The organism is Caballeronia zhejiangensis, assembly GCF_000698575.1.
Taxonomy (GTDB): domain Bacteria; phylum Pseudomonadota; class Gammaproteobacteria; order Burkholderiales; family Burkholderiaceae; genus Caballeronia; species Caballeronia zhejiangensis.
On record NZ_JFHD01000017.1, the window covers coordinates 112,024 to 155,018 of the forward strand.

Genomic DNA, 42,995 nt, shown 5'->3' on the forward strand with positions numbered 1-42,995 from the left:
CGATCTCGCCCCGCTCGCCGGCGACGACTTCGAAGCCAAGACCGCCGCCATCGACAAGCTCATTGCCAATGCCGATGCGCCTTCCATCGCCGTGCTCGGCGCGCTGTCCGATGGCTCGCTCGTCGCGACCGATAACGGTCACGTCTACATTCAGACCGATGACGGCACGAAGGACGCGATCACCGGCAAGACCGCCGAAGCGCCTGATGCGCAACCGATCACGCTGAACAATCTGCTGCGCACGAAGGTCGCGGGCGCGTTGTCGGGGCTGCAGCTCGCATCGCCCGATACGGCCAAACGCCGCGACGCCATCGCTGCGTTGCTGAAGAACCCGGACGCATCGATGAAGCCGATGATCGACCGAGCCCGCGCAATCGAAAAGGATTCCGAACTAAAGAAGCGCCTCGACACGCTCTGGGCGATGACCGCGCTGCACGATCCCGACGTGAACAGGCGTCTCGAAGCCGCGCAACTCGTCGCGGCGCGCCATGACCTCGACATGTACGAACTGCTGCGCCCGATCGTCGCGAAGAAGGCCGACGGCACGTTCAACGAACCCGACGAACGCGTACGCAACGCGGCTCAGGAAGGCATCTACGCACTCGATTCGATTCAGCGCCGCAGCGAAATCTTCGGCACGATCTTCGCGGGCCTCTCGCTCGGCAGCGTGCTGCTGCTCGCGGCGCTCGGGCTTGCGATCACATATGGGCTGATCGGCGTCATCAACATGGCGCACGGCGAGTTCCTGATGATCGGCGCCTATGCGACCTATGTCGTGCAGAACCTCGTGCAGCATTACGCGCCCGCCGCGTTCAACTGGTATCCGCTCTTCGCGGTGCCTGCGTCGTTCATCGCCGCGGGGCTCGTCGGCATCGTGCTCGAAAGGCTCGTGCTGAAGCATCTCTACGGACGTCCGCTCGAAACGCTGCTGACGACCTTCGGCATCAGCCTGATCCTGATTCAGGCGACGCGCACGCTCTTCGGCGCGCAGAACGTGCAGGTGACGAATCCCTCGTGGATGAGCGGCGGCGTCACCGTGATGCAGAACCTCATCCTCCCGTACAACCGTCTGACGATCCTCGCGTTCTCGCTCGCCGTCGTCGCGATCGCGTGGGGCGTGCTCACGAAGACGCGCCTCGGCCTCTTCGTGCGCGCGGTGACGCAGAACCGCCGCATGGCCGCGTGCGTCGGCGTCAAGACAGCGCGTGTCGATTCGTACGCGTTCGCGTTCGGTGCGGGCATCGCGGGACTCGGCGGCTGCGCGCTCTCGCAGATCGGCAACGTCGGGCCCGATCTCGGCCAGAGCTACATCATCGATTCGTTCATGGCGGTGGTGCTCGGCGGCGTCGGCCAGCTCGCGGGCACGGTGATCGGCGGCTTCGGGCTCGGGCTCGTCAGCAAGGCGGTCGAGCCGTTCTGGGGCGCGGTGCTCGCGAAGATCGCGGTGCTCGTGCTCATCGTGTTGTTCATCCAGAAGCGTCCGCAGGGCATGTTCGCCCTCAAGGGCCGCAGCGCGGAGGCTTGAGACATGACCGCCTCGACCAATGTCGGCACGAACCTCGACGTCACGCCGCAACCCGATCCGGGCGCCGCGCGCGCGGGCTTCGCGCTCGGCCTGCCGCCGCGCGCCGCGCTCTTGCCGAAGAAAGGCTGGCTCGCGTTGATCGCGCTCATCATCGCGATGGTGATCTTCGTGCCCGTCAGCGCGCTCGTGCTGCCGGAAACGAGCACGTTCCATCTCTCGGCTTATGCGATGACGCTCGTCGGCAAGCTCATGTGCTACGCAATCGGCGCGCTCGCGCTCGACCTCGTATGGGGCTATTGCGGCATTCTGAGCTTGGGCCATGCGCTTTTCTTCGCGCTCGGCGGCTACGCGATGGGCATGTACCTGATGCGCTCGATCGGCCGCGAGGGGACGTATCAAAGCGATCTTCCCGACTTCATGGTGTTTCTCGACTGGCACAAGCTGCCGTGGTACTGGGAGGGCACGGAACATCTCTGGTATGCGCTGTTGCTCGTCGTCCTCGTGCCTGGCGTGCTTGCGTGGGTGTTCGGCTTCTTCACGTTCCGCTCGCGCGTGAAGGGCGTGTATCTGTCGATCATCACGCAGGCGATGACCTTCGCCGCGATGCTGCTTTTCTATCGCAACGAAACGGGCTTCGGCGGCAACAACGGCTTCACCGACTTCAAGCGCATCGCGGGCTTTCCAATCACGCATCCGGGCACGCGCACCGCCCTCTTTCTCATCACGTTCGCGGTGCTCGTGCTCGCGTTTCTCGCGGCGAGATGGATCGTCACGTCGAAGCTCGGGCGAGTGGTCACCGGCGTGCGCGACGGCGAAGCGCGCCTGATGTTCCTCGGCTATAGCCCGCTCGCGTACAAGCTCTTCATCTGGACGGTGTCGGCGGTGTTGTGCGGCATCGCGGGCGCGTTGTATGTGCCGCAGGTCGGCATCATCAATCCGAGCGAGATGTCGCCCGCGAACTCGATCGAAATGGCGATCTGGGTCGCGGTCGGCGGACGCGGCACGCTGATCGGACCGATCGTCGGCGCGTTCGCCGTCAACGGCGCGAAGAGCTTTTTCACCGCCTATTTCGCGGAGTATTGGCTGTTTTTCCTCGGCCTCATCTTCACGCTCGTGCCCTTGCTTCTGCCGAACGGCATCATGGGACTGATCGATCTCGCGCGCCGCAAGAAGGCGCATGGAGACGCTGCCGAATGACTGCACATAACGCATTGATCGTGGATTTGCCGCCGATTCCGGAGACGAGCCACAAGAACATCAACGTGTCGTCGGGCCTGGGGCATGTGCTCGCGCCCGGCGAGATCGATGTATCGCACGGCACGATCCTCTATCTCGAGGACGTCACCGTGAGCTTCGACGGCTTTCGCGCGCTGAACAAGCTGACGTTGTCGATCGATGTGGGCGAGTTGCGCTGCGTGATCGGTCCGAACGGCGCGGGCAAGACGACGATGATGGATGTCATCACCGGCAAGACACGTCCCGACGACGGCAAGGTTTTTCTCGGGCAGACGTTCGATCTGACGCGCATGTCGGAGCCGGTGATTGCGCGCACGGGCATCGGGCGCAAGTTTCAGAAGCCGACTGTGTTCGAGAATCATCCGGTGTGGGAGAACCTCGAACTCGCGATGAAGACGGACAAGCGCTGGTTCGCATCGTTGAGGGCGCGGCTGGATGGTGCCGCGCAGGCTCGCATCGAAGAGACGCTCGAGCTGATTCGCCTTCAGCATCAGGCGACGCGGCTTGCGGGCGAGTTGTCGCATGGGCAGAAGCAGCGGCTCGAAATCGGCATGTTGTTGATGCAGCAGCCTGCTCTCTTGCTGCTCGATGAGCCTGCGGCCGGCATGACCGATCATGAAACGATGGAACTCGCGGAGTTGCTCAACAAGCTGCGTGGGTCGTGTTCGATGATGGTCGTCGAGCATGATATGGAGTTTGTTGCTGCGCTTTCGGGGGATAGCGGGAAGGTTACTGTTATGGCTGAGGGGAGTGTTCTTGCCGAAGGCACGCTCGATGACGTCAAACGGGACGAGGCCGTTATTGAGTCTTATCTTGGGCGTTAGTGTTTTATGTCGGCGTGGGTCGTCGTGCAAGCCTGTTTTCTTAGTGGTCGATTAGCGTTGCCCCTGTGCGGGGCAGTGCTAATAGACCGACGCGATCACAGGACTCCACGCAAGCGTAAGCAAACAAGCGCAGACCAAGAGACAAAGCAAATGCTAGAAGTCGAAAACCTGAACCAATACTATGGCGGCAGCCACATCCTCCGCGATGTGAAACTCACCGTCCCCGATGGAAAACTCACCGTCCTGCTGGGCCGCAACGGCGTGGGCAAAACGACGCTCCTTCGCTGCCTGATGGGTGTCGTCCCGACAAAAAGCGGCACCATCGCCTGGCGCGGCAACAAGCTCTCCTCGATGCCCACCCACGCGCGCGTCGCAAACGGCCTCGCCTACGTGCCGCAAGGCCGCGACATCTTCGGCCGTCTCACCGTCGAAGAAAACCTGCTCGTCGGCGCAGCGAGCCGCAAAGCGCCATCGAAGATTCCCGATCACATCTACGCGCTGTTCCCCGTCCTCAAAGACATGAAGAACCGCCGAGGCGGCGATCTCTCCGGCGGTCAACAACAGCAACTCGCAATCGGCCGCGCGCTGATGAGCGAGCCGCAACTGCTCATCCTCGACGAGCCGACCGAAGGCATTCAGCCATCGATCATCCGCGATATCGGCCGAACGCTTCGGCAACTCGTCGACGAAATGGGCATGACGGTCCTGCTCGTCGAGCAGTATTACGACTTCGCGCGCGAACTCGCCGATCGATACTGGGTCATGAGCCGCGGCGAAATCGTCGCGGGCGGCGCGGGCTCGGAAATGGACGCGCATGGAGTGCGCGAGCTGATCGCCGTATGATCGAGGCTCCGCTCTAGAAAAACGCATCGCTCATGCACCACGAATCGCACGCAACACTCGCCGATCCGAACATCTGGCGCGGCTCGCTCGAACTCGGCTACGCGCGTCAGCACGGCCGCACCGTCTGCGTTCATCGCAAGCACGAAGGCCCATTGCGGCTGCAACGGCCGCTCTATCCCGAAGGCGATATCTGTCATTCGGTGATCGTGCACCCGCCCGGCGGCGTCGCGGGCGGCGATCGTCTTTCCATCGACGTTCGTCTGCACCAAGACACGCACGCCGTCATCACGACGCCCGGCGCGACCAAGTGGTACAAGGCCAACGGCAAGCTCGCGACGCAGCGCATCGATATCGATCTCGCCGCGCACGCCAGGCTCGACTGGCTTCCGCAAAACAACATCGTGTTCGAATCGTCGAACGTCGAACTCGAATTCAACCTGACACTCGATGAAGGCGCGAGCGCGATCGGCTGGGACGCAATGCTGCTCGGGCGCGCCGCCGCCGGCGAAAAGTGGACGCAAGGGCAAATCAAGGCGACATCGCGTATCGCGCATCGCAATGGTTCGACGCTCTGGTTCGAACGCACGCTGCTCGATGCGCGCGATCCGCTGCGCGACTCCGCTCAAGGTCTCGCGGGCTTCCCCGCTTACGGCACGCTCTGGGCGATCGGCCCCGCATGCGACGATGCCCTCGCCGAGACCCTCGCCGCACATCTTCCCTTCGACGATGAGCTCCGCGCGGGCGCATCGTGCGTCGCGCCGGGCGTGCTGATCGTGCGCGCGATCAGCCGCTCCATGGAACCGCTGCAAAACGCACTCACCGATTGCTGGTCGCGTCTTCGTCCGCTCGTGCATGGCGTCGATGCGCGACCTCTGCGTTTGTGGACTACCTAGTACGCACCAACGAAGCGCACGCGTCTGCACATCCGTTGTGCGCGGCGATATATGCGTAACCGGCAAACGCTGACAGCATAAGAAATAGGCATCGATGGCACGACTCTCGCTTTAAGCCTTCGCTCGAGAGCCGCGCATTCCAACGCGGCCGTTCAAGACCGAAGGATCATCGATGCTCACGACTTTTTCCCGCACGCGGCGCACCGCACTCGTCGCGCTGCTGCTTTCCCTCGCGCCTCTCGCCGCGCATGCCGACGCGCTCGACACCATCGCGAAGAACGGCACGCTGCGCGTCGCCGTGCCCGAAGACTATCCGCCCTTCGGCTCGGTCGGCGCCGACATGAAACCGCAAGGCTACGACGTCGACATGGCCGCGCTGCTCGCCAAGTCGATGAACGTGAAGCTCGAACTCGTGCCCGTCAACAGCGCGAACCGCATCCCGTATCTGACGACCAACAAGGTCGATCTCGTGATCTCGTCGCTCGGCAAGACGCCGGAACGCGAGAAGGTGCTCGACTTCTCGACGGCTTACGCGCCCTACTTCCAAGGCGTGTTCGGCCCCGCCGACATCAAGGTGACGAGCCCCGCCGATCTCACCGGCAAGACCGTCGGCGCCACGCGCGGCGCGCTCGAAGAGATCGCGCTCTCGCAGATGGCGCCCAACGCGACCATCAAGCGCTTCGAGGACAACAACGCGACCATCTCGGCCTTTCTCTCGGGACAGGTGCAACTGATCGCGGCGGGCAACATCGTCGCGGCGGCGATCCTGTCGAAGAATCCGCCGCGCCGGCCGGAAGCGAAGTTCATCATCAAGGATTCGCCGTGCTTCGTCGGCATGAACAAGAACGAGCCGCGCCTGATGTCGAAAGTGGACGACACCATCGCGCAGGCGAAGAAGGACGGCACGCTCAACACGATGTCGAAGAAGTGGTTCAACCAGCCGCTGCCCGCGACCCTTTGATCGGGAGCGCGGCATCGTATGGCCTATGAACTTCAATTCGCCGATCTCGCGCAGTACGCGGGCATGTTCGCGAGCGGCGCGGCGACCACGCTCGCGCTGACCGCCGTCTCGACGGCGCTCGGCGTGTCGGTCGGCGTGCTCGGCGCCGCCGCGCGCAACAGCCGGCATGCGTGGCTCGCGGCGATCGTCGGCGCCTATGTCGAAGCGGTCCGCAACACGCCGTTCATCGTGCAACTGTTCTTCGTATTCTTCGGCCTGCCCGCGCTCGGCATTCATCTCAGCGAATACGTCGCGGCCATTCTCGCGATGACGCTCAATCTCGGCGCGTACTCGATCGAGATCGTGCGCGCGGGCGTCGCCGCCGTGCCGAAGGGTCATCTCGAAGCGGCGGCATCGCTCGCGATGTCGCGTGGCGAGACGTTCCGTCATGTCGTGTTGCCGCAAGCGCTCGCCAAAGTGTTCCCCGCATTGACGAGCCAGATCGTCATCACGATGCTCGGCTCGGCGGTCGTCTCGCAGATATCGGTGCCCGATCTCACGTATGCCGCGAGCTATATCCAGTCGCGCAACTTCCGCGCGTTCGAGACGTGCTTCTTCATCACGGCCGCGTATCTCGTGATGGCGCTCGCTCTGCGCGCCGCATTGAACGCCATGGGCAAGCGCTTTCTGATGAATCACCGGAGCGCCGCGCGATGATCGAATTCACGCTCGCGCAGATCTTCGAGAACCTGCTGCTCGCGGCGCGCTGGACCGTCGTGCTGTCGATCGTGTCGTTCGTGCTGGGCGGCATCGTCGGCTTCGTGCTGCTCGTCATGCGCGTGTCGAAATCGCAAGTGCTGCGCATGCTCGTCAAAGGCTATATCCAGCTCTTTCAGGGCACGCCGCTTCTCATGCAGTTGTTCCTCGTGTTCTTCGGCCTGCCCTTGCTCGGCATCGACGTGTCGCCGTGGCTCGCGGCGAGCGTCGGTCTCACGCTCTTCACGAGCGCGTATCTCGCGGAGATCTGGCGCGGCGCGGTCGAAGCGGTGCCGAAGGGCCAGTGGGAAGCATCGTCGTCGCTCGCGATGAGTTACATGGAGCAGCTTCGTCACGTGATCCTGCCGCAAGCGACGCGCATCGCGGTCGGCCCGACGGTCGGCTTCGCGGTGCAGGCGGTGAAGGACACGGCGCTCGTATCGATCATCGGCTTCACGGAACTGACGAAGGCTGGCACGATGATTTCGAACGCAACTTTCCGGCCGTTTCTCGTGTATGGGCTCGTCGCCGTTATCTACTTCTTGCTTTGCTATCCGCTGACGCGCTATGCGCGCACGCTCGAAAGGAAATGGAATGCCGCTCGTTGAAACCCGCAATCTTCAGAAGCAGTTCGGCGCGAATCAGGTGCTGAAGGGCATCGACTTCGCCGTCGAGCGCGGACAAGTCGTGTCGATCATCGGGCGCAGCGGCTCGGGCAAGAGCACGTTGCTGCGCACGCTCAACGGTCTGGAGAGCATCGACGAAGGCTCGATCGAAATCGACGGCGAGCATATCGATGCGCGTCATGCCGACCTGCGCGCGCTGCGGCTGAAAGTCGGCATGGTGTTTCAGCAGTACAACCTCTTTCCGCATCTCACCGCGGGCGAAAACGTGATGCTCGCGCAGACCGTCGTCAGGAAGATCCACAGGGCGAAGGCGCGCGCGACGGCGCATACCGTGCTCGAACGCGTCGGTCTCGGCGACAAGTTCGATGCTTTTCCCGATCAGCTTTCGGGCGGTCAGCAGCAACGCGTCGCGATCGCGCGCGCACTTGCGATGAAGCCGACCGTGCTGCTCTGCGATGAGATCACATCGGCGCTCGATCCCGAACTCGTCGGCGAAGTGCTAGCGGTCGTCGAAGACCTCGCGCGCGACGGCATGACGCTCATCATGGTCACGCACGAAATGCGCTTCGCGCGCAAGGTGAGCGACAAGGTCGTGTTCATGCATCAGGGGCGCGTGTGGGAATCGGGCACGCCGGACGCCATCTTCGAGCGGCCGTCGACCGTGGAGTTGCAGCGCTTCATCCAGTAAGCCGAAAGCCTACCGAAAGCCCCTTAAAAGCGCATGAGACGCGGCATTCCGGTGCTAGCATTGCAAAGCCCGAAACACTTTTCTCCATAGAAGAAGCCCATGAAACTCACGCCCAGAGAAAAGGACAAGCTGCTGATCTTCACAGCGGCCCTGCTCGCCGAGCGTCGCCGCGCGCGCGGCCTCAAGCTCAATCATCCGGAAGCGGTCGCGTTCATATCGGCGGCATTGATGGAAGCGGCGCGCGACGGCAAGACCGTCGCCGAAGTCATGCACTACGGCACCACGCTGCTCACGCGCGACGACGTGATGGAAGGCGTGCCCGAGATGATTCCCGACATCCAGATCGAAGCGACCTTCCCCGACGGCACCAAGCTCGTCACCGTTCATCATCCGATTCCCTGACATCATGATCCCCGGCGAATATTTCATCGACGATGGCGAGCACGAGCTCAATGCGGGCCGCGAGACGGTTACGGTCGTCGTCGCGAATCATGGCGACCGGCCGGTGCAGGTCGGCTCGCACTTCCACTTCTACGAAGTCAACGCGGCGCTCAAATTCGAGCGCGAGAAGGCGCGCGGCTTCCGATTGAACATCGCGGCGGGCACGGCAGTCCGCTTCGAACCCGGTCAGGAACGCACCGTCGAACTCGTCGCGCTGGCCGGCGATCGCCATGTGTACGGCTTCAACGCGCTCGTCATGGGCCCGCTCTAAAAAAGGACAGATATGACGCTACGCATCGGCCGCCGCGCTTATGCGGAAATGTTCGGCCCGACCACCGGCGACCGCGTGCGCCTCGCCGACACCGATCTCATCATCGAAGTGGAACGCGACTTCACGACCTACGGCGAAGAAGTGAAGTTCGGCGGCGGCAAGGTGATTCGCGACGGCATGGGCCAGTCGCAGCGCCCCGCCGCCGACGTCGTCGATACCGTCGTGACCAATGCGCTGATCCTCGATCACTGGGGCATCGTGAAGGCCGATATCGGCATCAAGGGTGGACGCATCTTCGCCATCGGCAAGGCGGGCAATCCGGACATTCAGCCGAACGTGAACATCGCGATCGGCGCGGCGACGGAAGTGATCGCGGGCGAAGGCATGATCGTGACGGCGGGCGGCGTCGATACGCACATTCACTTCATCAGCCCGCAACAGATCGACGAAGCGCTCGCGAGCGGCGTCACGACGATGCTCGGCGGCGGCACCGGCCCCGCGACCGGCACCAACGCGACAACCTGCACGCCGGGCCCGTGGCACATGGAGCGCATGCTGCAGGCCGCCGACGGCTGGCCCGTCAATCTCGGCTTTCTCGGCAAGGGGAACGCGAGCCTGCCGGAGCCGCTGATCGAGCAGGTGAAAGCGGGCGCGATCGGCCTGAAGCTGCACGAGGATTGGGGCACGACGCCCGCCGCGATCGACAATTGCTTGAGCGTCGCCGACGACACCGACACGCAAGTCGCCATCCACACCGACACGCTGAACGAAGCGGGCTTCGTCGAAACGACCATCGCCGCGTTCAAGGGCCGCACGATCCACACGTATCACACAGAAGGCGCGGGCGGCGGCCATGCGCCGGACATCATCAAGGTCGCGGGCGAATCGAACGTGCTGCCCTCTTCCACGAATCCGACGCGCCCCTACACCGTCAACACGCTCGATGAGCATCTCGACATGCTGATGGTGTGCCATCACCTCGATCCGTCGATCGCGGAAGACATCGCGTTCGCGGAATCGCGGATTCGTCGCGAGACCATCGCGGCCGAAGACATCCTTCACGATCTCGGCGCGCTGTCGATGCTTTCTTCGGATTCCCAAGCAATGGGCCGCGTCGGTGAAGTCATCATTCGCACATGGCAGACCGCGCACAAGATGAAGGTGCAGCGCGGCGCGTTGCCCGAAGACAGCGCGCGTAATGATAATTTCCGCGCGAAGCGCTATGTCGCGAAGTACACGATCAATCCGGCAATCACGCACGGCATCGCGCATGAAGTCGGCTCGATCGAGCCGGGCAAGTGGGCCGATCTGGTGTTCTGGGAACCCGCGTTCTTCGGCGTGAAGCCCGCGATGATCGTCAAGGGCGGCATGATCGCGGTCGCGCAGATGGGCGACCCGAACGCGTCCATTCCGACGCCGCAGCCGGTGCATTATCGCGAGATGTTCGCGACGCGCGGCGGCGCGCTTGGCAAGACGTCGCTGACATTCGTATCGCAGATGGCGATGGAGGCGCGCATCGCGGATCGTTATGGCTTGCAAAAGCAGATCGTCGCGGTCAGGAACTGCCGCAATGTGACGAAGGCCGACATGATTCACAATGCATGGCAGCCGTCCATCAGCGTCGATCCGCAGACCTATCAGGTGATCGCCGACGGACAATTGCTCACATGCGATCCCGCCACCGTTCTGCCGATGGCGCAGCGTTACTTCTTGTTCTGATATGCGTACCATCGACAAACGTCTGACCGCGAAGCTTGCCGACGTCCTCAAAAAACGCGCGCCCACGCTGACTCTTCCCTTCGATGCGCGCTGCAAGAGCCGCCTCGCCGCCACGCTCGACAACGGCGAGGAAGTCGCCCTCGTCATGCCGCGCGGCACCGTGCTCGCGGATGGCGACATGCTCGTCGCCGACGACGGCGGCTTCGTGCGCGTCGTCGCGGCGGCGGAGGACGTGCTCATCGTGCGTGCGCCGAGCGTGCGTCTCTTGACGCGTGCGGCCTATCACCTCGGCAACCGGCATACGCCGGTCGAAGTCGGCGCGGAGTATCTGAAGCTCGAAGCCGATCCCGTGCTCGAAGACATGCTGAAGCGCTTAGGCGTGCTCGTCGCGCACGAATCGCAGCCGTTCCAGCCCGAAACGGGCGCGTACGGCGGCGGACACAAGCACGGCCACGACGAGACGTTCAGCGAGGACTACGCGCTCGCGCAGAAGGTATTCGACGAGCATCACGGGCACGATCACGATCATTCGTCGTGCGGCCACGATCATAGTCACGATCATAGTCACGATCACGGTCATCATCACCACGGCCATGCGCATCGCTGAGCTCACCGCGCTGTTGCATCTCGCGTCGCCGGCATTGCCGATCGGCGCGTTCAGCTATTCGCAAGGGCTCGAAGCGGCGATCGAGCACGGCCTGATCCACGACGGCGACAGCGCGCGCGACTGGATCGCGAGCGGCCTTTCCAGCGTGCTCGCGCGCGGCGAATTGCCGATGCTCGCGCATCAGATCGAACACTGGCGTTCGCACGACGAAGCCGCGCTGAGCGCCGCGAACGATGAATACATCGGGAGCCGCGAATCGGCGGAATTGAGACGCGAAACGGAGCAGATGGGCTGGTCGCTCGCGCAGTTGTGCGTGTCGCTCGAATGGGGCGACGAAGCACGCCGCGCGACGCTCGCCGCGATCAAGCCGATCGCGCAGCCGACCGCCTTCGCGTTCGCCGCGTTCGCGTACGATGCGGCACCCGACGCCGCGCTCGCGGCCTACGCATTCAGCTGGGTCGAGAATCAGGCGGCCGCCGCGCTCAAGGCCGTGCCGCTCGGCCAGCTCGCGGGACAGCGCATCATCGTCGCGTTGCGCGAGCCGATCGATGCCGCCGTGCGCCGCGCGCTCGATACAGCGCCTGAACAGATCAACACCTTCGCGCCGCAGCTCGGCGTTTTGTCCGCGCGGCACGAATCGCAATATTCGCGGCTTTTCCGCTCCTGAACCGACACTCCATGAACGCTCCCGCTTACTCTTCCGCCGCTCGCCGAACCAAGAAACTGCCGCCGTTGCGTGTCGGTGTCGGCGGGCCGGTCGGCTCCGGCAAGACCACGCTGCTCGAAATGCTCTGCAAGGCGATGCGCGAGAAATACGATCTCGTCGCCATCACCAACGATATCTACACGAAGGAAGATCAGCGCCTGCTGACCGTCGCGGGCGCGCTGCCGGCCGAGCGCATCATGGGCGTCGAGACGGGCGGCTGCCCGCATACGGCAATCCGCGAAGATGCGTCGATCAATCTCGAAGCCGTCGATCGCATGGTGTCGAAGTTTCCGGATGCGGATATCGTGTTCATCGAATCGGGCGGCGATAACCTCGCGGCGACTTTCAGCCCCGAACTCTCCGATCTGACTATCTACGTGATCGATGTCGCGGGCGGCGAGAAGATTCCGCGCAAAGGCGGGCCTGGCATCACGAAGTCGGATCTGCTCGTCATCAACAAGACCGATCTAGCGCCTCACGTCGGCGCGAATCTCGACATCATGGCGAGCGACGCGAAGAAGATGCGCGGCGAGCGGCCCTTCGTGATGTGCAATCTGAAGGCGCTCGATGGGCTCGACGAAGTCATCCGCTTCATCGAGAAGAAGGGTTTGCTGCTGGCTTGAGGCGGAAAATCGCGTGACGACAACGCGTTACGGCAGCGCGATCGAATTCGATATCGAGACCGCGTTCTCGCCGACCTGCACGAAGTCGCGCTTCATCGCGACTTGCCATTGCAGGAAGTTGCGGCTGTTCGATTCGCCGGGAAGCATCCAGTCGTGCAGCTCGATGATGATGACCGGAAACATGTTCAGCGCATCGCAATGGCGCGAGAACAGGTCGGCCTCCGCGCCTTCGATATCGATCTTCAGGATGAACGGCGTCGTGCCGGACGGCATCACGTCTTCGAGCGTGAGCGCATCGACGGCATAGCCTTTCTCGGTGGGCTGCTCCGCGGTGCGAAACGCCCACTCGCCGCCGCCCGGATCGTTCAGATAAAGCGTGCCGCGCTTGGCCGCGATCGCGGCGTTGAGCGGTTTGATCGACGGAAACGCCTGTGCATTCTTGTTGAGCAGCGCGAAATTCGATATATCCGGCTCGATGGCGACGATCTTCGCTTTCGGATAAGTGAGCGCGTGCCACACTGCGGCGGCGCCGATGTTGGCGCCCGCATCGACGATCAGCGGATTTTCGCAAGCCTCATAGAACGCGGCGATTTCCTTCGCGCGCATGAGATGATCCGTCGCGTATTCGCGAAGAAAGAAGATCTGCCGACAAACCGAGCGATCCGCCGGACAAGGCCGGTATTCGAAGCGCCGATTGCCGGGAAGAATCAGGCCATGCGCGCCGTAACGGACGGTGCCCCATGCATCGGTCGGTCCTGGGGATGGCCGCAGCAGGCGCAACAGTCTTGGCGGCAACATGTCCTTGACGACGGACTTGATGAGATCTTGCATGCGCGTCCTCGAAGAAAATTGGAAGCACGTTCGCAGGCACCCGGCCGCTTGTTATGCGTTCGAAAGGATCGGCTCGAGGAAGTTCATTATCCTCCGAACTTACTTCGCAAGATTCATCTGAGGAAAAGCGCAGTTGGCGGCAGGAAACAGCGAGATCGCGTCGGATCACTTCGCCGCTTCGCTGTCCTCTTCAAGCAGCGCGCTCAGCACGCTCACGGTACGCTCCGTCGCGCCGCGATGCCGCGCCGCGAACGCCGAAGCCGCCGCGCTCATCGCGAGACGCCGCGCCTTGTCGCCGAAGATCTCGCGCAGACCGCGCGCGAGTTCCTGCGGATCCTGCACGCGCAACGCCGCGCCCGCCGCGATCGCATCGTTCGTCGCCTGCGTGAAGTTGAACGTGTGCGGGCCGATCAGCACCGGCACACCTGCCGCGCATGCTTCGATCAGATTCTGCCCGCCGAGCGGCAACAGACTTCCGCCGATGAACGCCAGATCCGCGGCCGCATAATACGCGCCGAGCTCGCCCATCGAATCGCCGAGCAAGACCTGCACGCTCGCCGGCAACGGCTCGGGCACGTCCGCGCCCGAGCCCGCCGCGACGGGCTTCGGCGCCCACACCGACCGGCGCGCGCTCGTCAGCCCGAGACTCGCGATCAGCGCGGACACTTCGTCGAAACGCTGCGGATGACGCGGCACGAGAATCAGCAACGCATCGGGCACGTTGAGGGCCGAGAATGCGCGCAGCACGAGCGTTTCCTCGCCCTCGCGCGTGCTCGCCGCGACCCACACGGGCCGCTCGCCGATCGCCGCGCGCCACGCGTGACCGCGCGCGATCAGTTCGGGCGGCGCGGTCATGTCGAACTTCAGATTGCCGAGCACGGCGACATTGCGCGCGCCGAGCGCGGTGAGCCGCTCGGCATCGGACGGCGTCTGCGCGAGCACACGCGAAAAGCCGCCAAACACCTCGCGCACCGCGCGCCCGAACTTCGCCGCGCGCCGGTACGAACGTTCCGACATGCGCGCGTTCGTCAAGACGAGCGGCACGTCGGCGCGTTTGCATTCGTCGATGAGCGTCGGCCAGACTTCCGTTTCCATCACGATGCCGAGCGACGGCCGCCACGCGCGCAGAAAGCGCCGCACGAGAATGGGCAGATCGTAGGGAAGATAGCTGCGCAACACGCGGTCGCCGAAAAGCTCGACGCCGGTGGCGCGGCCGCTCGGCGTCATGTGCGTGAGCAGCACGCGCGCTTCGGGATGCGCTTTCATCAGCGCGTCGATGAGCGGCTGCGCCGCGCGCGTCTCGCCCACGGACACCGCGTGCACCCAGATGAGCGGCGCGAGATCGTCGGCGCGGCGCGGCGCGATGTGGCCGAAACGCTCGCCGATATGCTCGCGATAACCGCGCTCCTTTCGCGAACGGATGTAGAGCCGCAGCACCGCGAGCGGCGCGACGAGCCACCAGAGCGCGCGATAGACGAGCCGGAGCACGGAAGCCGATGCGCCCGGCGTAGCGGCGGACGAGGCGGCGCCGCTCAAACGAGCGCCCGGCCCTTCAGGCGTTCGAGAATGCCGAGCGGCGCGTGATCGGGGCGCGCCATCGCCTTGACGGGCAGGAAGAAGGTCTGCTCCATCATGAACTGGCCGGACATCACCGCATGCGAGGTGTGATCGGAGAAGCAGACCCACACCGAGCCGGGCGGAAACGGCATCGTCTCCTGCGGCGAATTTTTCTGATAGTCGAGATCGGCTTTCATCGCATCATGCAGATGCAGCATCAGATGGTCGTACTCGCTGCGCGGCGACTTCGTGATGTGCAGCAGATTCATCAGCCACGCCGAGCCGGGCGCCTGCGCCTTGATGCCGGGCAGGAAACGCTTCGCCATGTCCTCGAACGGCTCGCCGACGCGCCACACGCGCGGCGCGCCTTTCGGATTGATGTTCGTGAACACGCGCAAGATGCGCTCGCCGTGCGTTGGCCGCGACGGGAAGGCATCGACGTGAAGACGGGCATCGTCCTTTCGCCAGGATGTTTCGCGCGTCTCGACCTGACGCAGCCTGAGGCTCGTGGGCGCGACGCGCAGCTTTCCGTCGTATTCGAGAAAGAGCCCGTCGACGAGCGAACGCGCATGATCCTGATAGCGCTTGATGAGCGAGCGCACCGCCGACTGCATCACGCTGTCGCCGAGCACGCCGTTTAACGCGCCGCCGTTGGGCGCGAGGCTGATGTTCTTGCGCTTCGGATCCGCGATGCCCGGATCGAGCAGCGAAAGCTCGCCGCCTTCGATCGGAAAGCGCAGGTTGGGGAAATACAGCACTTTGCCGTTTTCGACGCCGGCGAGCAGCGTCTCGCGCGGCACGGACAGGTTCTTGCCTTGCCAATCGCCCGAGGCGACTTCGATGATTTGAGATTCCGTCATGTGTCTACGACCTTGAGTTGCCCGCACACAGCGCAGCGCGGTGAAAACTACAGCAGGCCGAAGCCCGCGAGCGCGGTCTTCACTTCGGAAAGCGTCGGATGCCGGCTCGCGTCGCCGAGATTGACGACGTTCGGCGACCAATAGCCGCCGGTGCGCCATGCGGTCGAGAAATTGTACAACTCGACGGTCGGGCGCTTCAGCGCCGCGGCAATATGCACCAAACCGGTATCGACGCCGACGGTCGCCGCGGCACCGTCGATCAGCCCGACGACCGCGGGCAGCGACATCTTCGGCGGCACGATCGCGGCCGCGCCGAATTCCTTCGCGAGCTTTTCGCTCGTTGCGCGTTCGGCCTCGCTGCCCCACGGCAGCACGATCGACGCACCGCGCGTCACGAGCGCTTGGCCCAGTTCGATCCACGCGGCTTCGGGCCATTGCTTGTCGGCGCGCGAGGTGGCGTGCACGAACACGACGTAAGGCACGGGAAGATTCAGCCCGAGCGCGGAGACGGCGAGCGTCGCGCGTCGCGTGTCGAGGCCGAAGTCGATGTCGTCGGTCGTTTGCGGCTTCGGCAGGTCGAGCGCCGCCGCCACGAGTTGCCGCGTGCGCTCGACGACGTGCGTGCGCGGTTCGATCGGCACGCGCCGGTCGTAGAAAAAGCGCACCGGCCATTCGTAGCCCGCGCCGTCGGTGCGATTGCCGAGGCCGACGAGCGGCCCGCGCGCCCAGCTCGCGACCCACGCGGTCTTGATGAGACCCTGGCAGTCGATGACGAGATCGTATTTTTCGGCGGCGAGTTCGCGCTTGAACTTGCCGATTTCGCGCCAGTTCGCCGGCGACGTGAACGCCTTGCGCCAGCGCCTGAGCGAAAACGGAATCGCGCGGCGCACGCCGTGTACGAGTTCGACGAGACTCGCGAAACTTTCCTCGACGAGCCAGTCGATTTGCGCATCGGGATAGCGGCGGCGGATGTCGGCGATGGCCGGCATGTTGTGGACGACGTCGCCAAGCGACGACACGCGGACGATCAGGATCTTTTGCACGCTGAGATGGAGAAGCGCGGACGGCGCGGCGCGGTGAGCAGGAAAACGGGGATTTTAGCGCGGCGCGTTCATCGGATAAGCAAAAAAAGCGGCGCAATCGATTCGATTGCGCCGCTTTTCACCGGGCATCGAGTGACGCCCGCAATACTTAAAACGGCAACTGCGCGTCCGGCTTCTCCGCCAGAATCACCCGACGAAAATCTTCCTGAATGCGCTTCAGCGCCGCGTCGTTGTCCGCTTCGAAACGCATCACGACGACCGGCGTCGTATTCGACGAACGCGCCAGCCCGAACCCATCCGGGTACTCGACACGCAGACCGTCGATCGTCAGCACGTCGTCCGCGCCAGTGAACTTCGCCGATTTCTGCAGACGCGCGATCAGCTCGAAATTCTCGCCCTCCTGCAACTTCAATTGCAGTTCAGGCGTGGAAAGCGAATTCGGCAGATCGTTGAGCAGCTTGCTCGGATCGGCCACGCGCGACAGGATTTCGAGCATACGCGCGCCGGTGTACAAACCGTCGTCGAAGCCGTACCAGCGATCCTTGAAGAACACGTGACCGCTCATTTCGCCCGCGAGCGGCGCGCCCGTTTCACGCAGCTTCGCCTTCACAAGCGAATGGCCGGTCTTCCACATGACCGGCTCGCCGCCCTGCTCGCGCACCCACTTCGCGAGATTGCGCGTGCACTTCACGTCGTAAATGATCTGGCCGCCCTTGTTGCGCGACAGCACTTCCTGCGCGAACAGCATCAACTGGCGATCCGGATAGATGACCTGCCCGTCCTTCGTGACGACGCCGAGACGGTCGCCATCGCCATCGAACGCAAAGCCGACTTCCGCGTCCGTTTCCTTGAGCGCCTTGATGACGTCCTGCAGATTCTCCGGATGCGCCGGATCCGGATGATGATTCGGGAAGTTGCCGTCGATCTCCGTGAAGAGTTCGACCAGCTCGCAGCCGAGCGCCTTGAAAAGACGCGGCGCGAGACCGCCCGCGACGCCGTTGCCCGTATCGACGACGATCTTCATCGCGCGCACCGGCTTCACGTCCGACACGATGCGGTCGAGATACATCTGCGACACGTCGAATTCGGTGTACGTGCCTTCGCCCGTCGTGAAGTCGTTATCGACGATGCGCTTGTACAAGCCTTGGATCTGATCGCCGTAGATGGCCGCGCCGCGCAGCACCATCTTGAAGCCGTTGTAGTCCGGCGGATTGTGGCTGCCCGTCACGACGATGCACGAATCGACGCGACGCTCGCCCGAAGGCAACGGCAGCGGCACGCTCGCCGCGAAGTAGCCGACCGGAGTCGGCACCATGCCGATATCGACGACATCGACGCCCGCCGCGCGCAGGCCATCCGAGAGTGCGCCGACGAGTTCGGGACCGGAGAGACGACCGTCGCGCGCGACCACGACCGAATCGCCGCCCTGCTTTTTGATCTCGCTGCCGAACGACTGGCCTATGCTCCTAGCGACGTCCTTGTCGACCGTCTTGCCGACGATCCCGCGAATGTCGTAGGCCTTGAAAATGGATTGGGAAACTTGGCTCATGAGATGGCTACCTCCTCTCTATTAATTGATGGTTTCTCGGCGATGCAGCCATGAGGGCATGCAGGTCGTGACGGTTGGCGCGCCGCTGCAATGCACAGCGCGCGCGAACGACTGCCAGATGACGTATCGAATTCTGCCTATGCGTCTGGTAAACCAATACGAAAGAAACAATTCGAAGCAAATGGATGCAAAACCGGCGCAGCGGGCGGCCCACGGATCGCACTTATAATCGCTGTCTTTCGGCGCTCTGGTGGTTGCGCTCGCTCTGACGAAGCCGGTTGGAGCGTGCGCGTTCATTCTAATCCAATGCTCAAACGCCCTTTCGCCTCGATGCCTTCGAATGAGGCGCGTCTGCGTGCAAACACACAAAACTTGACCGATCGCTCGTTTGCGCGAGGCGGTCAGGCTTGGGTAGCACGCGCCGTGCCCGATTACGCCGAGCGCTTCACCGCATGAAGGCGCTCACGCGCTCCGGCAATCCGGACGTCGCCCGCGCGCTCGCCAACATCGTCTGGCTCGGGCTGGAGCGGCTCACGCAGATCGCGGTCGCCATCGTCATCTCCGGTTTGCTCGCGCGCTACCTCGGCCCGGACGACTTCGGCAAATGGCAATACGCGAACACGCTGCTGCTCGTCATCGCGCCGATCACCTGGGTGTGCGGCGCGGAGATTCTCGTGCCGACGATCGTCAACCGCAAGCCCGCCGATACCGGCGCCGTACTCGGCAGCGCGTTCGTGCTGCGCATGGGCGTGTCGGTCGTCGCACTCTGCGTAACGTGGATCTGGATCGCCGCCGGCGGCACGGACCCGATGGTCGGGCTGATGCTCGCCGGACTCGCCGTCACGATGCTCTTTCGCGAGCCGTTCATCGGCGTCGTCAATTCGTGGCTGCAAAGCCTCACCTACAGCAAGCCGCAGCTCATCGCGAGCATGGCGGCGGCCATCGTCAAGGCGGCGCTCGTCTTCGCGCTCGTGCGCATCGCGGCCGCGCCGTCGAGCTTCGGCTGGCTCTGGGCGCTCGAAGCCGCGGCGATCAGCGCCGCGCTCGTCGCGTACTACGTGCGCCGTCACGGCGGCACGCTCGGCTGGCGTTTCGACCGCGCACTGTTCAGACATTTCGCGAGCGCGGGCACGGTGTTCTGGCTCGGGCTCATCTGCATGTATCTGTTCCTGAAGCTCGACCGGCTGATGCTCGCGCATCGCGTGTCGTTCGCGGAACTCGGGCTTTACTCCGCCGCGCAGCAGTTGAACGAGAACTGGATCGCGCTCGCGCTGATGCTCTCGCAGACCATCGCGCCGGCGTTCGTGTATCGCGTGCAGGAAACCGCGCGCCTGAAGCGCAATCTCGTGCGCCTCTTCGCGATGACCGCCGCGCTGATGATCGCAGGCGCGGCCGTCCTCGATGCGCTCGCGGGCTTCATCATCGCGCGCGTGTTCGGACCGAATTACGCGGGCGCGGCGGACATCTTCCGCTGGGCCGTGTGGCTTTCGGTGCCCGCGGGCATCGAAGCGATCGGCAATCTCGTCGTGCTGAAATATCAGGCGAAGTATGTGCTGCTGTCGAAATGGCTTTTCGCGCTCGCGGTCGCGTTCGCGGTGAACTGGTTCGCGATACCGCGCATGGAAGGCTACGGCGCGCTGATCGGACTCGCGGCGGGTTATGTCGCGGCGGCATCGGTGAATTTCTACTACATCCGTTTTCGGCTGCGCGCATGAACGAACTCCACGATGTCGCCGTGCTGATGCCCGCGTTCAACGGCCAGGCCGATGTCGAACGCACGCTCGCGTCGTTACGCGAAACGTCGATGGTGAACGTGCTCATCGTCGACGATGGCAGCACGCCGCCTATCGTCGCGCCCGTCATCGACGGCATGAACATCGACATTCTGCGCATGCCGAAAAACGGCGGCATCGAGCGCGCGCTCGAAGCGGGCATCGCGGCGCTGCACGCGCGAGGCGTCCGTTACGCGGCGCGCATCGACGCAGGCGATCTCGCGACGCCCGCTCGCCTCGCGAAGCAGCGCGCGTATATGGAGGCGCATCCGCGCGTCGCGGTGCTCGGCATGTGGACGCACGTCGTATCGACCGATGGCGCGCCGCTCTTCGATCTCACGCCGCCCGCCGATCCCGCCGCGATCCGCCGCATGATGCTCGCGCGCACATGCTTCACGCATCCGTCGCTGATGCTGCGCATCGACGCCGTGATCGAAGCGGGCAACTATCGCGCGCAGTATCGCGCCGCCGAGGATCTCGATCTGATCCTGCGTCTGCTACAACGGCACGACGGCGCGAATCTGCCGGAGTTCGGTCTCTTCTACGAACTGAACGAAAGCGGCATCAGCGCGACCAAACGGCGTGCGCAAATCATGTCGACGCTGCGTCTGCAACTGCGCCATTTGCGCGTGACCAATCCGCTCGACTGGGCGGGCGTCGCGAAGAGCATCGCGCATCTCGTTTTGCCGTATCGCGCGTTGCGTGGATTGAAGGCGCGCTTGCTGAAGCGCGCATCCGCCGCGTGAACCTATTCCTGACTTCCGGATGACGAAAGAAAAGTCGAAGCTTCGTATCGCCCTCGTGTGCAACACGGCGTGGGCGATCTATACCTACCGGCAAGGCGTGCTGCGCATGCTGACCGCGCGCGGCGCGCAAGTCACGATCATCGCGCCGCGCGACCGCACCTTCGAGCCGCTCACCGAAATGGGCTGCCGCTGCGTCGAGTTGCCGGTCGCATCGAAAAGCACCGATCCGCGCGATGACCTCAGGACGCTCGCCGCGCTCTTTCGCGAATATCGTGCGACGCGTCCGCATATCGTGTTTCACTATACGATCAAGCCGAACATCTACGGCTCGCTTGCCGCGATGCTCGCGCGCGTGCCGTCGATCGCGGTGACGACGGGTCTCGGCTACGTCTTCATCCAGAAGAGCCGCACGGCGCAGGTCGCGAAGCGGCTGTACCGTTTCGCGTTCCGCTTTCCGCGCGAAGTGTGGTTCCTCAATCGCGACGATCACGAAGCCTTCCTGCACGAGAATCTGCTCGCGCATCCGGATCGCGCGCGGCGTCTGCATGGCGAAGGCGTCGATCTCGACGAATTCGCGTTCGAGCCGCTGCCCGCGCGCGAGGATTTCGTGTTCATCCTGATCGGCCGTCTGTTGTGGGATAAAGGCGTGGCGGAATATGTCGAAGCCGCACGCAGGATTCGCGCGAAGTTTCCGCACGCGCGTTTTCAGTTGCTCGGGCCGGTCGGCGTCGACAATCCGAGCGCGATCAGCCGCACCGACGTAGAAAAGTGGGAAGCGGAGCATATCGTCGAATATCTCGGCGAAGCGAACGACGTGCGGCCGCTCGTCGCCGCGGCGGATTGCGTCGTGCTGCCTTCGTATCGCGAAGGCGTGCCGCGCACGCTGATGGAGGCATCGGCGATGGGCCGCCCGATCGTCGCCACCGACGTTCCCGGCTGCCGCGAAGTGGTCGAGGACGGCGTGAACGGCCTGCTCTGCGAGGTCAAAAGCGCCGACAGCCTGACCGAAGCGCTCGAGCGCATGCTGACGCTCTCCGCCGACGAGCGCGCCGCCATGGCGCGGCGCGGCCGCGAAAAGGTCGCGAGCGAATTCGACGAAAAAAATGTCGTCGAACGCTACAAGGGCACAATACATGCCATTACCGGCATTTCACTTTGATTTCATGCAATCGGGAGAGCACAAGATGAATGGCAATCAGCCGACGAAGGGCACGATTCTCGTCACCGGCGGCGCGGGCTTCATCGGTTCGCATACGTGCGTCGAACTACTCGACGCGGACTATGGCGTCGTGGTCATCGACAATCTCGTCAACAGTCGCGCGGAGTCGTTGAAGCGCGTCGAGCGCATCACGGGCAAGAGCGTCACGTTTTATGAAGCCGATGCCCGCGACGAAGCCGCGCTCAACCGCATCTTCGACGCGCACGCGATCACCGGCGCGATCCACTTCGCAGCGTTGAAGGCCGTGGGCGAATCGGTCGCGAAGCCCATCGAGTACTACGAGAACAACATCGGCAGCCTGCTCGCGGTGCTCAAGGTCATGAAAGCGCGCGGCGTGCGCAACTTCGTGTTCAGCTCGTCCGCGACGGTATATGGCGTGCCGAAGAGCGTGCCGATCGACGAATCGTTTCCGCTTTCCGCGACGAACCCCTACGGCCAGAGCAAGCTCATCGCCGAGCAGATCCTGCGCGATCTCGAAGTGTCCGATCCGTCGTGGCGCATCGCGACGCTGCGCTATTTCAATCCGGTCGGCGCGCACGAGAGCGGTTTGATCGGCGAAGATCCGGCGGGCATTCCGAACAACCTGATGCCGTATGTGGCGCAAGTGGCCGTCGGCAAGCTCGCGCAACTGCGCGTGTTCGGCAGCGATTACGATACGCACGACGGCACCGGCGTGCGCGATTACATCCACGTCGTGGATCTGGCGCGCGGGCATATCGCGGCCATCGATGCGCTCAAGAAGCTCGACCGCAGCTTCGTCGTGAATCTCGGCACCGGGCAAGGCTATAGCGTGCTCGATGTCGTGAAGGCGTTCGAGGCGGCGTCGGGCAAGCCGGTTCCGTATGAGCTCGTGCCGCGCCGTCCGGGCGATATCGCCGCCTGCTACGCCGATCCGGCCGCCGCGGCGGAACTGATCGGCTGGCGCGCGGAGCATGGCATCGAACGCATGTGCGCGGATCACTGGCGCTGGCAGTCGCAGAATCCGCAAGGGTTCGCTTAAAAGCGTCGAGGCGCTGCGCTTTGCGCGCGGCGCCGCTTTTTTCCATCGGTTCTATTTCATGCTCAGTTTCGCGCTTGCTTTTCTGGTCTCGCTCTTCGTGACCTTGTTGATCGTGCGCTTCGCACACCTGCAGGAAGGCGTGCTCGGCGACACCGATCTCGCCGGCGTGCAGAAGTTTCACGCGCGGCCCGTTCCGCGCATCGGCGGCGTGGGCATCATCTGCGGGCTCACGGCATCGGCCGTGCAGTTGCGATGGGGCTATCCGGCCGTATCGGGCGGCATTCTCGGCATCGTCGCGTGCGGCTTGCCGGCGTTTCTCTCCGGGCTGATCGAAGACCTGACCAAGCGCGTCTCGCCGCTCGCGCGCCTCGTCTGCACGATGGCCGCCGCGGGCCTCGCCTATGCGTTCCTGAACATCGCGGTCACGCGCATCAGCGTGCCGCCGCTCGATTTCCTGTTGTCCTACGCGGTCATTTCATGCGCGGTGACGGTGCTCGCCGTCGCGGCGCTCGCCAACGCGGTGAACATCATCGACGGCTTCAACGGCCTCGCATCGATGGTCAGCTTCATGATGTTCGCCTCGCTCGCCTATGTGGCGTTCCAGGTGCACGATCCGATCGTGCTTTCCGGTTCGCTCATCATGATGGGCGCGGTGATGGGCTTCTTCATCTGGAACTTCCCCGCCGGGCTGATCTTTCTCGGCGACGGCGGCGCGTACTTCGTCGGCTTCATGCTGGGCGAACTCTCGATCATGCTCGTGATGCGCAACCGCGATGTCTCCGCGTGGTATCCGGTGCTGCTCTTCATGTATCCGATCTTCGAGACGTGCTTCTCGATCTATCGCAAGAAGTTCATTCGCGGCATTTCGCCGGGCATTCCGGACGGCGTGCATCTGCATATGCTCGTCTACAAGCGTCTGATGCGCTGGGCCGTCGGCGTGAAGAACGCGCATGAGCTGACGCGGCGCAATTCGCTGACGTCGCCGTATCTGTGGCTGCTGTGTCTCGTCGCCGTGATTCCCGCGACGCTCTTCTGGCGGCATACGGTGCATCTGTTCTGCTTCGTCGTCGTGTTCGCGGCAACCTACGTGTGGCTCTACATGAGCATCGTGCGCTTCAAATCACCGCGCTGGCTCGTGTTTCGCCGGCCGCACACGGTGAAGAAATGAAGCGACGCCGCCTGAGTTCCAGGCGGCGTTTTTCATTCGAAGCCTTATTTCAGGTGCTTTGCGAAGAAATCCGCGGTGCGGCCGTTGGCGAGTTGCGCGGCCGCCGCGTCGTAATGCGCGCCCTGATTGCGCGCGAACGCGTGATGACAGCCGGGATACGTGTACACCTCGACATTCGGCTGCCCCTTCACCGCCGCCAGCACGCGGTTGCGCGCATCGGCGGGAATGAACTCGTCCTCTTCCGCGAGATGCAGCATGAGCGGCACCTTGATCTTCGGCAGTTCGGCGAGGTATTGATCCGTGCCGCCGCCGTAGTACGAAACCGATGCGTCGACATCCGTGCGCGCCGCCGTCAGGAACGAGAGCAAGCCGCCGAGACAAAAGCCGACCGAGCCGATCTTGCCCTGCACTTGTGAGAGTCCGCGCGCGAAACCGATCGTCGCCGCGATGTCCTCGACGCCCGTGTTCACGTCGAATGCGTTGTAGTACTTGAGCGCCTGCTGCCATTCGGCTTCGGTGCGATCGGTGAGCTCGACGTTCGGCTCCAGCCGCCAGAAGAGATCGGGGCATAGCGCGACGTATCCCTGGCGCGCGTATTCGTCACAGGTTTCGCGCATGTCGGCGTTGATGCCGAAAATTTCCTGAATCACGATCACGGCCGGCGCGGTCGTTTGCGCGGGATATGCGACGTAAGCGTCGAAATTGCCATCGGGGATGGAGATGCTGAGCGTCTCGGACATGGGAAGTCTCCTGGATGATGAAGCGAGCCCATCATATCCAAACTTTCCCGCGCCGCGCTCGAAGCGGACCACTCATCTCGGCGATGATCGCGAGTCCCCGGATGAATCGAGCGTATCGATCGATCGGGGCCTTGCATGCGTGTCGCGCCGAACCGCCCATGCCATTTCCCTTCTGCGAGGGTCGATTGTTATCGAGTGGCTCGCGCGGCCGGAACCGCGCGTCCTCGTGGGCCTGCTTCCCCGGCATCGCGGGGCACCTCGTTCCGGCGTGTAGCACGCACATCGCGCATATTGAGTGGTCTCAAGCCGGATCGGACCGCTTCCGGCCATTGCATCTTCGGTCCATCGAACGGCGGCGATCCGCCAGAATGCCGTGCTTTGCGGACATCGATTCGAAGCGTCCGATGAAGCGTGGTCCGGCGCACACGCGCATCCGTCGTTTCGCGCCGAAGACTAGTCGCAAGACGCCGCCGCAACCGCGCACGACAAGAGCCGCTGCTATATTCGACGCAAAAAATAGGGGTGCCGGGGCCGTCATGCGCAACAAGTTCGCCGTCGTCTGGATCTGGCTTTGCCTGCTTCCGCTCGCGTTCGACTTACGAAGCGTCGAGACGGCCAGCAAGGCCATCGATGTTCTGCTCACCGTGACATCGATGGGCGCCGCCTGCGCGATGCTGCTCATCGCGCCGCGCTTCGCGCGCCGCTCGCGCATGCGCGGGTTCGTCAGCGCGCTCTTTCTGCTCACGATCTTCGGCAGCGTCGCAACCCAATGGCTGCAAGGCAACGACGCCGGCAACTACGCGCGCGTCGTGCTGCCGTTCCTCTTGATGCTGCTCGGCTATTTCGTAGGCTGCCGTCCGTGGGATGCGCAGCGTCTTGCGCAGATCGAACGCGCGATGGTCTGGTCGATGATCGCATCGCTCGTGTTCGGCGGCGGTTTCGGCATGGCGATGCCTGGCGGCATCGACACCTTGAGCATTCGCGTCGTCCCGGTCACGTTCCTTTGCCTGCAAGGGCTGTTGCTGCACGAAATCGTCTTCGCGCAGCGCATCGGGAAGCTGGCCGGGCTGTTTTTTCTCGCGACGATCGTCATCGAGATTCTGTTCGGCACGCCGGGCCTCCTGGTCGGCACCGTGCTGCTGATCGCTTATGCGACGTGGCTCGCCGCGCCTTCGCTGCGCGCGTTCTTCGCCGCCGGTTTGCGCGCGGCCACGATCCTGACGCTGCTGATCGCGATGGCCACCGCGACGGCCACGTTCTTTCCGACGATCGGAGCCCCGTGGATGAAGCGTCTCTCGCTCGTGCAGGATGCGCCGCCCGCACGCGATCCGGTGCTGATCGCGCGTCTCGCGGAAATGAAGGATCAGGTCGATCAGACTACGTCGTCGGCGATGTCGACGATCGTCGGCATGGGCTACGGACACGACTATCGCTACGCGCCGTCGTATCTGCCGGATCTTGCCGGCGACATCAGCGAGCAGGACTTCTACGCCTTCAAAAAATGGTCGGCCGGCCGCGACTTCTGGGTCTATCAGTTCTTCGCAGGCGGCGTGCTGTTCGGGCTCGCGCTGCCGATCGCCATTCTGTGGGCGCTCTGGCGCGGTTCGCGGGCGTATCGCGCATGGCGGCACAGCACGCCCGATGCGCCCTGGCTGCCGGTGCTCGGCCGTGCGCTCTTCGTGCTCGCTGCGCTGCCCGCGACGTCGATCGGCGGTAATCCGCTCGGCCAGCGTTTTCCGGGGCTGATGTTCGGTGTCGCGCTGGGTCTCGTCGTCGCGTCGTATGCGCGCATCGCGCATGGCATCCACGCGCGCGCCGCCGAAGCGGCCGGTCGCACGCCGCAGCAAAGCGCGCCTTTTTACGGCGCGCCGCCCGACATGCATCCGCAAGACGGGCCGCTCACGGAGATACGTCCGGCGAATCCGCCGCGCGCGTCAGGTTCGCTGCCCGCGCAGTAAGATCCGTCCGCTCACTGCGCGCGCAGATGTGCCCGCAGATAAGGCGCGAAGCCGTTTTGAACGGAGATGATCTTCGTCGCGCAGTCGTCGAAATCCGAGCCTCGCGCGCGCTCGTCCTCGAACATGCCCTTGCATTGCGCGAAGAGCGAGATCGTCGCGCCGTCGCCGTTCGGGACGCGCGTCGCCGAGAACACCGGCTTGCCGGTGTCCGAAGGCACGTCGGTTTCGATCGCGGCATTGTCGGCGCGTGTCAGGCGTTCCTTCGAATTCTGCTCGACGTAAGTCTTCGTGAGCTTCCAGGCCGCATCGCACTGTGCGGCGTCGCGGCATGCGACGGTCGCATTGCGTTGCGCCGTATCGAGCGATTGCTGCGAGAGCAGGAACGTGCGTTCCTTCGTCTGCTCCTTCTCGACGGACGAGCACGCGGTGAGGACGATCGAAGCGACTGCGAGAGCGATGAGCTTTTTCACGGACGGAAAGCCAAAGAATCAGGTCGGACGGCGATTATAACGACGCCCGCTTTCGGCAACCATTTGCGTGCGGTATCGCGCGATCAGGAGGAGACACATGAAACACGCGCTTTTGTGGCTGGCCATCGCGGCCTTCGCGCCGTCGTTCGCGTATGCGGGCGATTCGGCCGATACCCCGTCGATGGACGCGCTGCTCGCGCAACAGAACGGCTATGTGGGCAATCCGGCGGGCGGCGCGCGGCTGCGTCCGGGCACGCGCAAGGCCGACGCAAAAGCGATGATGATGCCGCGAAGCGCGGCGGCGACGCTTTATCCGGCGCCTTCGGGTCTGAAGGCGCCGGCGTCGAATGCCGCGCGTGCGCGCGACATCTACAAGTCGCCGTATTGAACTGAGAAGACTTACTCCGCGATGCTCTCGTAGCTGTAATAGCCCGCGTAGGTGCTGCCCATCAGCACCTTCGATTGCGGCACATCGGTGAGGAGCACGCCCTTCATGTGCACGCCGCCGTGATAGAGGCGCTTCATCGTCTCGCCGATTTCCTGCACCTGATTCTTGCCGTGCCGCACGACGAGCAGGCTCGTGCCCGCGTGCCGGCCGATCACGGTCGCGTCGGTGACGGCGAGCACGGGCGGCGTATCGATGACGACGAGATCATAGAGCTGCTTCAGTTCGCCGAGGATTTCGCCGAGCCGATCGCTCGCGAGCAGTTCCGCCGGATGCGATGGCAGCGAGCCCTTCGGAATCAGATCGACGCCGGGCAACACGTCGTGAACGATGACGTCCATCGCGTTGGCGCCCATCAGCACGTCGGATAGGCCCGGCGTGTGACGCACGCCGAAGTGCGAGTGGATGTCGCCGCGGCGCATGTCGCCGTCGATCAGCAACACCCGCTTTCTCGTCGATGCGACGAGCGTCGCGAGATTCGCCGACAGAAACGACTTGCCCGCTTCGGGCCGCGAGCCGGTCAGCATCACGACGTTGTTGCGCGCTTCGCCGAGCTGCAGTTGCAGCGACGTGCGCAAGCTGCGAATGCCTTCGACGGCCGCATCCTCCGGCGCCTGCGCCGCGAGCACGTGCATGCCTTCGCGGCGCATGCCGACCTGACGTTGCAGACGAAGCTGCTGCGTGCTGCGCGGCACGATGGCGAACACGCGCGTGCCCAGTTGCCGTTCGATGTCCTCTGGACGCTCGACGCCGCCCCACAGCGACTTGCGCACGAACGCCGCGATGATGCCGAGCACGAGGCCGATGCCCGCCGAGATCAGGATCACGAGCGCGCGCTTCGGACGCACGGGATCGTCGGCGGGTTGCGCGAGATCGACGATCCGCACGTTGCCGACCTGCCCCGCCTTCGCGATGCGCAATTGCTGCGCGCTGTTCTGCAGGTTCGCGTAAAGCTCGCTGTTCGAGCGCACGTCGCGCGTATAGCGCAGCGCGGTCTGCTCGGTATCGGGCAGCGTCGACACGTTCTTGCCGAGGCGCGTCTGCGCGGCGGTGAGCGATGCAATCTGCGCATCGAGCGCCTGCACCGACGGATGATTCGCCGTAAAGCGCAGCGACAGTTCCGCGCGCTGTTGCTGAAGATCGGAGAGCTTCGTCTTGTTGTCGACGATCTGCTGCAGGAGCAAGCGGCTCTCTTCGGAGAGATCGACGGAACCTTGCTTGTTGCGAAACGCGCTCAGGCGCTGCTCGGCTTCATCGAGCTGCTTCTTCACGAGCGGCAGTTGCTGCTCCAGAAACGCGAGCGTGTGCTCCGCTTCGGCCGAACGCTTCTGCGTGTCCTGCTCCACATAACGATTCGCGATGTTGTTGACGATCGCCGCGATTTGTTTCGGATTACTACCTTCCAGAGATACGCCGATGATGCCCGATTGCAGTGCGGTCTCCGCCACGGTCAGGCGCTGCTGAAGACGGTCGATGGTCGTGATCGTCGAGAAGCGTTGCAGTTCGAACTGCACGCCGGGCTTGCCGTCGAGCTTGTCGACCTTGAGCGTCACCGGGCCTTGCGGCGTCGCGCCCGACACTTCCTTGCCGACCTGCCCCGTCAGCACGATCAGTCCGTTCGGATCGCGCAGTTCGTATGCGCCGCGCTCGAGCGCGACGAGTGTGAACTTCCTGTCGTAGAGCTCCTTCGGCGTGTCGAAGAGCGGCACGTCGATGGCTTCGCCGCCCCACGCGAAGCGCGACAGATAACCCTGCGGAATCGGCCGGTTCAGCATCGCGAACACGTTGCCGACGAGCTTGCCCACGACCGGCAACACGCGCGGCGAGGCATCGATATCCAGATGCAGACGCCGCACCGTATCGTCGATGACGAGTCGCGAGCGCAGCAGTTCGATCTGCGCGGCAGTCGAAGTCTTCGTTTCGGTGAGTTGCGGAACGGCGGCTTGCAGCGCCTTGGCGCCGGCGTTCGCGTTGTTCGTGTTGGCCGGCTCGTCGACCTGGATCATCGCGTCGGCCTTGTAGGTCGGCGTCGCGAGATACGCGTAAGAGGTGCCGAGCGCAATCACGGCGAGCATGACGAGCGTCACGAGCTTCCAGTTGAGCATCGCCGCGGCCAGGTAATCGGACAGGCGCAGTTCGTCACCCGTCGATACGTCCACGTATCGCGTATCAAAGTTCATCGACATGATCTCGCTCGCTTATATTTTTTAAGTCGAACCATGATGCTCCGGCGCGCCCCGCGCGCGCCGGTCAGACACTTGATGCCAGATGCTTACTTCGTCAACACGGCCGCCGTCAAACCAGCGTTGATCGCCGGCAGCAGCAGGTTGAGCACGCGCGAGAAGCGCACGAGCCCGTTGTTGTCGACATAGACGACGTCATGCGGCTGCAGCTCGAAGTTGTTCGCGAGCAGCATCGACACCGGCGACAGCGCGTCGAGCTTGTAGACCTCCGGCTGGTCCGTCGCGCCGTTGCGGATCACGTACAGCTCGCGCGGGTTCGACGTTTCCGGGTTGAAGCTGCCCGCCTGCGAGATCGCGTCCGACAGCGTGAGCTTGCCGTTGCGCATCGGGATGACGGTGGCCGGCTTGGTCACTTCGCCCATCACGTAGACGCCGTTTTCGTCGCGCGAATCGACACGCAGCGCATCGCCCGGCTTGAGCATGATGTCCGACGGGCTGCGGCCCTTCGACGTCATGCCGGCCATGTTGATGTGATACGTGACGCCATCGCGGATCAGCGTGACGCGGCTCTGATCCGCCGTCGTCGCGAAACCGCCCGCGCGGCCGATCGCCTCGGTGAGCGTCATCGGAATGTCGTTGATCTGCTGCGCGCCCGGCGTGCGGACATCGCCGTCGATATACACCTGCGACGCGCGGAACGACGCGACGCGCACCGTCACCTGCGGCTTCACGAATACCTTCGACAGCTCGGCATACAGCTCGCGCTGAACCTGCGTCTCGGTCTTGCCCGCGACGTGCAGCGGCTTGTTCACGTACGGGAATTGCAGATTGCCGTCGGCATCGACGACGAAGCCGGGCGCGGCATCCGACGTGCGCGTCTGGTTCGCCGGCTGGCCGAGCGCCGCGACGAGTTCCGGGTGATCCCAGACCGTGATCTGCAGCACGTCGCCGACGCCCAGCTTGTAAGGCGCGGGCTTGCCGTAGAGCGAGGCGTTCGGATCGCCCGTCACGGACGGCTGCGCGGCGCGCATCTTCTTCACGAGCGCGGCGTCGATCGTCGTGATCGGAATGTTGGTGGTCGTGGCCGGATCGCCCTGATCGTTCGACGTTTCGACGAGCTGGGCGGGCTTTTCCATGTGCATGCCCGGCGAGAGCCCGCAACCCGTCAGGATCACGGCGACGGAAGCTGCCGCAGCCAGGCTCGTGAGGCGGAAGATACGCGACACGTTGGTGTTGGCGGCCATGGAGGTGGTGCCCGGTTGTTGTTGGTTGTGCATGATGGTCGTCCCCTGCATCAGTAAGCGTTGGTGTGGCGTAGTCCCTTGAAGATCGTTGCGGCGATGATTCTCATATCGAGTCCGAACGACCAGTTACCCAGATAGTACAAATCGTGAGCGACGCGTCCTTCCATCTTTTCGATCCGATCCGTTTCCCCACGAAAACCGTTGACCTGGGCCCAGCCGGTGATGCCTGGCTTGATCCGGTAACGATGGATGTACCCCGATACGACCTTCTGATACAGGTCGTCATGTTCGAGCGCGTGTGGACGCGGGCCCACGACCGACATGTCGCCGCGCAGAACGTTGAAGAACTGCGGCAGCTCATCGAGGCTGGTGCGGCGCAGGAACGCTCCGACACGGGTCACGCGCGGATCGTTGCGCGTGGCCTGGCGAAGCACTCCGGCCTGTTCCGTGTGCAGGCGCATCGAACGGAACTTGTAGATGGTGAAGACGCGGCCATCCGCGCCTTTGCGGTTCTGCCGGAACAACACCGGCCCGCGCGAAGTGAGCTTGATTGCGAGCGCGATGCAGATGAGCGCCGGCGAGACCGCGATGATCGCGCCGAGCGCGAACAGGCGGTCGAAGATTTCCTTTTGCAGCTGCGCCGACGCCGACAACGGCGTCGCGACGAGATTGATCGCGGGCTGGCCGAGCAGATCGGTGACGCCGCTTTCGAACAGCGCGAGGCTGCGCACGTCGGGGATGAAGCGCACGTTGATGAGATCGTCGCGGAATTCGTTCACGAAGCGCAGGATCGTGGGCTCCTCCGACAGCGGCAACGCGAGCCACACTTCATGGACGTTCTGCGCGCGCACGAAGGCGACGAACGCGTCGAAATCGTCATACACGGGCAGGCGCGTGTTCAGACGCGACTTGCCCGCCGCCGCGTTGAACGCCGCGCACATGCGAAAACCGGTGTCCTGCGAACGCTCGATCTTGCGCAGCATCGAATCGCAATGTCTGCCGCAGCCGACGATCGCCACTTGCTGCAGGTTCAGGCCCGCGTTGCGCATGTGCGCGAGAATCGCGTGCGTGATGAGACGGCCGGCGATCATGAGGCCGCCGGACATCGCGGTCCAGTAGGCGAACCAGAGGCGCGACACGTAGTCGAGCCGATGCAGCGAGAACATCAGCGCGAGCGCGCAGCCCTGCACGACGAGCCAGCCGAGCGAGACCTGACACGCAAGCTGAAGCTTGCTGCGGCCGCGCCACGACTGGTAGACGCCGAAGCCAGGAAAGAGCGCAAGCGAGAACGCCGCCGCGAACGCGACGAACGCCACCGAATAGGTGTGTGCCTCGATGTACTCGAACCTGATTTGCGACGCCACTGCCGCACCGCCGACGATCATCAAGACGTCGAACAGGCGCGCGAGCAATCCCTGTAAATCGCGCATGTTTTTTTCCCCGAAACGCAATCAGCCCTTTACCGCCCTTCAGTCTCCTCCTCGCGTTAGCCCCGTCTTCTTCTTGTGAACGGTTGCAAGAAAGTCTTCTGCCTTCGAACGCTCAACTGCGCCCGTAGGTGTCGTCGAAACGCACGATGTCGTCTTCGCCGAGATAGCTCCCCGACTGCACTTCAATGATTTCGAGCGGCACCTTGCCCGGGTTCTCCAGACGATGCCGCACGCCGAGCGGAATGAACGTCGATTCGTTCTCGGAGAGCAGAAACTGCTCTTCGCCGCGCGTGACGAGCGCCGTGCCGCACACGACGATCCAGTGTTCCGCGCGATGGTGATGCATCTGCAGCGACAGCTTCGAGCCCGGCGACACCACGATGCGCTTGACCTGGAAGCGCTCCCCGTGCTCGATCGAATCGTAGAAACCCCACGGGCGGCGCACCTTGCGATGCGTATCCGCTTCGGGCGCGTGCTGCTCGCGGATGCGCGCAACCAGCCCCTTGATGTCCTGCACGCGCGAACGGTCCGCGACGAGCACGGCGTCGTCCGTCTCGACGACGATCACGTTGGTCGTGCCGACACACGCGACGAGCCGTCCGCCTTCGGAGCGCGCATAGCTCGATGTCGCGCCTTCGAACACGACGCGGCCGCTCGCGACGTTGCCCGATTCGTCCTTGTCCATCGCGTCCCACACGGCGTCCCACGAACCGAGATCCGACCAGCCCGCGACGAGCGGCACGACCACGCCGTCGCACGGCTTCGTCGGCGTGCCGATGTGCTCCATCACCGCATAGTCGATCGAGTCGGACGGCGCGCGCCCGAACTGCGCCGCCTGCGGGCGGAAGAACTTGCCGTCGGCCTCGCCTTCCTGCGCGGCGGCCGAGCACGCCGCGTGCATGTCGGCATTGAGCTTTTGCAGCGCCGCGAGCCACACGCTCGCGCGCACGACGAAGATGCCGCTGTTCCACCAGTACGTGCCCGCCGCGACGTATTGCGTCGCGAGTTCCGCCGCCGGCTTTTCGACGAAGCGGTCGATCTCGTGCGCGCCGTCATCGAGCGCCGCGCCCAGACGGATGTAGCCGAAGCCGGTGTCGGGGCGCGTCGGCGGAATGCCGAGCGTCGCGATCACACCGCGCTCCGCATGTTCCGCAGCGATCGCGATCGCGCGATGCAGCGCCGGAATATCGGCGATGGAGTGATCCGCCGGCATCGCGACCATGATCGCGTCCTCGCCGTCCCTCACGGCGGCAAGTGCCGCGAGCGTGAGCGCGGGCGCGGTGTCGCGGCGCGCCGGCTCGACGATGATGCGTGCATCGACGCCGGCTTCGCGCGTCTGTTCTTCCGTCGTGAACCGATGCTCTTCGCCGCACACGATGATCGGCTCGCCATCGACCTTGAAGTTGCCGGCAAAGCCTTTGAGCCGCGACACCGTCGCCTGGAGCAGCGAGTCACGTCCGACGACGCCGATCAGCTGCTTCGGGAATTGTTCACGCGACATCGGCCACAGGCGCGTGCCCGAGCCGCCGGCGAGGATCACAGGGACGAGGCGGCGGCACGGCCCGGCCGCCTTGGCCGGGCCCGCCTCCACACCTGCTGCTCCCTGCTTCACCCCACCTTCCGTGCGTGCGTCATTCTTCATAAAGAACTCCTGCCTGCCTGTTCGTCCGAACGGCGAACCGTTCGGGAAATGATTAAGTGCCGGACCGATCGGGTCCGGCCAAAGGTCCGACGTTTTACGCCATAGTCGGGCTCAGAGCGGCCCACGTCACATAAGCGCGCGGGTCAGCCGTTCGCCTCGCGTCTGCTCTGCATCCGGTACTCCGTCGGCGAGATCAGAAGGCGCTTGCGGAAAATTTTCGCGAGCCTGTCGCCGTTGCCCATGCCGCTTCTGCGCGCGATCTTGTCGACCGGCAGTTCCGAATCCGTCAGAAGCGCACAGGTCACGGCGAGGCGCGCCTGCAGCAAATAATCGGACGGCGTGATGCCCATCTCGATCTTGAAGCGGCGCAAGAAGTTGCGCTCGCTCATCGCGGCCACCTGCGCCGCATCGACGACCGAAATCGGCCGTTCGCAGTTGTCCTGCAGCCAGCGCGCCGCCGCGCGGATCTTGTCGCCCGCCGACGCCACGCCGCTGTCGCCGAGGATCGACACGAGCTTCGCGGCCGAACCGGGCATCAGACGTTCGGCGACGCTGCGCGACACGTCGATGCCGAGATCGCGCTTCACGATCAGAAGCGCGCCCTTCATCGACTCGTAGCGGTCGCCGGCGTCGCCCTGCTGCTCGTCGCGCACGAGTTGCATCGCGTTGCCGTAGCGCGCCTGCGCGTCCTGCGCCTGACCGATGCCCGCGGCGTCGAGCACCTTGCGGCCCTCGGAAATCGCGCGCACGACCGTGGTCTTGGTCTGCACGCGACGCAGCCATTCGATGATGCGATCGTCCTTCGCCGCTTCTTCCGCGCCACGGCCGCCCGCGACGAAAAGCGCGTCGAAGCCGCCGTAGTGGCGCGCATCGAGACCGTCCGTCCAGACGCGCACCGACGACGAGCACGCCACGTTGCCGCCTTCGACCGACAGGAACCGCACGTCGTACGTGCAATCCGGCCGCGACTTCGCCGACGACAGCTCGTTCGCCATGTGGAAGACCTCCGCGACGATTCCCGCGCCGAGCAGCGAAAAGCCGTCGAACAGCAGGATCGCGACCTGGCGCACCTCGGTCTGCGAGGCGTTCGACGCGGGAGGCGTCCAACCCATGACTGCGGGTTCAAGAGTGGCGTAAGGCATGGTCATCCTCTGCAGCTTGTTTCCTGGAAGGCGCGGAAGAGTTGTTCGGTCATTGCGGCGCATCAATGGACTTCCCGAACTTCGCCGGGTTGCCGTGACCGATTGGAACGAAGTGTTGGCGGAATCGATCCGCTGGCTTGAATAATAAGCAGACAATGTTTTTTGTGCTCTGGATTTTCGCGCTTAAACCACAGAATCTGTTCCGCTATGAGGGTGAGCGCACATTGAAATCCTTCCCCAAATTCCGGAAAGCCTGCATTCAATGCATGGAAAACAAATACGGATTTGTCATACAAGGGTTGATTCGGCGGTTTAGCTCAATCTGATTCCCGTGCCGCCAGATCGGACACAGCGTTGCTCACTAAGCTCCACAGGACGGCCCTGCGCGGTCCGCCGGATGCGATGGCCGCCAAGTCCGATCATTCGAATTGATTCATTTATGAAACATCGATGTGTGCGAAAGCGGACGTTCGTACCGCTGCAATCGGAAAATTTTAGTTTCGCCGTTACATTTAGGAACGATATGTAATGCGCATTTCAGACGCCGATTAAAATCCGCGAACGGCTTCGGCATTAATACTCAATGATTTTCTAATAACGCAATCGAGGTCCCCAACGTGATTTTTGATTAACCCGTTTTATTTTTATTCAAAGGCATAATGCGGTATTTTCATATGAACTTAGATGCTGCATTGCAGCGGACGCGGGATCGCGTCGAACCTGCATGCGCGCGGGACTCGGGCGCTGTCACCGTCCGCCATCGGCTAGTATTTTTGCGGCGGCGCACGCTTTGACACTATTTGCCGAATCGCCCAATCCTTGTTTTGCAATGATCGGCTGAATGCGGCTCGAATCGCGCGTACGTTCGCAATCGTCTTCACGCAAATTTTCGTACAGCGCGCGGACACGCAAATCGGTCAGGTTTGCCGCCCGCGCTGACAATGTGCTGACCGTTGCTCGTCAGCCTTGCTTGTTTCAGTCGTGAAATTCCCTCGCGCGTGCGCGCACGCACGGTCATGCGGCGTCGCAGCGGGCATCGTTTGCGCGACGCACGACTCACCGAAGCCAACCCGGAGCAACGATGCTGAGCAACGCTGATTTCCTGACGGTCGTGCGGCTCGCGCCGCTCGTGGCAATCGATCTGATCGTCACCGATGGCAACCGGCGCATCCTCGTGGGGCATCGGCGCAACCGGCCCGCGCAGGGCACATGGTTCGTGCCGGGCGGCCGCATCAGAAAAGACGAATCGCTCGATGCCGCCTACAGGCGCATCGTCAGCAACGAGTTGGGCGTCGCGAGCGCGCAGCGTTCGGCCGCACGCTTCTTCGGCGTCTACGAGCATCTCTACGACGACAACTTCGCGGGCGCCGATGGCATCGGCACGCATTACATCGTGCTCGCCTACGCGCTGACGCTCTCGAGCAAGGTTCCGATCGGCCGCTTCGATCAGCACAGTGACTATCGATGGCTTATGCCCGACGAACTGCTCGCGCGCGACGACGTGCACGAAAACACCAAGGCCTACTTCCGCTGATCCGCGCGAAAAGGCGCGTACCGAGATCATCTGCCAACACTTCGTCAATTTCGGACTCGGCGCGCGGCGGCTGCCGGGCGCCGCGTATAGTGCGCCCATGTAAGCTCACTTTCCCGCTACTTACGTTCCTGCATCGATCGAACCCCGGCCGGACACGACGCCTGCCGCGGTTCGCACAGGGAGAAGTCGATGGTGTACGCCAATGGTACGGGCCGGCTTCAGGTCGTGCGCGCGGTCGCGCCCGACGTGCCGTCCGCCGATATGACCAGCGCGGCGAAGCGAATCGGCATTCTGATCTTCGAGGACTTTTCGCTCGTCGAAGTCAGCTCGATCTCCGAGGTCTTCTCGGTCGCGAATCAGGTGCATCTGCCCGCCGACGCCAACGCACGCGCGCAGGCGCCGAATTATTCGCTGATGTTTCTGTCGAGCGATGGCGGCAGCGTGGCGAGCAGTTGCTCGATGCGGATCTGGACCGAGAGTCTCGAAACGCGCTGGATGAACGAATGCGACGCGCTGTTCATCGCGGGCGGCGTGGGCGCGCGTCATGCGCGTAACGATGCCGCGCTGCGCAAGCGCCTCGCGCGCGTGGCGCCGAAGATTCCGTTCATCAAGGCGATCGGCGAAGGCGCGCAGATTCTCGCCGCGGCCAATCTCGACGTGCAGAACCGCACGCTCGATTTCGCCGGCGAGCCGCAAGGCCGCGCGCTTGCGCCGGCGTTGTCGAATCCGCTTTTCATCGCGGAACAAACGCTCACGCTCGACGATCCCAAAGGGCCGATCGCGGCGGCGCTGTCGATCATCAAGCGCGATCACGGCGCGGCGCTCGCGCGTGAAGTATCGGAGCGCTCCATTCCGGGCGCGTGGCAGAAGCTCGCCACCGTGCTCGACGATACCGAAGCCGGCAGCGTGCGCCAGAAGATCGACGCCGCCGCGCGCTGGATCCGCGAGAACTACGTGCGGCCGATCTCGATCACCGATGCGGCGCGCGTCGCCGCGATGAGCGAGCGCAATTTCCTGCGCCGCTTCAAGGCGCAGATCGGGCTGACGCCGTCGGAATATCTGTTGCGCGCGCGGCTCGATGCGAGCTGCATGTTGCTGGCCGCGACCGATCTGCCGGTCGACAAGATCGCGCGGCGCTGCGGCGCGGGCAGCGGCGACGGCCTCGCGAAAATCTTCCGCAAGCGGCTCTCGATCTCGCCGACCGAATACCGGATGGCAGGCCGCCGAAAACAGGGCGACGGTTCGTAAACGTCCGGAGCCGGCCTAGAACAAATACGCATGGAATCAAAGGTACTCTGGACGCTTTCGAATCTCGGCGACGCGGCCTTTCTGCTGCCACTCGCGCTCGTCTGCGCGCTGTGGCTGCGCACGGTCGACGTGCGCCTCGCGGTGCGCTGGGCCGTGATGCTCGCGATCGGCATGGGGCTCGTCGGTCTGTCGAAGATTCTCTATGCCGGCTGCGGCGTCGAGATCGCCGCGATCCAGTTGCGCATGATCAGCGGACACACGATGCTCGCCGCGTCGATCTACACCGTCGCCGGCGGCTTGCTGTTCGGCGCATTCGGCGGAAGCTGGCATCGGCTGGGCGCGGCGGGCGGACTCGCGCTCGCGGCGGCCATCGGCGCGAGCCGCATCATGCAGGACGCGCACACGCCCGCCGAAGTCGTCGCGGGCTGGGTGCTCGGCGCGGTCATCGCCGCCCTCTTCCTCATGCGCGTCTTCGAAACGCCGCGCAAGATGCCGCGCGCGCTCGTCGCGGGTTGCGCGCTGCTGGCGGTTTCGTCGATCGCCTACGGCCATCACGCGCCGTTCCAGCGGATGATCGAGCACTATTCGTGGCGGCTCTGTCAGGGACTCGGGCTCTGAGCTTCGCGTCAGTTCACTCGCAGCGCATGGGCTGACGAACTTCAGTATGATCGCAGGCTCTTTTCTCTCGCGCGCCCATCGAGGCGCGCGATCACGTTTCCGGGATCGAGCATGGACCGCTTCCTTGCAATGAAAGTCTTCGCGCGAGTCGTCGAGGCGGGCAGTTTCTCCAAGGCAGCCGATGCCCTGCGCCTGCCGCCCGCGAGCGTCTCGCGCACGCTTCAGGCGCTCGAAGCGCATCTCGGTGCGCGCCTCATCAATCGCACGACGCGCAGCATCAGCATCACCGAAGACGGCGAAGCCTATTACGAGCGCTGCGTGCGCGTGCTCGGCGAAGTGGACGACATGGAAGCGTCGCTGTCGCATTCCAAGCTGAGTCCCAAGGGCAATGTGAAAGTCAGCCTGCCGCAAGTGATGGCGAAGAACACGATCATTCCCGCGCTGCCGGAATTCTTCGCCGCGTATCCGGATATCGGCGTCGAACTGGTGCTGACGGACCGGCAAGTCGATCTCGTCGAGGAAGCGGTCGATTGTGTCGTGCGCGTGGGCGCGGTGGGCGATGTCGGGTTGGTCGCGAAACGCATCGGCGCGTATACGCAGATCACTTGCGCGTCGCCGGGATACATCGAAAAGCACGGCGAGCCGACGTCGCTCGATGACCTCGAGCAGCATCTCGCCGTCGGCTATGTGCTGAACAATTCGGGACGCGTGCGCAACTGGGAATTCGTCGTCGATGGCGAAACCCGCACCATCGCGATGAAGCACAAGATCGCCGTGAACGACGGCGATTCGTATATCGCGGCGGGCGCCAACGGGCTCGGGCTGATTCAAAGCTCGAGCTATACGCTCGATCCGCTCGTCAGAAGCGGCGCGTTGAAGGAAGTGCTACGGGAATATCCGTCGTATCCGCGCGTGGTGTCGGTGCTGTATGCGGCCAACCGGCATCAGCCGAGGCGCGTGCGCGTGTTCATCGACTGGGTTGCGGAGTTGTATGCGCGCCTGCCGTCGTTTCAGGTGAGCAAGGGAAACTGAACGCGGGCGTCGTTTGCGGCGATGCATCCGCGAACGGCATCGCGCGCCAGTCGTAATCGCGATAGGCGCGCTCGAGCGCGCGCAGATCGGCGGGCCGCGCGCTCGCGTGCACGCCCTCCAGATGCGGCAAGCTGAATTCCACCTTGACGCAGTTCGCATAATCGCGCGCGCGCATGTTGGCGGGGATCGTCGTGAAGAACGCGGTCGTCGGCACGTCGAATCCCGCGCCGGCGTGTAGCGCCGCCGTATCCGCCGTGACGAGATAGCGCGCGCGCCCGATCCACGCGAGGAAATCGTCCGTGTCGATGCAAAACGGCGCGATATCGCGATAACGCGGATCGTCGACGGGCCCGAAACCCATCACCGGCAGGCCGGTTTCATCCGCGAGACGCGCGACGATACGCGCGCGCATCGACGCCGGAATGCTGCGCACCGGCGTGCTCGCGTTCGGGCAGAACAGCGCGTAAGGCTCGTTTGCGATCGGCTTGAGCGGCACATCGGCGAGCCAGCGATTGCGCTTGTCGGCGGCGGCGATGGTCGAAGGCGCGATGCCCATCGCCCAAAGGAAGAAGTCGATCATCGGCATCGAGGCGAAGCGCGGCCAGAAAAGCTGATTGCCGACGTCGATCTTCGGTTCATCGGCAGGCAGGCTCGCGAGCGGCACGGGCAGACCGACGATATCGGCGAGACGCGGCGCGGCAAGCTCGTAAAGACGCTGCACGTAGCGCGGCGCGCGCGCCGGCCGATAGATCGTGAACCGAAGATGCGGATAAAGGCGCTTGACGGCGGAGAGCGCCGTAAGCCCGATGATCGAATCGCCGAGCGTGACGCCGAACGCGTTGACGAGATGCACGCGGCGCTCGCGCGCATAGTCGGCGTCGAAGGGTTCGCGGCCCGCGTTCAGGATGGTGGCGGGCAGCGCGGAGAACGCGGATGCATCGGCGTGCGCGACTTCGAGATCGTAAGGCGCGACGATCTCGCCGCTTAGCGATAACAGCGATCCCGCGTGGGTCAGCGCATGAACTTCGTCGAGCGTCGTCATGCGTGACCCCGTTGCGGTCAGCCGGCCGCGCCGCGTTCGTTCGCCGCCTTCGCGACGGGCACGCTTTGCAGCACGGGCATCGTCGCCGTCTGATACTCGGGCACCCAGCGGCGCAGATCGCGGCGCACTTCTTCGTCGGAGAGCACGCGATGCTGCATCAGCCAGGGCAGCAATTCGTCGATGAAATCGTCCGGCACGCCGCGCGCCTGCGCGATGCGCAGCTTCGGATGCGGCGTGCGCGTGGTGGTTTCGTCGTCGGCGAGCAGTTCTTCGTAGAGCTTTTCGCCCGGACGCAGCCCAGTAAACGTGATGCGGATCTGCTCTTCCGTGAAGCCATAGAGACGGATGAGGTCGCGCGCGAGATCGACGATTCTCACGGGCTGGCCCATGTCGAGAATGAAGATCTCGCCGCCGCGCCCCATGCTCGACGCCTGCAGCACGAGTTGCGCGGCTTCCGGAATCGTCATGAAAAAGCGCGTGATTTCCGGATGCGTGACCGTGACAGGACCGCCCTTCGCAATCTGCTGCTGAAATTTCGGGATCACGCTGCCCGCGCTGCCGAGCACGTTGCCGAAGCGCACCGTCTCGAACTGCGTGCGCGGCGCGGATTGCTGCAGCGCCTGACAGGCCATCTCGGCGAGACGCTTGGAGGCGCCCATCACGTTGGTCGGGTTGACGGCCTTGTCGGTGGAGATCAGCACGAAATGGCGCACGTTGTGGCGAATCGCCGCGCGCGCGACGCGCAGCGTGCCGAGCACGTTGTTGCGCACGGCCTGCCACGCGTTCTGCTCTTCCATCAGCGGGACGTGCTTGTAGGCCGCCGCATGGAAAACGATGTGCGGCGTGAAGCGCGCCATCGTCTGATCGAGCAGCAGCGAATCCTTCGCGTCGCCGACGACCGGAATCACCGAGCACTCCGGAAACTTCTCGTGCAGTTCCTCGATGAGGCGATACATCGCATATTCGGAGAGGTCGTAGGCGATGAGCTGCGCGGGCGAGAAACGCAGAATCTGACGGCACAGTTCCGAGCCGATGGAGCCGCCGCCGCCCGTCACCATCACGACGCGCCCGTGGAGCAGTTGCTCGACGTGCGGCATGTCGATCTTCACCGGCTCGCGGCCGAGCAAGTCTTCGAGGTCGATCTGCCGCACGCGCGACAGGAAGTTGCCGCCTTCGGTGAGCGGCGTGAGCGCGGGCAGCACCATCACCTTGACGCCGGCGCGCACGCACAACGTGGCGACGCGCCGCTGCTCCTCGACCGACGCCGAAGGAATCGCGATGATCACGTAGTCGGTCTTGTACTGCTCCGCGAATCGGGAGAGGTCGCTGAACCCGCCGAGGACCTTGTGGCCGAGCACTTCGCGGCCCTGCTTGGCGGGATCGTCGTCGAGCAGGCCGACGAGACGCCATTCGCTGGAGCGCGCAAGCTCGCGGGCGAGCATCGCGCCCGCCGTGCCCGCGCCGAGCACGATCACGGGCTTGCCCTGGCCGACCAGACCGCCGTACAGATAGAACTCCTTGCCCGCGCGATAAAGCGCGCGCGCGCCGCCCATCGCGAGAAACAGCAGAAGCGGCGAGACGATGAGCACCGAGCGCGGGATGATCGGCGTCGGCTGCGACATCACCGCGCCCACCATCACGACGAGCGCGCCCACGACGATCGATTTGGAGATACGCATCAGGTCCGGCAGGCTCGCGAACACCCACATGCCGCGATACAGCCCGAAGACGCGAAAGACGATGGCATAGACCGGCACGACCCACAAGAGCGCGTGCAGCGCGCCATCGCGGAAATCATGCGGCACGCTGCCGTTGAAGCGCAGC

General features: G+C 64.0%; 40 protein-coding genes (1 of these 40 running past the window's edge). 26 read left to right on the forward strand and 14 right to left on the reverse strand.

Annotated elements, in window-relative coordinates; genetic code table 11:
• The 15 genes from urtB to ureG all read left to right on the forward strand — a co-directional run.
• Nucleotides 1–1,525, forward strand: the 3' portion of a protein-coding gene (gene urtB, locus BG60_RS21215; RefSeq protein WP_008342464.1) for an urea ABC transporter permease subunit UrtB. 80 nt of this gene lie to the left of the window's left edge; 1,525 of the gene's 1,605 nt are visible here — the last part of the coding sequence; its start codon lies off the left edge, out of view; the stop codon is at nt 1,523–1,525.
• Between the two features lie 3 nt (nt 1,526–1,528).
• Entirely contained in the window at nt 1,529–2,722 is a 1,194-nt protein-coding gene (gene urtC, locus BG60_RS21220; RefSeq protein WP_034472746.1) for an urea ABC transporter permease subunit UrtC, read from the forward strand.
• On the forward strand, nt 2,719–3,585 hold the full coding sequence (gene urtD / locus BG60_RS21225; RefSeq protein ID WP_008342468.1) for an urea ABC transporter ATP-binding protein UrtD: 867 nt from the start codon (nt 2,719–2,721) through the stop codon (nt 3,583–3,585). The genes urtC and urtD overlap by 4 nt, the downstream gene beginning before the upstream one ends.
• Before the next feature lie 150 nt (nt 3,586–3,735).
• On the forward strand, nt 3,736–4,428 hold the full coding sequence (gene urtE / locus BG60_RS21230; protein ID WP_008342470.1) for an urea ABC transporter ATP-binding subunit UrtE: 693 nt from the start codon (nt 3,736–3,738) through the stop codon (nt 4,426–4,428).
• A 32-nt stretch (nt 4,429–4,460) separates the two neighbouring features.
• Nucleotides 4,461–5,321, forward strand: coding sequence for an urease accessory protein UreD (locus BG60_RS21235; protein WP_034472749.1), 861 nt, complete (start codon nt 4,461–4,463; stop codon nt 5,319–5,321).
• 172 nt (nt 5,322–5,493) lie between these two features.
• Nucleotides 5,494–6,282 carry a transporter substrate-binding domain-containing protein gene (locus BG60_RS21240; RefSeq protein WP_008342474.1) on the forward strand — a complete coding sequence of 263 codons (789 nt, stop codon included), beginning with the start codon at nt 5,494–5,496 and terminating at the stop codon, nt 6,280–6,282.
• Nucleotides 6,283–6,300: 18 nt separating this feature from the next.
• Entirely contained in the window at nt 6,301–6,978 is a 678-nt protein-coding gene (locus BG60_RS21245; protein WP_034472752.1) for an amino acid ABC transporter permease, read from the forward strand.
• Nucleotides 6,975–7,625 carry an amino acid ABC transporter permease gene (locus BG60_RS21250; RefSeq protein WP_008342479.1) on the forward strand — a complete coding sequence of 217 codons (651 nt, stop codon included), beginning with the start codon at nt 6,975–6,977 and terminating at the stop codon, nt 7,623–7,625. The genes BG60_RS21245 and BG60_RS21250 overlap by 4 nt, the downstream gene beginning before the upstream one ends.
• On the forward strand, nt 7,612–8,331 hold the full coding sequence (locus BG60_RS21255) for an amino acid ABC transporter ATP-binding protein (protein WP_034472754.1): 720 nt from the start codon (nt 7,612–7,614) through the stop codon (nt 8,329–8,331). Before BG60_RS21250 ends, BG60_RS21255 begins: the two co-directional genes overlap by 14 nt.
• Before the next feature lie 99 nt (nt 8,332–8,430).
• Complete coding sequence (locus BG60_RS21260) at nt 8,431–8,733, forward strand: urease subunit gamma (RefSeq protein ID WP_008342482.1); 303 nt, start codon at nt 8,431–8,433, stop codon at nt 8,731–8,733.
• A 4-nt stretch (nt 8,734–8,737) separates the two neighbouring features.
• Nucleotides 8,738–9,043: an urease subunit beta gene (locus BG60_RS21265; RefSeq protein WP_008342484.1), complete on the forward strand. Its 306-nt coding sequence runs from the start codon at nt 8,738–8,740 to the stop codon at nt 9,041–9,043.
• A gap of 12 nt (nt 9,044–9,055) precedes the next feature.
• A complete protein-coding gene (gene ureC / locus BG60_RS21270) occupies nt 9,056–10,762 on the forward strand; it encodes an urease subunit alpha (RefSeq protein ID WP_034472756.1) in 1,707 nt (568 codons plus the stop codon).
• Nucleotide 10,763: 1 nt separating this feature from the next.
• Nucleotides 10,764–11,369 (forward strand): urease accessory protein UreE, encoded by a 606-nt coding sequence (gene ureE / locus BG60_RS21275; RefSeq protein WP_034472758.1) that lies wholly within the window; start codon nt 10,764–10,766, stop codon nt 11,367–11,369.
• Nucleotides 11,356–12,036, forward strand: a complete 681-nt coding sequence (locus tag BG60_RS21280; protein ID WP_034472759.1) for an urease accessory protein UreF — start codon at nt 11,356–11,358, stop codon at nt 12,034–12,036. Before ureE ends, BG60_RS21280 begins: the two co-directional genes overlap by 14 nt.
• An 11-nt stretch (nt 12,037–12,047) precedes the next feature.
• The gene (ureG, locus tag BG60_RS21285) at nt 12,048–12,698 is read left to right on the forward strand and encodes an urease accessory protein UreG (RefSeq protein WP_034472760.1); all 651 of its coding nucleotides are present in this window, start codon (nt 12,048–12,050) and stop codon (nt 12,696–12,698) included.
• Nucleotides 12,699–12,725: 27 nt separating this feature from the next.
• Here ureG and BG60_RS21290 read toward each other — a convergent pair whose 3' ends face one another.
• The 5 genes from BG60_RS21290 to BG60_RS21310 all read right to left on the reverse strand — a co-directional run bounded on the left by BG60_RS21290 (nt 12,726) and on the right by BG60_RS21310 (nt 18,538).
• Nucleotides 12,726–13,529 carry an FkbM family methyltransferase gene (locus BG60_RS21290; RefSeq protein ID WP_034472761.1) on the reverse strand — a complete coding sequence of 268 codons (804 nt, stop codon included), beginning with the start codon at nt 13,527–13,529 and terminating at the stop codon, nt 12,726–12,728.
• Between the two features lie 165 nt (nt 13,530–13,694).
• Complete coding sequence (gene waaA, locus BG60_RS21295) at nt 13,695–15,017, reverse strand: lipid IV(A) 3-deoxy-D-manno-octulosonic acid transferase (RefSeq protein WP_034472822.1); 1,323 nt, start codon at nt 15,015–15,017, stop codon at nt 13,695–13,697.
• Between the two features lie 44 nt (nt 15,018–15,061).
• A complete protein-coding gene (locus BG60_RS21300) occupies nt 15,062–15,946 on the reverse strand; it encodes a Kdo hydroxylase KdoO (RefSeq protein WP_034472762.1) in 885 nt (294 codons plus the stop codon).
• A 47-nt stretch (nt 15,947–15,993) separates the two neighbouring features.
• The gene (gene waaC, locus BG60_RS21305) at nt 15,994–16,989 is read right to left on the reverse strand and encodes a lipopolysaccharide heptosyltransferase I (protein ID WP_034472764.1); all 996 of its coding nucleotides are present in this window, start codon (nt 16,987–16,989) and stop codon (nt 15,994–15,996) included.
• 148 nt (nt 16,990–17,137) lie between these two features.
• Complete coding sequence (locus BG60_RS21310) at nt 17,138–18,538, reverse strand: phosphomannomutase/phosphoglucomutase (RefSeq protein ID WP_034472767.1); 1,401 nt, start codon at nt 18,536–18,538, stop codon at nt 17,138–17,140.
• 452 nt (nt 18,539–18,990) lie between these two features.
• On the opposite strand from BG60_RS21310, the gene BG60_RS21315 reads away from it, so the two are divergent.
• The 5 genes from BG60_RS21315 to BG60_RS21335 are packed head-to-tail and all read left to right on the forward strand — an operon-like array spanning nt 18,991 to nt 24,443.
• Complete coding sequence (locus tag BG60_RS21315; RefSeq protein ID WP_034472769.1) at nt 18,991–20,253, forward strand: oligosaccharide flippase family protein; 1,263 nt, start codon at nt 18,991–18,993, stop codon at nt 20,251–20,253.
• Nucleotides 20,250–21,056 (forward strand): glycosyltransferase, encoded by an 807-nt coding sequence (locus BG60_RS21320; RefSeq protein WP_034472772.1) that lies wholly within the window; start codon nt 20,250–20,252, stop codon nt 21,054–21,056. Before BG60_RS21315 ends, BG60_RS21320 begins: the two co-directional genes overlap by 4 nt.
• 19 nt (nt 21,057–21,075) lie before the next feature.
• Complete coding sequence (locus BG60_RS21325; RefSeq protein ID WP_034472774.1) at nt 21,076–22,215, forward strand: glycosyltransferase family 4 protein; 1,140 nt, start codon at nt 21,076–21,078, stop codon at nt 22,213–22,215.
• 25 nt (nt 22,216–22,240) lie between these two features.
• Nucleotides 22,241–23,275: a UDP-glucose 4-epimerase GalE gene (gene galE, locus BG60_RS21330; RefSeq protein ID WP_034472825.1), complete on the forward strand. Its 1,035-nt coding sequence runs from the start codon at nt 22,241–22,243 to the stop codon at nt 23,273–23,275.
• A gap of 58 nt (nt 23,276–23,333) precedes the next feature.
• Nucleotides 23,334–24,443 (forward strand): MraY family glycosyltransferase, encoded by a 1,110-nt coding sequence (locus tag BG60_RS21335; protein WP_033537192.1) that lies wholly within the window; start codon nt 23,334–23,336, stop codon nt 24,441–24,443.
• 44 nt (nt 24,444–24,487) lie between these two features.
• Here the strand turns inward: BG60_RS21335 and BG60_RS21340 are convergent, their stop codons facing one another.
• Nucleotides 24,488–25,183 (reverse strand): dienelactone hydrolase family protein, encoded by a 696-nt coding sequence (locus BG60_RS21340; RefSeq protein WP_008342514.1) that lies wholly within the window; start codon nt 25,181–25,183, stop codon nt 24,488–24,490.
• Between the two features lie 536 nt (nt 25,184–25,719).
• Between BG60_RS21340 and BG60_RS21345 the strand changes: the two genes are divergently transcribed.
• Nucleotides 25,720–27,141, forward strand: coding sequence for a hypothetical protein (locus tag BG60_RS21345; RefSeq protein WP_241484875.1), 1,422 nt, complete (start codon nt 25,720–25,722; stop codon nt 27,139–27,141).
• A gap of 11 nt (nt 27,142–27,152) precedes the next feature.
• Here the strand turns inward: BG60_RS21345 and BG60_RS21350 are convergent, their stop codons facing one another.
• Complete coding sequence (locus BG60_RS21350) at nt 27,153–27,611, reverse strand: hypothetical protein (protein WP_034472777.1); 459 nt, start codon at nt 27,609–27,611, stop codon at nt 27,153–27,155.
• Nucleotides 27,612–27,708: 97 nt separating this feature from the next.
• On the opposite strand from BG60_RS21350, the gene BG60_RS21355 reads away from it, so the two are divergent.
• Nucleotides 27,709–27,999 (forward strand): hypothetical protein, encoded by a 291-nt coding sequence (locus tag BG60_RS21355; RefSeq protein WP_008342521.1) that lies wholly within the window; start codon nt 27,709–27,711, stop codon nt 27,997–27,999.
• 11 nt (nt 28,000–28,010) lie between these two features.
• On the opposite strand, the gene BG60_RS21360 is transcribed toward BG60_RS21355, so the two are convergent.
• The 5 genes from BG60_RS21360 to BG60_RS21380 all read right to left on the reverse strand — a co-directional run bounded on the left by BG60_RS21360 (nt 28,011) and on the right by BG60_RS21380 (nt 35,697).
• Nucleotides 28,011–30,242, reverse strand: coding sequence for a polysaccharide biosynthesis tyrosine autokinase (locus tag BG60_RS21360; RefSeq protein WP_034472780.1), 2,232 nt, complete (start codon nt 30,240–30,242; stop codon nt 28,011–28,013).
• An 86-nt stretch (nt 30,243–30,328) separates the two neighbouring features.
• Nucleotides 30,329–31,483, reverse strand: a complete 1,155-nt coding sequence (locus BG60_RS21365; RefSeq protein WP_008342525.1) for a polysaccharide biosynthesis/export family protein — start codon at nt 31,481–31,483, stop codon at nt 30,329–30,331.
• A gap of 50 nt (nt 31,484–31,533) precedes the next feature.
• Complete coding sequence (locus BG60_RS21370; protein WP_008342527.1) at nt 31,534–32,913, reverse strand: undecaprenyl-phosphate glucose phosphotransferase; 1,380 nt, start codon at nt 32,911–32,913, stop codon at nt 31,534–31,536.
• Between the two features lie 112 nt (nt 32,914–33,025).
• The gene (locus BG60_RS21375) at nt 33,026–34,555 is read right to left on the reverse strand and encodes a mannose-1-phosphate guanylyltransferase/mannose-6-phosphate isomerase (protein WP_034472783.1); all 1,530 of its coding nucleotides are present in this window, start codon (nt 34,553–34,555) and stop codon (nt 33,026–33,028) included.
• A 143-nt stretch (nt 34,556–34,698) separates the two neighbouring features.
• Entirely contained in the window at nt 34,699–35,697 is a 999-nt protein-coding gene (locus BG60_RS21380) for a GlxA family transcriptional regulator (protein WP_033537200.1), read from the reverse strand.
• Between the two features lie 1,081 nt (nt 35,698–36,778).
• Between BG60_RS21380 and BG60_RS21385 the strand changes: the two genes are divergently transcribed.
• The 4 genes from BG60_RS21385 (at nt 36,779) to BG60_RS21400 (ending at nt 40,129) form a co-directional block, all read left to right on the forward strand.
• Nucleotides 36,779–37,231, forward strand: a complete 453-nt coding sequence (locus tag BG60_RS21385) for a GDP-mannose mannosyl hydrolase (protein WP_034472787.1) — start codon at nt 36,779–36,781, stop codon at nt 37,229–37,231.
• A gap of 189 nt (nt 37,232–37,420) precedes the next feature.
• Nucleotides 37,421–38,479 carry a GlxA family transcriptional regulator gene (locus tag BG60_RS21390; RefSeq protein ID WP_034472789.1) on the forward strand — a complete coding sequence of 353 codons (1,059 nt, stop codon included), beginning with the start codon at nt 37,421–37,423 and terminating at the stop codon, nt 38,477–38,479.
• Between the two features lie 30 nt (nt 38,480–38,509).
• Nucleotides 38,510–39,097: a phosphatase PAP2 family protein gene (locus BG60_RS21395; RefSeq protein WP_034472792.1), complete on the forward strand. Its 588-nt coding sequence runs from the start codon at nt 38,510–38,512 to the stop codon at nt 39,095–39,097.
• Between the two features lie 111 nt (nt 39,098–39,208).
• Nucleotides 39,209–40,129, forward strand: a complete 921-nt coding sequence (locus tag BG60_RS21400; RefSeq protein WP_033537194.1) for a LysR family transcriptional regulator — start codon at nt 39,209–39,211, stop codon at nt 40,127–40,129.
• Here BG60_RS21400 and BG60_RS21405 read toward each other — a convergent pair.
• A complete protein-coding gene (locus BG60_RS21405) occupies nt 40,065–41,171 on the reverse strand; it encodes a glycosyltransferase family protein (protein WP_034472796.1) in 1,107 nt (368 codons plus the stop codon). The genes BG60_RS21400 and BG60_RS21405 overlap by 65 nt on opposite strands.
• Nucleotides 41,172–41,188: 17 nt before the next feature.
• Nucleotides 41,189–42,995: polysaccharide biosynthesis protein (locus BG60_RS21410; RefSeq protein WP_034472797.1), on the reverse strand; the 1,807-nt coding region annotated here is incomplete at its 5' end.

What these genes read in the sequence shown, in the direction of transcription:
- urtC (WP_034472746.1), top strand. Translation starts at nt 1,529, where the DNA reads ATGACCGCCTCGACCAATGTCGGCACGAACCTCGACGTCACGCCGCAA.
- urtD (WP_008342468.1), top strand. Translation starts at nt 2,719, where the DNA reads ATGACTGCACATAACGCATTGATCGTGGATTTGCCGCCGATTCCGGAG.
- urtE (WP_008342470.1), top strand. Translation starts at nt 3,736, where the DNA reads ATGCTAGAAGTCGAAAACCTGAACCAATACTATGGCGGCAGCCACATC.
- BG60_RS21235 (WP_034472749.1), top strand. Translation starts at nt 4,461, where the DNA reads ATGCACCACGAATCGCACGCAACACTCGCCGATCCGAACATCTGGCGC.
- BG60_RS21240 (WP_008342474.1), top strand. Translation starts at nt 5,494, where the DNA reads ATGCTCACGACTTTTTCCCGCACGCGGCGCACCGCACTCGTCGCGCTG.
- BG60_RS21245 (WP_034472752.1), top strand. Translation starts at nt 6,301, where the DNA reads ATGGCCTATGAACTTCAATTCGCCGATCTCGCGCAGTACGCGGGCATG.
- BG60_RS21250 (WP_008342479.1), top strand. Translation starts at nt 6,975, where the DNA reads ATGATCGAATTCACGCTCGCGCAGATCTTCGAGAACCTGCTGCTCGCG.
- BG60_RS21255 (WP_034472754.1), top strand. Translation starts at nt 7,612, where the DNA reads ATGCCGCTCGTTGAAACCCGCAATCTTCAGAAGCAGTTCGGCGCGAAT.
- BG60_RS21260 (WP_008342482.1), top strand. Translation starts at nt 8,431, where the DNA reads ATGAAACTCACGCCCAGAGAAAAGGACAAGCTGCTGATCTTCACAGCG.
- BG60_RS21265 (WP_008342484.1), top strand. Translation starts at nt 8,738, where the DNA reads ATGATCCCCGGCGAATATTTCATCGACGATGGCGAGCACGAGCTCAAT.
- ureC (WP_034472756.1), top strand. Translation starts at nt 9,056, where the DNA reads ATGACGCTACGCATCGGCCGCCGCGCTTATGCGGAAATGTTCGGCCCG.
- ureE (WP_034472758.1), top strand. Translation starts at nt 10,764, where the DNA reads ATGCGTACCATCGACAAACGTCTGACCGCGAAGCTTGCCGACGTCCTC.
- BG60_RS21280 (WP_034472759.1), top strand. Translation starts at nt 11,356, where the DNA reads ATGCGCATCGCTGAGCTCACCGCGCTGTTGCATCTCGCGTCGCCGGCA.
- ureG (WP_034472760.1), top strand. Translation starts at nt 12,048, where the DNA reads ATGAACGCTCCCGCTTACTCTTCCGCCGCTCGCCGAACCAAGAAACTG.
- BG60_RS21290 (WP_034472761.1), bottom strand. Translation starts at nt 13,529, where the DNA reads ATGCAAGATCTCATCAAGTCCGTCGTCAAGGACATGTTGCCGCCAAGA.
- BG60_RS21300 (WP_034472762.1), bottom strand. Translation starts at nt 15,946, where the DNA reads ATGACGGAATCTCAAATCATCGAAGTCGCCTCGGGCGATTGGCAAGGC.
- BG60_RS21310 (WP_034472767.1), bottom strand. Translation starts at nt 18,538, where the DNA reads ATGAGCCAAGTTTCCCAATCCATTTTCAAGGCCTACGACATTCGCGGG.
- BG60_RS21315 (WP_034472769.1), top strand. Translation starts at nt 18,991, where the DNA reads ATGAAGGCGCTCACGCGCTCCGGCAATCCGGACGTCGCCCGCGCGCTC.
- BG60_RS21320 (WP_034472772.1), top strand. Translation starts at nt 20,250, where the DNA reads ATGAACGAACTCCACGATGTCGCCGTGCTGATGCCCGCGTTCAACGGC.
- BG60_RS21325 (WP_034472774.1), top strand. Translation starts at nt 21,076, where the DNA reads ATGACGAAAGAAAAGTCGAAGCTTCGTATCGCCCTCGTGTGCAACACG.
- galE (WP_034472825.1), top strand. Translation starts at nt 22,241, where the DNA reads ATGAATGGCAATCAGCCGACGAAGGGCACGATTCTCGTCACCGGCGGC.
- BG60_RS21335 (WP_033537192.1), top strand. Translation starts at nt 23,334, where the DNA reads ATGCTCAGTTTCGCGCTTGCTTTTCTGGTCTCGCTCTTCGTGACCTTG.
- BG60_RS21340 (WP_008342514.1), bottom strand. Translation starts at nt 25,183, where the DNA reads ATGTCCGAGACGCTCAGCATCTCCATCCCCGATGGCAATTTCGACGCT.
- BG60_RS21345 (WP_241484875.1), top strand. Translation starts at nt 25,720, where the DNA reads ATGCGCAACAAGTTCGCCGTCGTCTGGATCTGGCTTTGCCTGCTTCCG.
- BG60_RS21355 (WP_008342521.1), top strand. Translation starts at nt 27,709, where the DNA reads ATGAAACACGCGCTTTTGTGGCTGGCCATCGCGGCCTTCGCGCCGTCG.
- BG60_RS21360 (WP_034472780.1), bottom strand. Translation starts at nt 30,242, where the DNA reads ATGTCGATGAACTTTGATACGCGATACGTGGACGTATCGACGGGTGAC.
- BG60_RS21365 (WP_008342525.1), bottom strand. Translation starts at nt 31,483, where the DNA reads ATGGCCGCCAACACCAACGTGTCGCGTATCTTCCGCCTCACGAGCCTG.
- BG60_RS21370 (WP_008342527.1), bottom strand. Translation starts at nt 32,913, where the DNA reads ATGCGCGATTTACAGGGATTGCTCGCGCGCCTGTTCGACGTCTTGATG.
- BG60_RS21375 (WP_034472783.1), bottom strand. Translation starts at nt 34,555, where the DNA reads ATGAAGAATGACGCACGCACGGAAGGTGGGGTGAAGCAGGGAGCAGCA.
- BG60_RS21380 (WP_033537200.1), bottom strand. Translation starts at nt 35,697, where the DNA reads ATGCCTTACGCCACTCTTGAACCCGCAGTCATGGGTTGGACGCCTCCC.
- BG60_RS21385 (WP_034472787.1), top strand. Translation starts at nt 36,779, where the DNA reads ATGCTGAGCAACGCTGATTTCCTGACGGTCGTGCGGCTCGCGCCGCTC.
- BG60_RS21390 (WP_034472789.1), top strand. Translation starts at nt 37,421, where the DNA reads ATGGTGTACGCCAATGGTACGGGCCGGCTTCAGGTCGTGCGCGCGGTC.
- BG60_RS21395 (WP_034472792.1), top strand. Translation starts at nt 38,510, where the DNA reads ATGGAATCAAAGGTACTCTGGACGCTTTCGAATCTCGGCGACGCGGCC.
- BG60_RS21400 (WP_033537194.1), top strand. Translation starts at nt 39,209, where the DNA reads ATGGACCGCTTCCTTGCAATGAAAGTCTTCGCGCGAGTCGTCGAGGCG.
- BG60_RS21405 (WP_034472796.1), bottom strand. Translation starts at nt 41,171, where the DNA reads ATGACGACGCTCGACGAAGTTCATGCGCTGACCCACGCGGGATCGCTG.